The sequence below is a fragment of the Streptococcus sp. NLAE-zl-C503 genome (genome assembly GCF_900104285.1).
Classification (GTDB): domain Bacteria; phylum Bacillota; class Bacilli; order Lactobacillales; family Streptococcaceae; genus Streptococcus.
Window position 1 is genome coordinate 647,288 of the sequence record NZ_FNJT01000001.1, and the last position, 55,599, is coordinate 702,886.

Here is a 55,599-nt window from a genome sequence, read left to right on the forward strand (position 1 = left end):
TCAACTTGATAGCCCTTGATCGCTTCTAACTTATCTAAAGTTCCGCCAGTGTGTCCTAGTCCACGACCACTCATTTTTGCAACTGGCACACCAAAACTTGCTACCAAAGGAGCTAAAATCAAGGTCACCTTATCACCAACACCACCTGTAGAGTGTTTATCTACTTTGATACCCTCTATGGCTGACAAATCAAACTCTTGACCAGTCTTAACCATATTCATCGTCAGATCAGAAATCTCACGTGTAGTCATTCCTTTGAAGTAAACCGCCATAGCAAAGGCAGACATTTGGTAATCTGGAACAGTTCCAGCTACATAGCCTTCTACCAACCACTTAATCTCACTTGAAGACAGTTCTTGACCATCTCGTTTCTTTTGGATTAAATCAACTGCTCTCATGATTTCACACTTCTAAGGATATAATAACCCTTGTCCTTCTTTATGATTTCACAATTTCCAAAAACGTCTTCCATCTTGCTTTTGGCACTAGGAGCACCCTGTTTTTTCTGAATAACGATTGTTAAGTCGCCACCGTCTTCCAAAAAATCCTTGCTCTTTTCGATAATCTCATGAACAACTTGTTTGCCCGCACGAATCGGCGGATTGGAAATAACATGGTCAAATTTCCCTTCAACTTGGTCATAGATATTGGATTGAAAAATCGTTGCTTCTACTTTATTTCGTTCAGCATTTTGTCGCGCTAAGTCCAAGGCGCGATTATTGATATCGACCATGGTTGCCTGAACTCCATAAGCCTTGACCAAAGAAAGTCCTAGGGGACCATACCCACAGCCGACATCAAGGACCGTTTCTCCTTTATTAACCTCTAGACACTTCAATAAAAGCTGACTCCCAAAGTCAACCATTTTCTTGCTAAAAACACCCGCATCCGTCAAAAAGGTCATTTTTTGTCCCAACAACTCCACTCTCAACTCATGAATGTCGTGAGCAGCATCAGGATTTTCTGCATAATACATTTTACTCATAAAACTATTTTACCATAATTTGGCTTGAATTGTAAATCGTTTACAAAGTGATGATAAAATGAAAAAGACTGAAGAATCCTAGTCAAAAAACCTTTTCTTCAATCTCTTTCAATTATTAGAAATACATTACAATCGATCGGGAACTACAAATTATCATAGTCAGGAAAAAACAGATCGTCTGTAATCAGGCGCATTTTTATTACTATTTCTTAACCTTAAAACACTTTATTATCAACAGGATTCCCAATATGATGTTTAGATAAAAACCCAACTGATAAGTTTGTGTCAAGATTTCCAAACTTGTCCAAAGTCGTATCAAATCTTCTAGCGACATACGGAATAAATAACCTTCTGTAGCAATCCACAAAATCAAAAATAGATAACTACCAGCAGCAAGCCATTTCGTCCACTGCTTTTTTACTAACCAAGCAATCAAGAGTGAACAGATAAAGATAACTGTTACAAGAAGATGATCCATTAAGAAGGTAAAACCGTAATAAGTTTCTACAAAGCGTCTACCATTATCCGCATTCGCTCCCCTTATAAAAGGTAGTGCAAAACTTAAAATAAAACAGAGTTCCAATATGTAACATCTCAAGATTTTCATTGTATGCCTCCTATAAGTTGCAAACTAAAAAAGCCCACCTTTAATAACTGATAAGTCTTCAGAAACAATTCCCTATCTCATCATTAAATTATTCAACCTCCATCTACCTCTATTATACGATATTGACTTACTACCATCAAGAAACCGCTTTATTTTTTTAGCTTTTTATGGTATGATAAACAAAATATCTAGGGGAAAACAAATGACCAACGAATTTTTACATTTTGAGAAAATCAGTCGCCAGACTTGGCAATCATTGCATCGCAAAACAACTCCTCCCTTGACGGAAGAAGAACTGGACTCCATCAAGAGTTTCAATGACCAGATTAGTCTGCAGGACGTAACGGACGTCTATCTTCCCCTTGTCCATCTTATCCATATTTACAAGCGCACTAAGGATGATTTGGCATTTTCAAAAGGAATTTTCCTCCAACGTGAAAGCAAATCCCAACCTTTTATCATTGGGGTTTCTGGAAGTGTTGCTGTGGGGAAATCGACTACTAGTCGCTTACTTCAGATTCTTTTATCACGCACTCTCCCAGATGCTACTGTAGAACTAGTGACAACGGATGGCTTTCTCTATCCCAATCAAACCTTGATTGACCAAGATATCTTAAATCGCAAAGGTTTTCCTGAAAGTTATGATATGGAAGCCTTGTTGAATTTTCTTGACTGCCTAAAGAATGGGCAAGATGTCGCTATTCCTGTCTATTCTCATGAAGTGTATGACATCGTTCCTAGGGAAAAGCAACGTGTCAAAGCTGCTGACTTTGTCATTGTCGAGGGAATTAATGTCTTTCAAAACCCTCAAAATGAGCGCCTTTACATCACTGATTTCTTTGATTTCTCCATCTACGTTGATGCAGCAGTCGAAGACATTGAAAGCTGGTATCTGGATCGTTTCTTGAAACTTCTCAGCTTTGCCCAAAACGATCCAGACAGCTACTACCACCGCTTTACGCAAATGCCTATTGGAGAGGTCGAAGCCTTCGCTCATCAGATCTGGACCAGCATTAATCTAATAAATCTACAAAACTATATCGAACCAACAAGGAATCGCGCCGAGGTTATTCTTCACAAAGCTAAAAACCATGAAATCGATGAAATTTACCTAAAAAAATAATTTCCCCTTGTCAAAACCTAAGTTTTCAGATATAATAGTATAGTTAGTAAATATGGAGGTAAGAACATTGGCAAACATTAAATCAGCTATCAAACGCGCTGAATTGAACGTTAAACAAAACGAAAAAAACTCAGCTCAAAAATCAGCTATGCGTACTGCTATCAAAGCTTTCGAAGCAAACCCTTCTGAAGAACTTTTCCGTGCTGCTAGCTCAGCTATTGACAAAGCAGAAACTAAAGGTTTGATTCATAAAAACAAAGCAAGCCGCGATAAAGCTCGTCTTTCAGCTAAACTTGCTAAATAAGAAACAGTCCATAGAGGCTGTTTTTTTGTCCTTGAATACAGAAAGGTAGAAAATGAAAATAGCAATCATCGGATATTCTGGAGCTGGTAAGTCAACTCTATCTGAGAAGTTATCAAACCACTACTCCATTCCTAAACTGCATATGGACACACTCCAATTTCAACCTGGTTGGCAAGATAGTGACCGCGAATGGATGTTGACCGAGATGAAAAACTTTCTCACAAAGCATGAAACTTGGGTCATCGATGGCAACTACTCTTGGTGCTATTACGAAGAAAGAATGCAGGAAGCTGACCAAATCATCTTTCTCAACTTTTCCCCATGGACTTGTCTCTTTCGAGCATTTAAACGGTATCTCACATACCGAGGCAAGGTCAGAGAAAGTATGGCTGCAGGTTGCCCTGAACGCTTTGACTGGGAATTTATCCGATGGATTCTCTGGGATGGGCGTACAAAGAATGCTAAAGAACGTTATCAACGTGTTCAAGAAAACTACCCAGAGAAAGTAATTGTCCTCAGGTCACAAAAGGAGATGGACCACTTCTTAGAAAATCTCGCAAACAACAAGAAAAACCAACGTGTATAACGTTGGTTTTTTGCTTTTATCCAATCACACTTCCGTTTGGTACGGATGGATCAACTGTGAGAAGGGTTAATTTGTCATCATATTCAGCTGAGAGGATCATTCCTTGGCTGACATATTTTTTCATCATCTTACGTGGCTTAAGGTTGGCAACGATTTGTACCTTCTTGCCGACCAATTCTTGTTCGTTTGGATAGTACTTAGCAATTCCTGAGAGGATTTGACGGTCTTCGCCATCACCAGCATCCAGACGGAATTGAAGCAACTTGTCAGAACCTTCCACTTTAGAAACTTCTTTGACTTCAGCAACACGGATTTCAACCTTATCAAAGTCTTCAAACTTGATTTCATCCTTGTTGAGCTGGAGTTCAACTTCCTCTGGATTCCATTCTTTTTCAACGGCTGGTTTGTTGCCTTCCATTTGTTCTTTGATATAGGCAATTTCTTCTTCCATATCGAGACGTGGGAAGATAGGTGTTCCTTTGACAACTACAGTCACACCTGCCGGGAAGTCAGCCAAACTCAAGTTCTCAAGACTAGAAACTTCTGCTAGACCAAGCTGAGTCAAGACTGCACGACTTGTTTCCATCATAAATGGTTCAATCAAGTGAGCTACGACGCGGAGGCTAGCTGCCAAGTGGCTCATAACACTTGCTAATTGGTCGCGAAGAGCCTCATCCTTAGCCAAGACCCATGGAGCTGTCTCATCGATGTATTTATTGGTGCGAGAGATAAGCGTCCAGACTGCTTCAAGAGCACGTGGATAGTCAACTGCTTCCATGTGTGTATGGTAGTCTGCGATTGATTGTTCTGCAACCTCAGCAAGAGCATGGTCAAACTCTGTTACACCTTCTACATAGGCAGGGATTTGCCCATCAAAGTACTTGTTGATCATGGAAACCGTACGGTTGAGGAGGTTTCCTAGGTCATTGGCCAATTCATAGTTGATACGGCCTACATAGTCTTCAGGAGTGAAGGTTCCGTCTGAACCAACCGGAAGGCTACGCATGAGGTAGTAACGAAGTGGATCCAGTCCATAACGCTCTACCAACATTTCAGGGTAAACAACGTTTCCTTTAGACTTAGACATCTTGCCGTCTTTCATGACAAACCAACCGTGAGCAATCAAGCGGTCAGGCAACTTCATATCCAACATCATAAGAAGGATTGGCCAGTAGATGGAGTGGAAACGAAGAATATCTTTTCCAACCATGTGGAACACTGTTCCATTCCAAAACTTATCAAAGTTACCGTGCTCATCTTGACCATAACCAAGAGCTGTCGCATAGTTGAGAAGGGCATCAATCCAAACGTAGACAACGTGTTTAGGATTGGACGGCACTGGCACTCCCCATGTAAAGGTTGTACGAGAAACTGCCAAATCTTCCAAGCCTGGCTCGATGAAGTTACGAAGCATTTCGTTAAGACGGCCATCTGGAGTGATGAAGTCAGGGTGAGATTTGAAAAATTCAACCAAACGGTCTTGATATTTGCTGAGGCGAAGGAAATATGACTCTTCAGAAACCCACTCCACTTCGTGACCTGATGGAGCGATACCGCCAGTTACATTTCCAGCTTCGTCACGGAAAACTTCTGCAAGCTGGCTTTCTGTAAAGAATTCTTCATCAGATACAGAGTACCAACCAGAATATTCACCCAAGTAGATGTCGTCTTGGGCTAAAAGACGTTCAAAAACGTCGGCTACAACTTTTTCATGGTAATCATCAGTCGTACGGATGAATTTATCGTATGAGATATCTAGTAATTGCCAGAGTTCTTTGACTCCAACCGCCATGCCATCAACATAAGCTTGTGGTGTGATGCCAGCTTCTTCCGCTTTCTGTTGGATCTTTTGACCATGCTCGTCAAGACCTGTCAAATAAAAGACATCGTAGCCCATGAGGCGTTTGTAGCGAGCTAGGACATCACAGGCGATGGTTGTGTAGGCTGAACCGATATGAAGTTTACCAGATGGATAGTAAATCGGTGTTGTAATATAAAAATTCTTTTCAGACATATTTTTTCCTTTCCAGGCAAATGAAACCTGTTTTTCTAACACTTCATTATATCATATTTTCGGTGATTTTCGATAGGGAAATCTATACAAAAACAAGATAGACAAATGTCCATCTTGTCTATCTTATTCATAGCGAAGGGCTTCAATTGGATCAAGCTTAGACGCTTTATTGGCTGGTAAGACCCCAAAGATCATACCAACGCTGGCCGAAACAGCCAAGCTAAAGAGAGCAATTGGTAGCGAGACACCAATTTCTATTCCTTCCATCATATTTTTTAACAAAGCGCCTGCTAGCGTGGTCAAGCCCGCTGCACTTACTAGGCCGATGACTCCACCTAACAAGGTCAATATCATGGACTCAATCAAAAACTGTACCAAGATATTAGCCCGTGTAGCTCCCAATGCTTTACGAAGACCAATCTCTCGAGTACGCTCCGTTACAGAAACCAGCATGATATTCATAACTCCAGTCCCTCCCACAAAGAGAGAGATTCCTGCGATAGCACTGATAATAGCGGTCATAAAACCAAAGATTTGCTGAACCTCTGCAAAAGCGGCAGTTTCGTCTACAACCTGATATTCTCCCTGCTGTACTCCTGCAATTTCTGTCATCTTACGTGCGAGTTCTGGCCCCAAAGTCGGAGTTAGACTCGTATCATTCACACGAAAGACAATATTAGAAATTTCCTCTACATTAAAATTAGCTGCTACAGAAGCATTGGTTGTAATCGGTAAACCACCTACACCAAACATCTTAGCACTTTTAACAGCAGGACTAGAGTAAACACCAATCACGCGGTAGCTATATCCATTGGCTGAAATAATTTGATTGAGTGCTGCCTGAGGCGAGTCAAAAAGACTTTTAGCGAGTTCTTCATCTAGCAAAATCACACTTGCAAAATCTCGGTAATCTTGTTCTCTCAGATCCCTACCTGCAATAATTTTATTTTCTACAGCAGACATATAAGTCACATTTCCACCTGTCAGACTTGCTCTCTCTACCTTTTTATCCTTATAGGTCAAAGTAACATTTGTACTATTAGTCACATAATAGCCATCTACACCTTTTAGTTTGGCAGTTTCCTTAACCCACGATTCCTGTGTTTTAGGTGGTTCTACGTGAACATCTTCTTCTTTACCAGATAGTGTCAGTGCAGATTGCTTTTGTGTAAAGGAACCGTCCTTACTTTTAATTGGTGAGAAAAATACCTGAATATTTTTCTGAGATTTTGTCATATTTTTATTGACCTGACGAGACATAGAGTCCCCTAAAGCCATGATGACAACTACTGAAGAGACTCCGATGATAATGCCAATCATTGTCAAAAAGGAGCGCATCTTGTGTGCCATAATAGATGAAAAGGCAAATTTCAGATTTTGCATCTTAGTTCTCCTTTCCTTCCAACCGAGCGCTATCAGACGAAATAACTCCATCACGGATTACAATCTGGCGTTTTGCATAGGCTGCAATTTCGGGCTCGTGCGTTACCATAATAATAGTCTTGCCTTCTTCATTTAACTCAACCAAGAGTTCCATGATTTGACTTCCTGTTTTCGTATCCAAGGCACCTGTCGGTTCATCAGCTAGGATGATCGAGGGATCATTAACAAGAGCACGCGCAATGGCCACCCGTTGTTTTTGACCGCCAGACAACTCCGAAGGAAGGTGATGAATACGATCAGTCAACTCTACTTTACTCAGATATTCCTCTGCCATCTTGCGACGTTGGGCAGCTGGAACTCCTGCATAAATCAAGGGTAACTCAACATTTTGAACAGCATCCATCTTTGACAAAAGAAAGAACTGTTGAAAGACAAAACCAATTTGTTGGTTACGTACCTGTGCCAACTGCTTTTCACCTAGACGGGCCACTTCTTGGCCTTCTAGATAATATTCGCCGCTAGTTGGGGTGTCCAGCATTCCGATGGTATTCATCAGAGTAGATTTACCCGAACCAGATGGTCCCATAATGGCAACAAATTCCCCTTCGCCAATCTCTAAATTAATATTTTTCAAGACCTGCAGTTCCTGTTCACCATTTCGATAGCTCCGGCAGATGTTTTTTAGACTAATTAGTTGTTTCATCAGCCTTCACCTCTTTTCCTTCTTCCAAGGAAGTCGTTGGATTACTGATGACTTTGGTTCCGTCTGTCAAACCAGATGTGATCTCTTGGTTTTCTGCGTCAGCATTTCCTAAGCTAACTTCAACCTTCTTAGCCTTATTCTCTTCGTCAACAACCCAAACGTAGTTTTTCCCGTCTTCAGTAATGACACTGGTTAAGGGTACGAGGATTGATTTCTTGTCACTTTTAACCTCAACACTAACGGTAAAACCTGGTTTTAAATCACCAATCTCACTCGTCACTTCAATGGTATAGGGATATTTAGAACCAGTATTCCCCCCAGTTATAGCATTCGTTCCTTCTCCACTATTTTTAGGGTAAGCTGAAATATAGCTGATCTTCCCTGTCCAAGTTTTATCTTGGTAAACTTTAGAAGAGAAGGTCACTTCTTGGTCAACAGAAAGATTGGCAAGATTGTACTCAGAAAGTTCTCCCTTGACTTGTAGATTGTCGTTACTTACTACATGAACCATCACTTGATTTGCAGTAGTTGTAGACTTCGATACATTGTGATTAACTTCTACAACTGTACCTTCTAGCGTACTCAAAACCTTTGTTGCGTCCAATTGAGCCTGCGCCTTTTTAAGTTGTGCCTCTGCATCAGCACGACTATCACGAGCATCACTAATCTGAGAATCTATGGAAGAGACTGAAGAACCCTGCGCTCCATCATCATATCCTTCCGAATCAGCTAGAGTGTTGTTTCGCGATTCCTTCAAGTCATTGATACGACGATCAGCCTTGGCTATGGCACGGTTAGCTGTATCATAAGCAGATTGCGCTTCTGTGCTGTTGTATTTTACGAGCGCTTGTCCTTTGTCAACCTTATCTCCAACAGAAACCAAGATTTCATCTACCTCACCCTTACTTGCATCCAAATATACATATTGTTCATTTTTTGCGGTGACGGTACCAGATAAAAGAACAGAGGAGGCAACTGTTCCTTCCTTTGCGACTACGAGATGCGATGTGTCATCCTTACCGGCAGCCTGAGAGGGCTGTCTAAATAGCAAAATACCCACTGCACTGATTATAATAATACTTGCAGCACCAATAGCTGTGTATAGTTGCCATTTTTTATTTTTCTTATTCCCCTTCATCACAAAACTCCTATTTTATTTTCAATACAAAGACTATTATAGCAAATTTACCTACTCTAAACAATGATTGTTCAGAGAGAAAAGAGAACAATTCAGGAAATGAGCCTTATTTTCATTTAATTTATGCAGAATTGTACTAGTAACATCATACACCTTATTTCTATATTTAGCAAGTGATTTCTGCTATTTCTTTAGGGCGTAGCAGATTTTTGCATTCAAAAAATAAAAACGATAGAATATGACTATCAAATCTATAAGGAGTTTTCTATGAGAGAATATGATATCATCGCCATCGGTGGAGGGAGCGGCGGCATTGCTACCATGAACCGCGCTGGCGAACACGGTGCTAAAGCAGCTGTTATCGAGGAGAAAAAATTAGGTGGAACTTGTGTCAACGTTGGCTGTGTTCCTAAGAAAATTATGTGGTATGGAGCCCAAATCGCTGAAAGCTTCCACCACTACGGAGCTGATTATGGTTTTACAAGTTCAGATGTGCAATTTGATTTCGCAAAACTTCGTCAAAATCGTGAAGCCTACATCGATCGTGCCCGCTCGTCTTATGATGGAAGTTTCAAGCGCAACGGGGTTGATTTGATTGAGGGTCGTGCTCATTTTGTTGATTCCCACACCGTCAGCGTTAATGGTGAATTGATTCGTGCCAAACATATCGTGATTGCGACTGGAGCTCATCCAAGCATCCCAACTATTCCTGGAGCTGAACTCGGTGGCAGCTCAGACGATGTCTTTGCTTGGGAACAACTTCCTGAATCTGTTGCGATTCTTGGCGCTGGCTATATCGCCGTTGAGTTAGCAGGTGTTCTCCACGCACTCGGAGTAAAAACTGATTTGTTCGTCCGTCGCGATCGTCCTTTGCGTGGTTTTGACAGCTACATCGTGGAAGGTCTTGTCAATGAAATGGAAAAAACAGGTCTTCCTTTGCACACCCATAAGGTACCGGTTAGACTCGAAGAAACTGAGCAAGGTATTACCATTCATTTCGAAGACGGTTCCAGTCACACTGCAAGCCAAGTTATCTGGGCTATCGGCCGCCGTCCAAATGTAGACGGCTTAGAGTTAGAAAAGGCTGGAGTTACACTCAACGAACGTGGATTTATCCAAGTGGATGAGTATCAAAATACTGTTGTAGATGGTATCTATGCCCTTGGAGACGTTACGGGTGAGAAGGAACTAACTCCAGTAGCCATCAAGGCTGGACGTACCCTATCTGAACGTCTCTTTAATGGGAAAACACGTGCTAAGATGGACTACACAACTATCCCTACTGTTGTCTTCTCCCACCCAGCAATCGGAACCGTGGGGTTGACCGAAGAAGAAGCTATCAAAGAATACGGCCAAGAGCACATTAAAGTCTACAAGTCAAGCTTTGCATCTATGTACTCTGCCGTTACAAACCATCGTCAAGAATCTCGCTTCAAACTCATCACCGCCGGTGCTGACGAAAAAGTTGTTGGCCTTCACGGACTTGGTTACGGGGTGGATGAGATGATTCAAGGATTTGCTGTTGCCATCAAGATGGGAGCAACCAAGGCAGACTTTGATGCTACAGTAGCTATCCACCCAACCGCTTCAGAAGAATTTGTGACCATGCGCTAATTGTTGAAAGAGACTTTAAAGAGTCTCTTTTTACTTGCAAAATCGGCTGCCACAAAATTGTTACCTTGATTTAAAAAACAGGTTGACTTTTCTTCCTAAATTAGTATAATAGTTACTATAATTTTGAAAAGAGGTTAACAGTTTTGAAAAAAGCTCATATCTATGCTATCCCTGCTATCGGTGCTGCTCTCATCGCCGTATTGGCTCAAATCAGTCTCCCTATCGGTCCTGTCCCCTTCACTCTACAAAACTTTGCGATCGGTCTGATTGCAACTGTTTTTAGACCAAGGGAAGCCGTCCTATCTGTTGCTCTCTATCTCCTGCTGGGTGCCATTGGTCTACCTGTCTTTGCAGGGGGAGGAGCTGGATTTCACGTTTTAGTTGGTCCAAGCGCAGGCTATCTCTGGTTCGACCTTGTCTATGCAGGACTTACATCTTATCTCATCCATCAAAATAGTGGCCATATCCGCATTTTCCTAGCCAACCTCTTGGGCGATTCCCTCGTCTTTGTCGGAGGTATTCTCAGCCTCCACTTCCTTGCTGGTATGCCATTCGATAAGGCACTAACAGTTGGTGTCCTTCCTTTTATCCTCCCTGATCTTGGTAAGATCATTGCCATTAGTTTCATTGGTCGTCTACTATTACAACGACTTAGGGGACAAGCATACTTCTCAATTTAACCCAAAAAGGATACTGAGTCAAAAACTCAATATCCTTTTATTGATTTCCTTTAAAAGCATCCACCATTACTTGAAATTCTTCGTTTGTAAGAGTGATTCCTTTTCCCATTTTGGTATGATCAGGGCTCCAAGTTCGAATATCAAACTTTGCTGGAGCGCCATTAAAGCTGACTCGATTTAGTTCTTTTGTCCATCCTTTTTCATTTTCAGACAAGATCAGTAAGTGTTCTTCGATTTCAAATGTAAATTCTGCCATTTTTAACTCCTTTTTGTGATATGCTTTCTCTAGTCTATTCGTAAAAATCTTGTAGTTTTTAGGAAAATTTTATATAATGTGGATATATAAGAAGGGAGACACCTATGACGTACACATTCAAGCAAGTCTTAGATAAGATACAAGACTTTCTCAGTGGACATAATGAACAAGATTATTCTGAAAACGACTCCCTTATTAGCACAATTGAACAAGCCATCCAGAAAAAAACGGCTGTTCATGTCATACTTGCTGAGACAAGTTTTACAGGTGATATTGTCAAATACGATACCAGCCGTCAACAGATTGTTGTCAAAAATTTTACAAAAAATGTAACTCGTATCATCCGAATCGCTGACATCAAAAGGCTACGTTTTGTCCCATCCACTGTCCAGAGAGCTCAAAAAAATAGATTTAAGAAAGAGTGAGATGTTCATTGCATCCCACTCTTTTTCTTAACGGATTTGTTCAAAATGCAGGTGGACTGCGATATGGTCACCGTAACCACTTCTCTCCAAATCACGTTGCAAGCGATAAGAAATGTAGTGTTCGGCTATTGTGATATATCCTGCCCCCAACAAACGATTTTCAACCATTGATTGGATCATACTGATGGTCGCACGTTCCACTTTTGCTTCTTCCAAGTCCAAGACTACCTTTTTAGTAACTTGAGCTAGGTTTTGACGTAGGTCATCTGTTAAAACATAAACCGTCTGAGCTGCTTTTAGGACAGCTTGGTAGATTTTATCTGGATCAAAGTCTGCAACTTCTCCGTTACGTTTGATTACTTGCATAAGGTTCTCCTTTATTCTTTGTTTTCTTTGATTTCAGCCAGCATCTTTTCTTCTTCGGCTGTTAGTTGATAGTTTTCTAGCAGGTCAGGTCTGCGCTCATAGGTTTTCTTTAGACTTTCATAAAGCCGCCACTGGCGAATCTTTTCATGATGACCACTCATGAGCACATCTGGAACCACCATTCCTCGATAGTTATAAGGACGTGTGTATTGGGGATATTCGAGGAGTCCTGAAGAAAAACTATCGTCTTGATGACTAGACTCCTTGCCAATCACTTCTGGAATCAAGCGAACCGTAGCATCAATCATGGTCATGGCAGCCAACTCACCACCAGTCAGGACATAATCTCCTAGGGAAATCTCATCAGTTACCAAGGTCTTGATGCGCTCGTCATATCCTTCGTAGTGACCGCAGATAAAAATCAGTTCCTCTTCTTGAGCCAAATCTTCAGCGTAGGCTTGATCGAACTGTTTCCCAGCAGGATCGAGAAGAATGACGCGGGGATTTTTCTTTTTAATGGCATCAAAGGCATCGAAAATAGGTTGGGCACGGAGCAACATTCCTTGACCACCTCCGTAGGGCTCATCGTCAACATGACGGGCCTTTTCAGCATATTCTCGAAAATTATGATACTGGATATCCAAGAGCCCTTTTTCTCGAGCTTTTCCAACAATCGAGTGCTCCAGCGGAGAAAACATCTCAGGAAAGAGGGTTAAAATATCAATCTTCATCATCTAGTCCTTCTAAGATTTCCACTTGGACCCGCTTGTTTGGAATATCAACATTGAGAACTACTGGCGGAATGTAAGGCAAGAGTAGGTCGCGTTTTCCTTTTCTCTTGACCACCCAGACATCATTGGCACCTGGTTGTAGAATCTCCTTGATAGTTCCAATCAAGTTGTCTCCCTCGTAAACTTCCAAACCAATAATCTCATGATAGTAGAATTCACCATCGTCCAAGTCGTTCAAATCTTCCTCAGCGACCTTGAGACTGTAGCCCTTGTACTTTTCAATTGCATTGATATGGTACATGTCTTTGAATTTGATAATGTCAAAATTCTTATGCTTACGGTGGCTAGCGATAGTCACTGTTTGAACAAACTGATCTTTTTCATCAAATAAAGCCAGTTCTGCCCCTTTTTTAAACCGCTCTTCAGCAAAATCCGTCACAGACAAGACTCTCATCTCACCCTGTAGCCCCTGCGTATTGACGATTTTCCCAACATTAAAGTAGTTCATCTTGTCTCCTGTACTCCCATTCTATCCATTATACTCTTACAATTTTCGGATAATAGCCGCAATTTTTTCTGATTCTGACCATTGTAAATAATGGTGATTCCCTCCTAAAATGAGTTTAGTATTGGAAGTCCAATATTCTGATTCTCTGTACTCTTTTTCTCTATAAGCTTGACAAAAAATAAATACAGGGGTACAATCTGCTATTGATACATTCTCAAAATCTTCCTCAGTAATATCTCCAGATATCTGAAATCCTGTATCTTGATTTTCCAACTCTGAACCTTTTTCTTGCATTATTTCCCAGATTTCTTCATTAATTTCAGGGCTAAATGTTGCTTGAGTTAAGTTCTTAAAATAAAGTTCAGGACCATACTCGTCAATCAGCCTCATCTGCTCTTCCATTTCTGGATAAGGATTTTCTGAAAAATCAGCAAACATGACTTTTTTAGTTGTCGGTTCCATTGCTACTAAAGCCTGACACTTAATTGGTTTGTTGAGCAATTTACAAGCTAAAATTCCACTCAAACTATGTACACAAAGTATATATTCAGAAATCCCTAATTCTTCAAGTACTTCATAAACCGCATCTGCAAGATTATCTAGATTTTTTCCAGCTTGGTCATGAATCGGACTCCTACCTGTGTTCGGAAAATCAATTGTCAAATAACCAATTGTAGGAGGAAGTTTTTCAAGTATAAGTGAAAAATTTTCATAACTTGGTATCAAACCTGCTCCGTTTAGACAAACTAGCACTTTCTTTTGCTTTTGATAAGTAACAGAGAGACTACCAATTTCTGTAGATACTTCAAACCTCTTCATAAAGAAATCCACTCGTTCTATATAATGAATTATTAAAAATCCTTATCCTTTATTTTATCACGTTCCAAGGATTTTCACAAGTTGAAGAACAGTGACTGCAATTAGCTTTGAGCGTCTAAAAACTTTTCTAAATCTCGTTCATGCTGATACTTAATGGCAGCCTTCTTATCTTTCTCAAAGATGGTTTTGGTTAGGTCAATATCGTTGATAGCTGCAATTGCGACGGTGTAATGAATGATATCAGCCAGTTCTTTGGCTAGTTCCTCGTTTGAGTCCTGAACGCCCTTTTTTCGACCGGAGCGCCCATTCAATACCTCGGCTACTTCTCCGACTTCCTCCACTAGCTTGATAAAGAGGCCTTCCTCAGTTCGAGATTGCTGGTAATGTTCGAGTAAGTAAGCTTGTAATTGTCTAAACGCTAAATCCTTCATCTTCTTCTCCTCACAAAAAAGCGAGACATCTGTCTCGCTTTTTTTATTTTTCATCGATAACGATTCTTACTTTTTTGTCTTCAGTTGGGACAGAGTAGACAATCGTTCTTATCGCTGAGATAGTGCGACCCTTACGACCGATAACACGACCGACATCGCTCTGGTCAAGATCCAAGTGATACTCCAAAAATTCTGGTGTATCTTCAATCTTGATAGTTAAGGCATCTGGTTGTGAAATCAAGGGTTTCACAATCGCAATAATGAGATTTTCAATCGTATCCATCTGTCAACCTACTTTAAACTTATTTTGAGAATTTAGAATCGTGGAATTTTTTCAATACACCTTCTTTTGAAAGGATGTTGCGAACTGTATCTGAAGGTTGAGCTCCATCAGCCAACCATGCAAGAACGCGGTCTTCTTTCAAAGTTACTTGGTTTTCAGCAACAAGTGGGTTGTAAGTTCCAACTGTTTCGATGAAACGTCCGTCACGTGGTGAACGTGAATCTGCTACGTTGATACGGTAGAAAGGTTTTTTCTTAGAACCCATACGAGTCAAACGGATTTTAACTGCCATTTTTTAATGTCTCTTTTCTTATTTTTTATTTCGGTGAAATAGCTGAGCTATTTAGCACATGTTCTATTATAGCAGATTTTTGACAGGTGTCAAGAAAAAAACTTGACAGAGTTTTAATTTTTTTTTACTACTAGAAATTGGTTATAATCTGAAAGAAAAAATTAGAAAGAAATCATTTATGAATACTATTTTAGAAAAATTATATAAGGATTATCAAGTCAAACCCTTCATTTCTCCTGAACGTGATTTGGATGCTTGGCTACTAAATCCCAAGTCTGTCCCAAAATGAAATAAAAGACAATCTTCTGGCAGGTGATATTATCCTCCTCTGGAGAATCAACTTTGGTACTTTTACCACCGAAAGCTGGTTTTTAAAACTCCCATTCGAATATGATTCAAAATTCGCTTAAAATCAATGTTTTCCCACTTTTTCAGAAAAAATTTTTCATCTAATTTAAATAACTTTCAATTAAATGTTGTGAACCATGAGGTGTTGTAAATGCTGTATTGTAGATAGTTCTTAACATTTAGAGAACTGGCTAGCTTTACGAGCTTTCTTAAGACCTGGTTTGGAAAGTATGCGTTTCAGTTGGACTAAAAACAGCGAAATATCAAGGATTTTAAGAACGATATCTACTAATTAATTTATAAAATATGAATTAATAGATTCTAAATAGGGGAATAGTTTAGGTCTGTAATCATTAAAATAATACACCTAACTTTGGTCACCGTTTTTTAGTTATTCACTCTTTTTTCAGATAGTGTTTTTAAAGTTATGATGTAAAATGCCGCAATTAAAACACTATACATCATAATCGGAGGATAGAGAATTAAGGATAGAATCAATCCCACTCCTTTAATTATTAGGTCAGGTATCAATAACTTTCTATATTGTGCGGTAGCTTCAAGTAATTCTTTCTGATCTATATTGGGTTTATCAATTACTTTATGTAAAAACCAGTTTGCTACCGTTGAAACAATAACGATCAGTCCATAAAAGAGCTGTGCCGTATGGTTCATGAAATGACTACTAACGATTCCAGTAGCATAGGGCATAAATGAAACAAAAAATAAAAGAAACAAATTCCACCAAACAATTTGTGGGGAAATTTTCTCAACCTTTTCCCATAGTGTGTTTAGTGCCATCCATAACGATCCTAACCAGAAAAAGGAAAGAAAATAAGCAAAGAAATTTTGCCGTAAATCCCAAAAAGCTTGAAGACTTGGTGTCGTTGGTTTTTCTAATTCTAAGATTAGGATAGTCATTATAATTGCTAGAACCGCATCTGTCAATGCAATTAATCTATCTTTCTTCATCAGATTACATCACCTTTCATTTTGTAGCATTCTATCTCATCGTATAATATTTATTAATCTTAAATATTAGATATTCATTTCATACTTTGAGTACAAACAAGATACACTAAAAAACATGTATCTGTCATATTTTATTTAACTTTAGAAATATTCATCCATCTAATTAATAAATATATCATATTTCACAATAAATGACTACTATCAAAGATACATTTTCTTTCAAATTCCTCCCTTTTCAACTTGGCTAACTTGAGCTGCATTGCCTAGTTCGCTTTGTGTAATATTGTATTTTTTTCTTAAATTTTTGATACGAGTAGGTATTTCTTGTGAATAATTTTCTTCAAAAAATTTCATATATAATCCCCCTATAATCATGGAAAAGTAGAAAGTAGTAAAAATAGTTGTTATCCTAGTTGATTAAAAAAATCTCTGATTTCCTCATCTTTTATAAAATAATATATAATTTTCCCCTCTCTTCTAGTGTCCAAGATGTTTTGATTGGCTAGTTTACGAAGATGGTGGGAGGCAGATGCCATACTGAGATTTAATAAACAGGCTATATCGCAGACACAGAGTTCTTCGACGGCAAGGAGATAAAAGATGATATTTATCTGTTTATTATCGGTAAATTTTGATAAAATGCGAAGTGATTTTTGGACTTTTTCCTTTTCAAGGTAGTTCGTTGCGGTTGTAACATTTTGTTGATTTATAACATCCACTTGACAGATACTATCTTTTTTCATAATTTATTCTCCTAGCCTTACACAGCCCATAGCATGTCAAAGCTGTTGTTTTCAATCAGGATATACACCCCCAATCCTAAATAGACAACGGCAATAAACCATCTGCTATATTTTTCCAAAGTTTCTCCAACAGAAGGGACTTGTGCTAATTTTTGGGCAGAAAAAACCAAGAGATAAATCAGGACTAGAAAAGTAAGTAAAGTCACTATCAAATTCGCTAAATTTAAGGTGGTAAAATATGGGACAAAGACACCAATATTGTCAGCGCCACAACTTGCAAAAGTGATCATAGCGACTAGAAAAATCAGGTTTTTATTGTCTTTTCGCAAACCATCTTTTGCAATAGCTTCTCCATCAGAATCTCCTAAAAGCAAAACTTTGAGCCCTAGGAAAATTGGAATCAAACCGAGCAAACCTAAAATCTCTTTACTAGGAATATAATTTAAGACAAATGCAAAAAGTAAACTTAGCAATATTAGACTAACAGAGCCTAGAAATTGTCCTAAATAGATGTTAATGATGTCTTTTCTGCTTTTTCTTTTGGCAAAAAATAACATTAGGATAATAAGTAAGTCTACGGCTGTCCCAGAATACAGGATTATTGAAGTAACAACATTTTGAATCATAAAACACCTCATTCAAATATATTTTTGAATGAATTTTAACATTAAACTTTGTAGATGTCAACTTCAGCTCCATCAAAGTATAGATAAGAAGGTAGAGATTGGACTGAAATATAGTGAAATGTATTAAAATTGAAAAAAGAAAAAACGCTTGAAATCAGAGTTTTTCTTATGTATTGATTCGTATTGAATGCTTACTTCACTTCTGTAAAAATTAACTTCTACACCTACAAAGCCTATTCTGACAGACTTTATAAAAGCCTAAGAAAAAAAGTAGAGATTCATACAGTGTCTAGATTTTCCAAAAATTCTTTATCATCAAATATTATTAACGAAACTATCAAACCAAATACGATGCATTGCTTCAAAGAATTCTTTAGTTGTTTGACTAGCGAGGTCTTTAATTAAAAAATTTTTTCAAATAATTGCCACATTGACACATAAATTCTTGCTTTATAAATTTAAGTGTGATATATTTATAACATAATTTTAAGTGTGATATATTTATAACATAATTTTAAGTGTGATATATTTATAACACAAAAAAGGAGTCTATCATGAAAAAAAGTCAAAAAATGCGTGGCCTCATTGCAATGATTGCCGTAGCTCTCTTTATTGATTTTATTGTTTTATTTGGTTCTAATCTTAGTTGGGGACCCAAGTTAGTTATTGCTGGTATTTCAGTATCAGGTCAAATTGTAGCTATTTGGAGCTGGCTACATATGAAACCATGGCCTCATAAGAGTCAGAAAGGTAAGGGAAAGATTATTTTTGACTTGTCTGCTAAGCTTTACACGATACTTTTGTTTGCAGCAAGCATTTTTTATACAGTAGGGATTTGGGTTGCGACCCCAAGCGAAAGTTCTGGTATTAAAGAATGGATTTTGGGAATTGGCCTCGTTATTGAAGTGATTGTATTTGGTTTTTTCTCTTTAAAAAATGTCAAGGAAACTCCGGACGAACGCTTTTATGCTAATTTAGCAAAGACAGCTAGCTTAATGTTTGTTTTTATACTAGGCGCACTGATGATCCTAGCAGTTATCATTGGGTATATGGGGTCTCTCACTCTTTACATGGGACAGATATTTATTAGCATAGCTGCCTTGATTTGCATCTTTTCGGTTGTCTATCTTATCTTGGAACGTAGAGGATAAGCATGGCCAAAGAAAGCAAAATTATTACTAATCTCAAATCTGTTCGTGAGTCCACAGGCATGACCCAGCAGGAGTTAGCCGACCTCATCGGCATGCGACGCGAGACAATTCTGCACTTGGAAAATAACCGTTACAACCCTTCGCTGGAAATGGCTCTTAAAATTGCTCAAGTTTTTAATCTTAAAGTAGAAGACCTCTTTGAACTCAGACAGAAAGAGGAAGCATAATTCTTTTCGATACCTGGTTTCCTAAATACTTTGAGTACACTTATGATATTGATACCCCAAAGCATCTAAAAACTCTGTGGAAAAAGGTTATGCTGTCATTAAGACAGCTTTTGATTCACTTGACCATCTAAATGCCACCATAAAAAAGAATATTCTGAAAAGCAAGGGAATGACAGGACTGTCTAAGATGAGGGCTCCATATTTGGAGCAATCCCTTCGTGACAACTTTTCAGAAGAAGAATTAGCAAGTTACTTTTCAATTCGTGGTTACAAATTGACTCCAAAGGGGGAGCAGATACTGGAACAGTACCAGGACATTATCGACCGTCATCCAAAGAAAAATCTCTAAGCAAGCGACTTTCTGGTCGGCTTCCTCTTAAACTACCTTGTCACAAATATTTGAAATCACCTCCCTTTTAGGGTACAATGATAGAAATGAATTTTTGAGAGGAAAATAATGAAAAAACTAGCAACCCTTCTTTTACTATCATCTATTGCCCTTGCAGGATGTACTAGTATCCAACGTGGTCTCCGTGGTGATGACTATGTCGACTCTAGTCTTGCAGCAGAAGAAAGCTCAAAAGCAGCTGCTCAGGCTGCCAAAGATTTGAATGATGCTTTGACCAATGAAAATGCCAACTTCCCTCAACTTTCTAAGGAAGTTGCTGAAGATGAAGCCGAAGTCATTCTCCACACAAGTCAGGGTGATATTCGCATCAAACTCTTCCCCAAACTAGCTCCTCTAGCAGTTGAAAACTTCCTTACTCACGCTAAGGAAGGCTACTATAACGGTATCACCTTCCACCGTGTTATTGATGGCTTTATGGTACAAACTGGGGATCCTAAGGGAGATGGTACAGGTGGCCAATCTATCTGGCATGATAAGGATAAAACGAAGGACAAGGGAACTGGTTTCAAAAATGAAATCTCTCCTTACCTATACAATATCCGCGGAGCCCTTGCTATGGCTAACACTGGTCAACCAAACACCAACGGTAGCCAGTTCTTCATCAACCAAAACTCTACAGATATTTCAGCTAAACTCCCTACCAGCAAGTATCCAAAGAAAATCATCGAAGCCTATAAAGAAGGTGGAAATCCAAGTCTAGACGGCAAACACCCTGTCTTTGGTCAAGTCATCGAGGGCATGGACGTTGTTGACAAGATTGCCAAAGCTGAAAAAGATGAGAAAGACAAACCAACGTCTGCTATCACCATTGATAGTATCGAAGTGGTGAAAGACTACGATTTTAAATCCTAAATAACCTAAAAAATACAGTATCCGCATTCGATACTGTATTTCTTTTTTCCTCATTTTTAAGTTAGCTTGTTAAAGTCCCATATTTGGTCCATCCAACCTTCATAAAAGTCTGGTTCGTGGCAGACCATAAGGATAGATCCCTTGTATTCTTTAAGCGCCCGTTTGAGTTCTTCCTTGGCATCTACATCCAAGTGGTTGGTCGGCTCGTCCAGCACTAAGACGTTATTTTCACGATTCATCAAGAGACAGAAACGCACCTTGGCCTGTTCCCCACCTGACAAGACCTGAATTTGACTTTCGATATGTTTGGTTGTCAAGCCACAACGAGCAAGGGCCGCACGAACTTCTGCTTGATTAAGGGCAGGAAAGGCATTCCAGACGGCCTCTAGTGGTGTTTGACGATTGCCACCTTCTACTTCTTGTTCAAAGTAACCAAGTTCTAGGTAGTCACCGCGTTCAACTTCCCCAGCGATTGGCGGAATAATGCCCAAGAGAGACTTCAAGAGGGTTGTTTTCCCAATACCATTGGCCCCAATAATGGCAACCTTTTGATTGCGTTCAAAGGTAAGATTTAAGGGTTTGGTCAGAGGACGGTCATAACCAATCTGCAAGTCCTTGGCTTGGAAGATAAAACGCCCTGGCGTACGAGCTGTTTTGAAATCAAAGGATGGTTTTGGCTTCTCACTTTGCAGTTCGATAATATCCATCTTGTCGAGTTTCTTTTGACGGGACATGGCCATATTACGCGTTGCAACACGCGCTTTGTTTCGAGCCACGAAATCCTTGAGGTCTGCAATCTCTTTCTGTTGACGTTCATAGGCTGCTTCCAACTGAGATTTCTTCATGGCATAGACTTCTTGGAACTGGTAGTAGTCACCAGAGTAACGCGTCAACTGTTGATTTTCCACATGGTAGACGATATTGATCACATCATTGAGGAATGGAATATCATGGGAGATGAGAACAAAGGCATTCTCATAGTTTTGGAGATAACGTTTGAGCCAGTCAATATGTTCAGCATCCAAGTAGTTAGTTGGCTCGTCCAGCAACAAAATATCTGGTTTTTCAAGGAGGAGTTTGGCCAAAAGCACCTTGGTTCTTTGTCCACCTGATAAGGCTGTTACATCCGTATCCATACCATAGTCCATGACACCGAGAGCACGCGCAACTTCATCTATCTTAGCATCTAAGGTATAAAAATCACGACTCTCCAAACGGTCTTGGAGTTCGCCAACTTCTTCCATAAGCGACTCGATGTCCGCTCCGTCTTCTGCCATCTCCATATAGAGGTCATTGATACGAACTTCTGCTTTAAACAACTCATCAAAGGCTGTCCGCAAAACATCGCGAACGGTTTGACCTTCTTTTAGCACAGCGTGCTGGTCCAGATAGCCAGCAGTCACATATTTGGACCACTCCACCTTCCCTTCGTCAGGTAACATCTTACCAGTCACAATGCTCATAAAGGTTGATTTCCCTTCACCGTTAGCACCAACTAGACCGATATGTTCTCCCTTGAGGAGACGGAAGGATACATCTTCAAAAATCGCACGGTCACCAAAACCGTGACTCAAATTTTTAACTTCTAAAATACTCATTCTAATTCCTTATCTTGTTTTTATACAGTCCTTTATAGAGGAGCCAAGCCAGATAGCCTCCCAGGGTATTGGTCCACAAATCATCAATCTCAAAAACGCGATTAAAATCAAAGAAAAAGTCTAAGACCAGCTGCGTACACTCAATGCCCAGACTCAGTAGAAAGCTGAGAAGGAGGATTTTTTTCGTTTGACGCAAGTTCGGACAGAGATAGATCAGTTGAAAAACCAAGGGGAAGAGCAAGAAGACATTTAAAATATTCTGCAAAAAGATCCAAAGGACTTGTCCCAAACTAGTCACTTCACCCAGATTCCAAAGGGAGTTTAAGGGAGTTAAAAGAAAAACCAGGCGTCCAAAAGTTTGAATACCTGGAGTTTCCACTCCTGTAGGAAGTTGAGGCTGGGGAGTGAAGCAAAAACAGACAATGCATAGGCTGTAAACAGCCACTCCCAATCTTAAGATTAATTCTCTTTTTTTAGTCATTTTATGGATTTACCGCTGCGACTGCCTTCTGGCGGTCACGTTTCATTGTATTGGAGCGTAATTGTCCACAAGCTGCATCAATATCTGTACCATGCTCTTGACGAACAACACAGTTGACCCCTTTTTTCTTGAGGGTATCGTAGAAGGCCATCACGCGCTCTTTAGGACTACGGCTATATTGGTCATGTTCACTAACTGGGTTATAGGGAATCAAGTTGACATATGACAATTTCTTGATGTTTTTGAGCAATTCAGCCAATTCCAAGGCTTGTTCTACACCATCGTTGACTTCATTGAGCATGATGTATTCAAAAGTTACACGACGATTGGTTGTTTCGATATAGTACTCAATAGCTGCAAAGAGCTTTTCAATCGGAAAGGCACGGTTGATCTTCATGATGCTTGAACGCAATTCATTGTTTGGTGCGTGAAGAGAAACAGCCAGATTGACCTGTACGCCTTCATTAGCAAAGTCACGAATTTTGTGTGCCAAACCTGAGGTTGAAACCGTGATATGACGAGCACCGATAGCCATCCCCTTATCATCATTGATGGTACGGACAAAATTCAAAACATTGTTGTAGTTATCAAAGGGTTCACCAATTCCCATGACAACAATATGACTGACACGCTCATCCTGACCACGCTCATCAAAATATTTCTGAACTAGCATGATCTGTGCTACAATTTCACCGTTATTAAGGTCACGTTGCTTCTTAATCAAACCGGACGCACAGAAGGTACAACCAATATTACAGCCGACTTGAGTGGTTACACAGACTGACAACCCATAGTGTTGACGCATCAGTACTGTCTCAATCAACATACCATCTGGCAACTCAAAAAGATACTTAACAGTACCGTCAGCTGACTCTTGTACGATTCGCTGTTTCAATGGATTTACCACAAACTGGTCATTGAGCTTAGCAATCAAATCCTTGGAAAGGTTGGTCATTTCTTCAAATGATTGGACACGTTTACGGTAGAGCCATTCCCAGATTTGATCTGCTCGGAATTTCTTTTCTCCTTGTTCTAATACCCATTCTTGCATGGTTCGACGTGTTAAACTATAAATAGACGGTTTCATCTCTTCTCCTTATTCTCTATCTATTTCTGACGAATGACAAAATGGCGCTGTCCCTTGTCCTCTTTCTGAGACTTTTGGTCCTTATGACGACGTCTATTTCGCTTATCCGTATTTGGTTTTCTCTTGTTTTGCGAAGGTTTCTTACCTCTTCTAGGAAGGTTTTCCTCCTCTTTTTTACGCATTTTCTTGTCAAATGACGCACGCTTAGGTGCTTGGTTTTCTAGGACAAAATAGGCACAACCATAACTACAGTACTCCAAAAGATAGTCCTGTAAGCGACTGATCTTTTCAATTTTTTCCCCTGTTCGATCGTCTTTGTAAAAACCACGTAGGCGGAGCTGTTCATTACTCCAGTCTCCCACGACATAATCAAACTTGGTCAACACTTCTGAGAAGCGCTGATTAAAGACTGTCACATCGAAGGCATCCTTGATATTTTCAACCAAGGTAAAAGCAATTCCTTCAGTCTCAACCTTATCCCCATTTACATGAAATTCTGGGCCAGGAAACTTGTTATAGTTGTATAATTCAGGTGCAATTTCTTTACGCATAGTCTTCCTTTTCCACGATTACTTAACACTCTATTTTACCATAATTTCTAGCAGTTAGCACGTTTCTCATAAAAATGAAAAAAGTCTGACGATTTTGTCAGACTTCTGCCATATAAACCAAAAAGAGAAGAATGACTCTTCCCTTCCTATTTTTTATTTAGCTGCTGCGTATAGCTCGTCTACTTTGTTCCAGTTAATAACTGAGAAGAAAGCTTTGATGTAGTCAGGACGCACGTTGCGGTATTTCACGTAGTAAGCATGTTCCCAAACGTCCAAGCCCAAGATTGGTTTTTTACCTTCTGAGATTGGTGTGTCTTGGTTTGCTGTAGAAGTCACTTCAAGCTTCCCTTCTTTGTTAACAACCAACCATGCCCAACCTGAACCGAAGCGTGTTGTAGCTGCTGCTGTAAAGGCTGCTTGGAATTCTTCAAATGAACCAAATGTTGCATCGATTGCTGCTGCAAGTTCTGCTGAAGGAGCAGTCTTTTCAGGAGTCATCAATTCCCAGAAAAGAGCGTGGTTCAAGTGTCCCCCACCGTTGTTGATAAGCGCTTGGCGGATATCAGCTGGGATAGAGTCTACATCAGCAAGCAAAGCTTCAAGGTCTTCACCGATTTCAGGGTGTTTTTCAAGAGCTGCATTTGCATTGTTTACATAAGTTTGGTGGTGTTTGTCATGGTGCAAGTGCATTGTTTCTGCATCAATGTATGGTTCCAAAGCGTCATATGCGTATGGAAGGTCTGGTAAGATAATAGCCATCTGTAATACCTCTTTTTCTTTCTATATGAAAATGATAACGCAATCATCCTCTTTTTTCAAGTTTTTTGCTCAATTTGCCTCTGTCGCAATCTGCAAGAGTGCCTTTTCAAACAGGTAGCCTTTTTCATAGACACCTGTCTTAATCTGGTAGTCCGTTTCGATCAAATAAGAAATTGCTCGCTTGAGAAAAGCCAAGGAAATCCCTCTCGAATCTCTTAATGCGAACTTGATTTGATAAGGATTAGGATTGCGCCCCAAGTAAGTTCCCAAAGTGCTTGCAATCTGCGATTCCGTCTGACCAGCCTCTGATAAAATCTTCACTTGAGTAAAGGTTCGAAACTGTCCTAACATGACAGCTATGAGCTTGATTTCATCCTCCCCTTGCAAGGTCAAGTCTCTAACCAAGTCACGGGCCAGGTCAATCTTCTTAGCTAAAATAAACTGAGTCAAATCAAAAATATTGTCCTGCAAAGTCTTTGGAATAGCCTCGACAATATCCTTCTCCTCTATCATGCCATCTGACTTATAAGACTGTAAAAAAAGGAGATTTTTCTGGATTTCACTAAATTGAAAACCAGATTTGAGAAGTAGATTTTCAAAGGATTGCCCCACAAACTGCAGACCTTTTGTCTGACTCCATTTTTGGAAATACTGGCGGAGTTCTTGTTCCTTGGGTTCAATAGCATCAAATACAGTCGCATCTCGTTTGAGCAATTTGACCAGCCGTCTTTTACTATCTAACTTTCCTTCTGCAAAAATCAACAACTTTGTTGTTGGCGAAGGGTTATCAAGGTATGCCTCAAACGACTTGAGCTCATCATCTGTTAAAAAACGTTTCTTGGCGGTTGTGATATCGACAAAATGGTCTAATATTACGATTTTCTCATCCGCAAAGAAAGGGAGACTGACCAACTCCAACTCTAAGTCTTTATAAGCTACTTCTTTCATATCAAAGTAAGCAAAGTTGAGATCAGCTGGATCATAACCAATCTGCTTCAACACTTGACTCTTCATAACTTCAAACTGGCCCTGATCTGTCCCTGTAAATAGATTCAAGCTAGATAGATTTGATAAAGTCAACTTCTGACTGTCTTCAATGGCAAGCATCATCTCTCCTTTCTTCTGATTTTTTATTAAACTTAATCAATATAGCGCAATTTCCCACGGAAATCTTCTAGGTTTTCGTATCCTTTTTCTGCCATGATTGCTTTTAGTTCATTGGTAATGCGTTCAAAAGCACCGACGCCTTCTTTGTGAAGGGTAGTCCCTACTTGCACCATACTCGCACCGCAGAGGATGTGTTCAAAGGCATCACGACCCGTTAGAACACCACCCGTTCCGATGATTTGGATTTGCGGATTTAAGCGTTGGTAAAAGGCGTGCACATTAGCAAGAGCAGTCGGTTTGATATACTCTCCACCAATTCCACCAAAACCATTCTTAGGACGAATAACGACCGACTCGTCTTCTATATATAGGCCGTTCCCGATAGAGTTAACACAGTTAACAAACTTAAGCGGGTACTTGTTGAAAATAGCTGCCGCTTGGTCAAAGTGAACAATATCAAAATAAGGTGGCAATTTGATTCCAAGAGGTTTGGTAAAGTAGGTAAATACCTCTGACAAGATACGGTCTGTTGTCTCAAAATCATAGGCAATCTGAGGTTTTCCTGGAACATTTGGACAAGAGAGATTGAGCTCTGTCAGTCCTTTGAATTCACTCTCTTGAACTTTTTTCAAGATGGTATGTGTTTCTTCTGGAGACATGCCAACTAAAGATAGAAAGAAAGTTCGGTTTGGCTCTTTTTCCTGCAAGTCCAAAAGATAGTCCAGATAATAATCCAAGCCATTATTTGGCAAGCCCATGGAGTTGATAGAACCAAGTGGAACATCCTGATAACGTGGTTCAGGATTGCCCTGACGAAAGTCCAAAGTCGCAGTCTTCGTAACAAAAGTGCCTGCCGCTGAGTTTTTGACCCCTTCTAGTTCCTCTATCGTCATACAAGCCACACCCGCTGCATTCATCAAGCAATTGTCAAACTCAAAGCCAGCTATTTGTGTTTTCGTTGATACCATGATTCTGATCCTCCAGATTCCTTTTATTTCTAATATTATACCATACTTTAAGATTTTCTCTTTGAGAAACTAATTTCTATATAAAATGTTCGGTTTTGTGAATTGAAAGAATTTTTAGAAAATTTCCGTTTTTTCTTTACACTCAAAAAAAATTCTGCTATAATGGCTCATGTAATAAAATATAACAACAAAAAGGAGAACGATATGACATCTGCTAAAGACTATATCCAAAGCGTGTTTGCAACTGTAACAGCTCGTAATGGGCATGAGGCTGAATTTCTCCAGGCAGTTGAAGAATTCTTCAGTACCTTGGAGCCTGTCTTTGAAAAACACCCTGAGTATATCGAAGAAAACATCTTGGCACGTATCACTGAACCTGAGCGCGTGATTTCTTTCCGTGTTCCTTGGGTTGACCGTGATGGAAAAGTCCAAGTTAACCGTGGTTACCGTGTTCAATTCAACTCAGCTGTTGGACCATATAAAGGCGGACTTCGTTTCCACCCAACTGTAAACCAAGGAATCTTGAAATTCCTCGGATTTGAACAAATCTTTAAAAACGTCTTGACTGGCCTTCCAATCGGTGGAGGTAAAGGGGGATCAGACTTCGATCCTAAAGGAAAGACTGACGCTGAAGTGATGCGCTTCTGCCAAAGCTTTATGACAGAATTGCAAAAATACATCGGACCATCTCTTGACGTACCTGCTGGTGATATCGGTGTTGGAGGACGTGAAATTGGTTACCTTTACGGACAATACAAACGTCTTAACCAATTTGATGCTGGTGTCTTGACTGGTAAACCTCTTGGATTCGGTGGTAGCTTGATTCGCCCAGAAGCAACTGGTTACGGTTTGGTTTACTATACTGAAGAAATGCTCAAAGCCAACGGTAACAGCTTTGCTGGTAAAAAAGTGGTTATTTCAGGTTCTGGTAACGTAGCCCAATACGCTCTTCAAAAAGCTACTGAACTCGGCGCAACTGTGATCTCAGTATCCGACTCAAACGGCTATGTCATCGATGAAAATGGTATCGACTTCGACCTTCTAGCAGATGTGAAGAATAACCGTCGTGCACGTTTGACTGAGTACGCCGCTGAGAAACCAACTGCTACATACCATGAAGGTTCTGTATGGACTTACGCTGGTAACTACGATATTGCTCTTCCATGTGCGACTCAAAACGAAATCAATGGTGAAGCAGCTAAACGTTTGGTTGCTCAAGGTGTTATCTGCGTATCAGAAGGTGCCAATATGCCGAGCGACCTTGATGCGATTAAAGTTTACAAAGAAAACGGAATCCTTTACGGACCTGCCAAAGCTGCCAATGCTGGTGGTGTAGCTGTATCAGCGCTTGAAATGAGCCAAAACAGCCTTCGCCTTTCATGGACCCGTGAAGAAGTTGATGGACGTCTAAAAGACATCATGACAAACATCTTCAACACAGCTAAAACAACTGCTGAAACTTACGGTCTTGGTACTGACTACCTTGCAGGAGCAAATATCGCTGCCTTCGAAAACGTAGCCAATGCTATGATTGCACAAGGTATTGTTTAAGATTCATTTGCTTAATCCTCAATCGCTCTGATTGGGGATTTTTATGTCGGCTTCAAAAAAGCTCACTATTTTTAATAGTAAGCTTAAAATCAAGATTTATGTTACTTCTACTAAGGCAAAAGACAGGCATTCAACAATTTCATTTACTGCTTCATCTATGTCTAGCTCCTCATTATTATTCAACATCATTGGAAGAGCATAAGAAAGACTCAAAGCTAAAATATAACGAACGATTCTTTCATTTGACCAATCTCGGATAACACCATTTTCTTTAAACTGATTTAGAACCGGACTAATTGGCTTAATGATAGAGTGAACAATGGTATTCCCTAACTGGTCAGAAATAGTTTCATCAATAAAAGAACGGTTCAAGAGAATTTTAACTTGCATTTGATTCTCCTGAATAAAAACTAGTCTATCTCGAACTATGCTTCTTAAAAATAGCGGAAAAGACTCTTGGTTTGCTGTAAATTTCTTCTCAGAAAAATCAGCAATCACATCTGGAATAACTTGCTTAAGAAAAGTCGATAAAATTGCTTCTAAGATGCCTTCCTTAGTTTTAAAGTAACTAAAAACTGTCCCTTCTGAAACTCCAGCCTCCTTAGCAATAAAGCTGGCTGTTGTATTTTCAAAGCCAATTTCTGAAAATAACTTTAGACTTGATAATAATACTTGACGTTGTTTTAAACTCAGGTTGCTATTTTCTAATGTCTGAGCATACTTTTCTTCTAAACTTTCCATTGCTGGCACCTCTCTGCTACTTTCTTACTTTTACGACTTTCTTACCTCGAGTGTGTCCCAATTTTAGACTACGATATGCCTCTCTAACTGACTTTAGAGAAAAATCATAAACCTGATCAATATTCAGCCGAACCTTCCCTTCTGAGACCATTTCTGCTAGAGTGTTCAAATCATAATATGTGGAATGTCTCGGACCCGTGAACTGGGCACCTTTTATCATAACATATGGTGAAGGTACTAGCGTTCCAATAGCCGTGCCCTTCAATCCCAAACTGAAAGCCAATTTAACATAATCACTTCCATAGCAATCCAAGAATTTTGTAATTGGCTTTGCACTTGCTGATAGAAGAGCATTCTGGATGTTCTCTTCGTAAGCTACTGGTATAGCACCTAAGGACTTGAGATATTCTGAATTTTTCTTACTTGCAATTCCGATAACTGTTGCACCCTTAGCAACTGCATACTGTACTGCAATACTTCCAATACCACCTGTCGCCGCTGAAATAACTACAACATCTTTAGAATTTAACTCAATTTTTCTAAAAGCACCACCCACAGTTAGAGAGGCTACACCCATAGTAGCTGCGTGAATCATATCAATCATATCTGGTTTCGATACGATTTCCGATTCATTGACACAAATTTCTGTTGCCAAAGCTCCCCTCTTGGTTCCCAATCCAGGGTCACTGATCATTGTTCCAAAAACCTTGTCCCCTACTGCAAACCGACTTACTCCTTCACCGATTTCTGTGATAACTCCAGCAAAATCCCGACCAACACCTCTTGGAAAAAGAGATGATTTCGACTCAAACCAACGACTTGGCTTCCTTAGTTTCGTCATAAAAGATAGAAAACGAAGTGGCTTTGCACCCTCAAAAGTTTTATAATCAATAGGATTTAAACCAACTGCATAAACTTCTACCCTAACTTGATTCACTTTCAAAGAATCAGATTTAATGTTCACTAAATCTAACACTTCTTCATCACCGAAACGACTATATTGTATTGCTTGAGCAACCATTGTATGAACTCCTTTACACATCTAAAAAAATGAGTGAGCACTCAATCATTTTTCTTAATTATATGCTTATTCCCCATAGATGTCAACTATACTGTTTCCAAAAATTCTAACTAAGTTAGCTGTTCATGATAAAAATAGATCTATTTTTCCTTATGAAAGATTATCAAACTATAACTCAAAGAAATCCGACTGCTTATAAAAGCAGCCGGATTTTTATATATCTAATTTTTCAAAAAATTTGCCTGTTGACTGCTTTTCTTTTAGCTTCTCCAGTAGCTCATTCTCCAGAAAAAGACTTAGTTCGTCAAAGTCTTGACAAACCTTAAAAACAGTCTCTCTGTCCAACTGGTCATAAGCTAGTTCGTAATAGTCCTTATGATGTTGCCAATTCTGCTCATAATTGATATCTGTTCGTTGATAGTAAACAATATTTTGCTTCGGTGTCAGGTAAATCTTCTGTGTTAGAATGCTTTTCCGATCTTTGGATAACTTGCTACGACTGAAAATCTTAACACCTTGAAAAATCTTGCGCTCATGGATACCTTGATTTGTGACTTTTAATTCAACTCTTTTATAGTGCATATAGTCACCTCCAAAAATTACTTTCATTATATCAGACTCTGGCAGATTTGCAAGCAAAAGTATCATTTCCAAAAATCTTTAGTAGCCTCTAAAATTTCTTCTGTCGGTGTTACTGTGGCCTCAATAATGCTCTTGCCAGTCTTTTTCAGATAGGCTTGTATCAGATGATAGCCATAAGCATAGCCTGCAGCATAGGGCATCCCAACCGGTATTTGACCTTGAATCTCAGCTATTTCATCACCGTAAAGATAAGGAGCCATTCCGCCATCCCTGTTAGCTGAAGCTGACTTGAGATAATGGGCTTAATCTCTTCTAACTGCTCGGAACTAGTTGAAGTGACCCAGGATCCGATGAGCTCTTTACCATAGAGCTCAGCAGCAAAAGACTCTGCTAATCCTTCACTGACTACCCAGTCTGCTAGTGTCGTCTGCTGGTTCCATTTGATAAATTGGAAGCGAACATTGTGGTTGCACTCGTGAGCCAACGCGGCTTGCACACGTGGTAAAGTATAGTCATTCGGCAACAAACTAAGCATGAGGTATCCTGGAATTCCTCCATCTCCACTGTATCCCTTATTAAGCTGTGGCATAGGTTTTTCTGGATTGCCCAGTAAAATAGTAAAATGGTAATCCTCAACCTCTAAATCATAGCCAGCCTGCTCGAAAAGACCGATACTCCTTTTGATGGTATCCTGGCAGTCCTGCCAGAGTTGATCAGAGCTCAGAGAGTCGATAGCTGGTCTATCCTTTTCCGAGAGAGTTGCGGGCAACAGATTCATAAAGCCAAGTAGAAATAGAGCATCAAAACCTCCGAGATACTTGGCTTTCAGAGGAATATGTTGAGTTTGGTATTTCGTATCAGAAGGTGCCAACATGCCGAGCGACCTTGATGCGATTAAAGTTTACAAAGAAAACGGAATCCTTTACGGACCTGCCAAAGCTGCCAACGCTGGTGGTGTAGCTGTATCTGCCCTTGAAATGAGCCAAAACAGCCTTCGCCTCTCATGGACTCGTGAAGAAGTTGACGGCCGCCTCAAAGACATCATGACAAACATCTTCAACACAGCTAAAACAACCGCTGAAACTTACGGTCTTGGTACTGACTACCTTGCAGGAGCAAATATCGCTGCCTTTGAAAATGTAGCCAATGCTATGATTGCACAAGGTATTGTCTAAGAAATATGCTAAAAACCTCAATCAAAACGATCGAGGTTTTTTTGAAGCTTCATCTTCTATCAAAACTTCTTCTTCCATAGCATTTTTTATTTTTTTGCCCAAAGATAATAACGTTTCTACATCAGAGGGTTTGCTTGTCCCGAGAGGATTCCAAGTAGAAGATGATAAATTTTCATATTCCTTAGATCGAACTCGAAATTTAATATTATCCCCCTTGGTGTCTATGTCTACATTTAAGGCTCTCGCTCCCAGTTTAGGCTCCTTATTTTTTATCCTAAAGAAAATAACTTCTCCTGATACAATCTCCTTTCCATTACACCAAATCCTAATATTTCTTCCAGATAATTCTACGACAAAATTCTTCACTAGACTACCTTGTATTTTTTTAATTAAAAGAAAACTAATACCAAAAAACACTAATACTATCGTATAAAGAAAAAGAGGTTGTGATTTAAAAAAATCATTCAGTTTTAAATAGAATATAGCCAACTGTATTCCCAATACAGGAAGCATGAGGAACATGGGAAAAAGGATACCAATTATTACATCTGATTTTGCTGTTGTCGCTGTAAATTCATATCTTTCCATCAATATCACCTTTATAACATTTCCTTTTTATAGAACATTAATCCCATACTAAGACGGATGCATCAGGGAGTTCAATCTCCCTTTCCCCTAGTAAAGATAAATTTTGAACTATTCTAAGGATATTGTACCACTATTTCTGCAAAAAATACCTTAGCAAACATAATCTCCTTCCACAGATACATCATCGCTTTATCGAGCGCTGGAGTTTGATTGACATGGTTCTCTAATCAAACTCCAGAACTTTATGATGAAAATCTTATGGAACAACTGGAGACACTTTATAAATTTTCTCTTTTCAATTATAAAGAAAAACCGCTACTCCTAAGAATAGCGGTTTAATCATGTTTTTAAGCTACTAATGTAGTTTCTCTATTATTTAAGAGTAATGTGAGCGTAAAACTCATAAACCTTGCTATTAAGCGTTTTTCTTCTCTACATTTTCCCGTGGGGGTGTTTGTGGGGGTGTCAAATTCAACCCCTCCTTTTGCAATAAATCAGTTATCTCATTTCCTATTGTTTGCTTGTTAGCATTGTAAAAATGAGAATAAGTATTTAGAGTAGTTGCCTTATCCACTCGTCCAGAGCGCTGAGAAACGGATAGTACATCTTTTTTAAGGACATTTATCATAAAGGAATCATGGCTATGCCTTAATCCTTTACCAGTAATTTCAGGAATTCCTGCCAATTTGGCATGCCGTTTTAACATTCTAGTCAGAGTAGATTTTACCATAGGTTCTCCAAATTTTGACAGAATAAAATCATCATCAGAATTTGAAATTTGAACCTCTCGCCAGTGTTCAAGAACTTTAACAGTTTCATCATCTAAATCAACAAACCTAACCCCTGCTTCAGTCTTTGTCTGCTCCTTACGTTTATAAATCCCACCTTTTAGAGCTTCTATAGTCGCATGAACAAAGAGTTTTTTATTTTCCTTATCATAATCAGACCACAAAAGAGCAAAACCCTCACTCACTCGCACGCCAGTCATATAATATAACCAAGTCGTCGTGTAACGGTGTAAATCCTCGTAATTAGTCAAATCAAAGGTAGCTAGAACTTTTTTGAAGTCTTCAAAAGTCCAAAACTTTGTGTCCGGTCGTTTTCCTTTCGGATTATCCAAAGCCTTACATGGAAAGTTTTTAATATATTCCATACGCTCCGCATATCCGAGACACTGCTTAAACCTTATCCATACACATTTTGCATAATTTGGAGAATAATCTGCAATCAATTTCAAGCGAAACTTTTCGCAGTCACGTGGTCTAATATCACGCAGTTTTATCTTTCCAAAAACTTCTATAAAAAGCTGAAAATGAGTAATGGCTGTTCGATATGTAGAATCTTGAACAGTCTGTTTGTAATACGGAAGAAAAATATCTTCCATATATTGTGCAAAGGTCAAATTATAATCCGAATAATCGAATTTGTCATAGAACTCAACTCTTACTCTACATAGCTCGTCATAGGCTTCTTTCTCACTTCGAAAAGGCTTACCCCACATATTACGATACCGCTTGAATCGTTGCCTTTTTCCAGTCGCAGTAGCCCTAAATTCAGTTTGACAGTAAATCCGACCCTTACTATCTCTAAATACACCTTTATATTTTTTAGACATGTTTTCAATTCCTCCTTAAAGTGAAATTTGAAAACCTAGTAGTTCCTCTACAATACTGGTAGGAGCTAAGTCTAATCGCCTATTGTCAAAAGGTGATTTACTTAAGTGTACCACATTATTTGAAGAATTTCTAGCTTCTTCAAATCTTTTAACTGCAATTAACTTTCCTTCTTTGATAATCTGTTTTGAAGCTGATTTTGAAAAGCCCAGCTCAATTAATTGTTTATGATTAACTGTCCTTGTCATATTTACCTCTTTTCTATATAATAAAGGTATCAGGAGATATCCTTATTCTTCTGTATTTACCTTCACCCCGTTATCGCTCGCCAAAGTGTTTGAAAGGGTGGAGGTTTTATTTTTACTCCTATTTTGTGGTCTGTGTCGTCTTGAATCTAAGAATTTTGTAAAAAAGTAGGTTCGTTCAATTATTAATCCAAGTAGTGAAATATCTTTGTTCCTAGCGTAGTGAACTAAGTCTTCGAACTCGGTAAAATTATTATCGGTAATGACATCGATAACGGTTTCTAGAAATAAATTTGAATTTTGCTCTATCAAGAACTTATCAAGTTCGAATCCACAACCTGATTCAATATCCTCTATACTGTATAAAGTTTTTTCAGGGTTTTCTGCATGTATGAAATAATCGTACATACCTTTTGGTGACATGACAATTTCAACATGAGGAGGTGTATTGAGTTTTTCAGTAAGAAGCTCTGATACTTGAGTATAACTTTTTAGCGATTCAAAAAAAAGTACTCCGTGCTTGTGCGCTTTTTTAAATTCACCAGTTACTTTGTTAATGTCCTTATCGTGCCAAGGACTAAGAACAAATGGAATGTGTAACTCTTCTAAAATGTCTAGATAATTTTCTGGAGCACTTTCTTTATAGATGAGAAAAGCCCATTTGTTTGAACGTTTTTCTTTAGCCATATTATCTCTTTCTTGATTATTGATTATTGATTATTGATTTATTGGGGGTCGTAGTAACCCCAATAAATCTTCTCTTGGGGCTTTGCCCCAAACCCCAGCCTCTCCTGCCCGATGAATCCCCATCGAACCGAGAACGCTTGCCAATTCAACAAGGGACGGGGTAGTATTTTTTAAGCGCTTCACTCCTTGCCGTTGGCATCGTTACGCGCTTAAAAAATCTCCACCCCTCAAGCCCTTGCGAATAGGCATTTTCCTGCTAATGAGGTCGTACCGACACTATACCAATGATGCAACTTCAAAACAAGCTTACTGTCGTACCTAACAAGTGTAGCAGAAAAAACGCTAGCTATATCTTGAAAATAGCTCCTGCATCCGTTGATTTAACCGTTCCTCGTCCCTTACTTGAATCGTACGAAACATCCTGACAGATTCTCCCTCTAGCTGAAAATATCCATATCCTCTAGGTTTTACTACAACTTCATCTTTTTCCATATCAGGAAAAAGGAGTTGCCTGTTGTTTGCTGCTAGCAGAAAGCTAGTAGACAAGGATATAACACAGTTAAAGTTATATCGTCCGGGCAAATCTACTAATAAGAACCGCTGACTGGATAAGATTAACCTATGACCTAGACTTTTACCCATACTATTCATCATTAGCATTTTAGACAGTATTTCCTTGTATTTTTTTTATCGGTTTGTTCAAGATAAGCTAGGAATGACTGCCACTCGTCAAAGATAAGATAAATATTATGAGTTTTTTCTTCCGATTTATTAAGTCTGGCTTGAAAACGATTATAAACAGTCTCAAACAACTCAAGGCATTCAAAACCTCTAGCAACATGATTGCCAGTCATTGAAAACATATCTTCATCAGCTTTAAAATCCATGAAATATGCTTCAGCAGTTTCGTCATAAAAGGAAATCAATCCTATGAGCCTGCGCAAAAACGTACTCTTCCCCGAGCCTGATGGGCCTGCGATTATTAAAGCGAAATATCTGTTTATGTCAATGTTGAAAGGGGAAGGGTGTCCCCTACTGTTGACCTCGAAAACGTTTTTAATCATGCTAGAAGTCCTCTTCCATTTGGTTTTTTTGAATTAAAATCATGTCATCAGCTGACACTAAACGAACCTTGATTGCGAGAAATGGTTCACGATTAGAGCGACTAACAACACAGTCTGTCAAATCGTTGGACATGAATTTAACTGTTTGCCTTACCCTGGTTTCGAACTCCCAAAGTAGTTCATCACTGATTTCTTTTTCGAGATGAACGAAGTATAATCCTTGATTGATGTCAGGAAACTCAACTCCTTGCACGAACTGCAAAGTAGAAACAGGTAAATCTGTAATACAGCATTCAGTTAACCTATGATAAACGGTTACAAATAGGGGATTGGTAGGAGCTTGTTTTCTTTGCTTATAACTTTCCCACATTGTAGAAAAGATTTCCCCCTCAGTAAAAACAAGGAGTAGGGCTAGAATTGCTCCAATAATCGGAACGAACCAAATTAAAAATTTAATAAGTAAGGCTACTGTGACTGCACTTACTAATGCAATTGCAAGCTGATAGTACCATTTGAGAGAAATAAATTTACGAAAAACACTTTGAACTTTTTTCATAGTAGAGCCCCTCCTAATTTACTGAAATAGTTTCTAGTTCAAGTACCAGTGCAAGCCCAATGGGTTGCTTGTACTTGTCAGTGACAAATGCCAACTCAAAATCCTCAAAAGAGATATTCATATCTTGAAGTTGTGATAAGTCTTCTCCTAGATAATTTTTGAGTTTTACCTTGAAAGTTGGGCAAAACTCTTCTTGACCAATACTTTCAAACTTCTCATAAAGAAGTGTGTCAACAGCAGTTAGGTTTGCCCAAGAGCGTTGGTTCCCTTCGCCCTCATTCATAATACCTGTGTTTATATCAACAACTTTTAGAGAGGAAGGAACTATAACAATCCCAGCCAACGATTCTAGAAGTTTTTGCTGGCTCTTGTAGATACCTAGCGAAATCTTTTTGTCTTCAGTCATTTTGACCTTCTTTCTAGCTTCCCAGCTCCCCGTCTAGCTGTTTAGCTTACGTTAGTAATATGACGAGCTATAAAAAATCACTTAGTTGCAACTTGTAATTTTTATACTTTTAGTATATCTTTAAGTAAAGAATTACTCTAGACGGCACAATAAATGTCCGTTTTTTAGAAAGAATAATGAAAATGATAAATAACAAAAATAATAAACTTGAACATCTGGTATATTTTCAAAAACTATTAGAAAAACTTTCACCCAATTCAATGAATATTGATAATTTTATACAACATTCATTTTCCGAAATATTAGAAAGACAATATCAGCATGATAAGTCAAAAAAAGAAGTAAGGAATAGAAATGAATTTAGAGAAAAATATTTCCAAGTAGATGAACGAACATACAGAAGATGGCGAAATAATGAAGTGGATTCAATTAGGAATGACTCTTTGCCTGATTTTAGAAAATTATCTGTTTTAAAAGAGATGTATAACGAAAATCATATAAATGAATTTTATAAACAAACGGAAAATCAAGATTTGAATATCTATTTAAAAATTTGTTACCAATTAAGAAAACATACCTTATTATTACCAATTTTAGAAGGTGTATTACTTAATATGGAAAAGAATAAAGATTTACCTCCCATTGATTATTGGGAAAAATTAAAATATATTTCCAATATTGTTATTGATATGGAAATATGTGATTTGAAACAGGGAGACCTTTCTTTACCAGCTCATAGTTTTGATAGGAAAAATTCTTTAATAAAAATGAATAACTCTTTTATCAGAGATAAGAAGAGCAAATTATATATAATAGATTATAAAAACCTGTGGTCTCTTAAAAAAAATAATTTGAGAAATTTCGATTATTATCAAAAAGAAATTGATAATGAAAAAAACAGAGATAACTAAAAAAACACCCCCACAAAAATTTGTGGGGGTGTCTGTGGGGGTGCTTCAAACGAAATACTCCCTTTTATATCACCTTTTTCAAGAGCGAAAAGGCTATAGTACTAGGCTTTCAGCCTTAAACAATCTGATATTGATTATTTAAGAGTAACAATTTGCAAATCCTATTTTCTCCCAGTATTAGTGGGTTAATTCCTCAAGTTTCAACTTTGGCAGGAATTTGGTAGGTAAATTGATAATCCAAGATTATCTAAACTGTTTGTGATCTCTTCTGAAATTGTTGAATCACCTGAATAATACCAGTGACTATATGTATTCAACGTGGTTGACTTATCAACATGTCCTAATCGATATGAAACATATAAGGTATCCTTATGCAATACATTTATAAGGTAGGATGCGTGACTATGTCTTAACCCCTTCCCCGTAATTTCTGGTACACCAGTAACCCTAGCATGCCTTTTTATTATTCTAGAGATTGTAGACTTACACAAGGGCTCACCAAAACGTGATATTACATAATCTTTATCATCATTCTTGATTTGAACTTCTCGCCATTTTTTAAGTATTATAATCGTAAAATCATCTAAATCAATTTTACGATTCCCTGCTACTGTCTTTGTTTGTTGTTTAGCATACCATACACCGTTTTTATCTTTCTCAATTGTCGAATGAACATGAATCCATTTACGTTCAAAATCAATATCTTCCCATTTAAGAGCAATACCCTCACTTACTCTTAAACCAGTCATAAAATATAACCAGATCGTCATGTAATTATGAAGTCCCTCATACTCACTAATATCAAAAGAGTTTATTACCTTCTTAAATTCATCAAATGTCCAAAATTTTGTATCAGGGTGCATTCCTCTAGGATTATCTAATCCTTTAAAAGGAACTCTATCAATATAACCCAATCTTTCTGCATAACCCAGACATGCTTTAAATCTAGACCACATATTTTTAGCATAGTTACTAGAATACTTGTCTATAATAGCTAAGCGAAATCTTTCACAGTCAATAGTACTAATATCTGATAATTTTTTACTACCAAATTGTTTAATAAATAACTGATGATGTGGTAAAGCAGTCTGATAAGTTACAAATTGAACTTTTTGTTGATAATATTTTAAATAAATCTCTTCCATAAACTCTCTAAAAGTTAGAAAACTATTATTAATAGTAGAGTTCGCAAATTCATGTTTTAAACGAACTATTTCATCGTATGCTTCTTTAAAAGAACTAAACGGTAAGCCCTGCTGATTTTTCCTTCCTTTCCTCTGAATTCTTTTCCCAGTTATTGGATCAACTCCTAATTCAACTTGAAAATAAATTTTTCCTTTTGAATCTTTGTATACACCTTTATATTTCTTTGTCTTTGATATAACCATTTTTCTCACCTTCTATATCTGAAAAAGAAATACCAATTAAATTTTCTACAATATTTTTAGGAGCAATGCCTAACCTTTTATTATCGAAAGGTGAACATCCTAATTGTACCGCATTCTTATCATTTTTTCTAGCTTCTTCAAACTTTTTTACAGCAATCTTTTTTGCTTGTCTAATAATATTCCTCGATGTGTGCTCTGGAAAACCAATCGCTACTAAATCTTTATAGTTTACTGTTTCCATGATTTTATTACTTCCTTTCTTAGATATTTTACCTCCATGGCATGACTGATGAAGTCATCATAAGAATTTCACTTACTGCTCTTTTACGGTGGCAGCCTGAACGGTCAGAAGTATCATTGTATATCATTTGTATCATGGCATATAAAGTATCGCTCTATTTTATTGATGGTTTTAAAATCGCTCTTATCATGGCGAGCCATGCAAATCTGCTCCACAAATGAGGAAAGTACCATTTTGGACTATTCAATTGTCAAAGAACAAATAAAAAATCTCCTCATTTTCACACTCTATGAAATTGAGGAGATTATTTTCTAAAGCGAATTTTATCAGGAAAATCTGTCAATCCCAATAGGTAGTCTGTACTGACATCGTAAAAGTTTGAGAGAGTTACTAATACATCTGCTGTTAACGTATGCTCACCTCGTTCAATTTTAGCATAAGCTGAGTCTGTAAACGAAAGTGTTTTAGCTACTTGTTTTTGGGTCAAATCGTGATCTTCCCTCAAATCTCTCAAACGTCTGTACATCTAGCTTTCTCCTGAGAAAAGTATAATATATAAAACTAAGAAATCATTCAAAGTGTCCAAATTGGACATTTTGAACTAAAATTAATTTATTAAGCACTTCTCATAAGCATACAAAAATATTTAATGAAAGCCTAGAAGAATTCATGGGTATAAGTACTCGAAAAAGCTGCTTGAGTTGACTCAAACAGCTTGAAAGGATTAAATACTATGTTACACTTGATTCTACAAATAGACTTTAGAATTTCTTTAACATTAGTAGAATAAAGAAAAATAGATAAGTCATCATAGGAACAATAGCTATTTTATACGGTTTTAATAATTTTAAAAATTCCCCGAACGTGACTTCTGAATGTTTTTGACTATTCATTTTTCAACCTCTTTTTGACTTTCAAATATATTAATAGTAGTAAAATCAAATTCCACAATAATAATATGATATGACTAGCAGATATTGCTGATATTTTAAAACTTTCAGAAATAGTTTCATAATAAATGTATGGTAAAGCCCCAGGAAGTACACGTTCAATATAGGGTATAACTAATATCGGAAATAGCAGTAAAGTAGCTAACGCTGTCATCGAACTCTTATTGGGAGAGTTTATCTTCGGATTACTTACTTGAATTATTTGAACAAGAGATTAAGCTAATTACTGATAAAAAGACTAATACTCAATTTTCAAACAACCTACCAACCCCTATCTATTTAACACTTAATCTAAATTTATTCCTACGAGCTATCCTAAATATTATCAATAATGCGATGGACCATTCAAAAAGCAATTATCCAGTAATAAGAGTAGACTACAAATTAATAGATAATAAATTTTACATTTCCATATGGAATAGTGATTCTTCATTTTCGGAGAATTTACTCGAGAAATACGGGTCACTATTCTATCAAGACAAACAGGCAACAAATTCAGAGCAAGGAAGTCATTTCGGAATTGGTTTAGCATTTGTTAAGCGGATAGTGAAAATTCATGGAGGACAGGTAAATTTGAGTAATTTTGAGAACGGTGCTCTTGTCACTATTTGTATGCCAGTCTAGCCTTTAGTTTTCAAATATTTTTATGCCAATATGTTAATTATAGAGATTAGTCAATCAAAATATTCTCTTGAAATTTTGGATTAGCCTTATTAGTAGTAATATTTAACATTTTTACAAATTCTTCCAATCTTCTAGCAAGTCCCTCGTACTCATAAAGATAATGCTCTAGCTCCTCTTGCGATATGAGTATTTCGTGATTTACTTTTTCTAATGATGCTGATTCTGTTAAGTTCAATTTTGAAAATTCATATCTCGCTAATTTTCGACCACTAAGTTCTTCACTCTTCAAATTGATAAGCACTTCCGCCATCTTGTTTAAGGTGGCAATTTTTTCATTGATTTGATTTAGTTTTATATCAATCTCTGCTATTTCTTTGACTAACTCGTCTTTAATGTCTTGGTATTTCTTATCTGCTTCAGTTAATTCAATGAAGAGGTTAATCTCAGTTATCTTTTCCTGTAGACTCTTAACTGTAGGTCTTCTATATGGTATTACTCGACTATCGTTGGTTAGCTGTCTAATCAAGGTTCGTCCTTTTATATACTGATTCTTATCCGAATGCTCTTTGTTATAGACAAAGTATGAGGTTGTCTCACGGATATAGACTTTATATTTTGTCTGATTCTCTTCTTCAAGAATATCTAATTGATAGTTGGGAATGAAAATAAGACCGCTCTGTTTGACACCGAAAGACACCTTGATATAGACGCCCTTATCAACTAGCTTCTCTATTTGGTGCTCTGCAAGTTCCACTTCAAATTCATGAACGGCATCTCGTTTTTCCTTAAATGTCTCAAAGGCTTCTTCAATCTCTTCAGTGGATACCTTATCCTTATCTCGTTCTTCTTGAAAAGCATGGTATTGTTCCGGTAGATTCTCTAATCCTTCTGAAATGCTGACTTCTTTATTTTTAAAATAATCTTGAAAAAAATTGACATCATATAATTTCTTATCACTTATTTTTTTATGACCTAAACTTATCTTTTGACTATCTTCTTCCAAGATAAAGGTTACATTTTTTTGTTTTAAATAAATGGTTAGATTTAATTCTTTTGCTTTTGTCAGTAACTCTTCTAAAGAATTAACGAGGGGCAACAGAAATTCTAATCGACTTTCAATCTCTTGCTTGGCAAAATGTGTACGAAAAAAGTCTTCATCATATAAATCTCGTTTGCTGAGTTGACGGCCTCGAATTGGTTTTGTCATTGCTCTATCCATTATTATGAAGCGACTATGCTTCTGACTAAGATCAATTTGAACATGTAATTGCTCTGCTTTTCCTAAAAAATCGTTAAAGGACTTCGACTGCTGCATCAAAAAATAAAGGCGTTGCTTCAATTCAAATTTATGACTAGACTGCCTATATTTTTGGTAATCACAGTACGAGTAACGTTTCTCAATAATTTTCGCTCCTGCCATTTTAGAAATACGGTCTGAAATCATACGGAGATTTCGTTCCAAGGCATAATTCCATATTAACTTTTTATCTGAATTACTGTCTATGGCATTGATTAGGATATGGTTGTGGATATGATCTTTGTCTGTATGAGTTGCTACGATAAACTTAAAGCGACCTCCTGTCAATTCCATCATAGTCTCGTAACCAATTCGATTGATTTCTTTCGGTGTTAAATTATCCTCAGGAGAAAATGATTGAATGAGGTGATGAGCATGAATAGTTTGCTGGTGTTTTTCTTGTCGATCATTTCTGGATTCGTACAACTTGTCGTTATTAGTAAAGTTAACATTGTACATTTCTACCATTTCTGCATGGCTAGGAAAGTCTAAGTAATTACTCATGCCAAAATCAGATACTAATTTTAGATTATCTGTTTTATCTGGATCGAGGATATACTTAATCAAACGTCTGCGATATTTTTTACCGTGAGTCGCAAAATGCTTAGTGACTACCATGAAACTCCTTCAGTCTTTTCACTTCCACTTGAAATTCTTTGTCCACTTCCTTAATTAACTCTCCAACTCCTTTACTCAAGTCTTGTAATTGTTCCTGGGAAATCAGATGGCTTTGATTAACAGCACGCGCAATTTGATTGATATTATTTCCAATCCTTCTCAATTCAAAAACCAACCGATCATATGTGTCGGTGTTAATTATGACAAAGGACATGTTCGGATTCAATAACACTCTTCTAGCATAGACTGAAAAATTTTGACAATTGCTCTTCGCAATTCGCTCATTCAATTGATGTAATTCAGAATCAGTTAGAAAAACTTTTTTGAGATTGGTACGATAGCGATAAACCATAGCAGTCTCCTAGCCCGTATACTTTTCACAGAATTCACGACTGAGTGGCTGAGCTTGATTGACTTCTACAATTAATTCTTGAACACAAGTCAATAAGATTGAGACGTGTTCTTGAGTCACTTGATGATTCTCTCTTGCAATAATCAAAACCTCATGTACATCTCGACTAATCTGTTCTAACTTCTGAGAGTTCCAAAGAGATAACCAACTTTCAAAAATTCTATCCTGATAATTCTTTTTCAATAAATTCTGACGAAGAAATTCTGAGAAACTATCCATTTTTTGTTCCCTCATCATTTCTTTTATCTGTTTTTCTTCTTGTCTCGTGATTCTAAATTGCTTTCGGATTGACTTAATTTCTTGTCCCATTCTGATATCCCTTCAACATTCTACTTGTCTGACAGTGTAAGTCTACCTCACATTGTCAGTACGCTTCCTAAAGTCCTCACTCGCTTCTTGTTCGGTCTTTGCGAGCTCAGATATTGTGTCCACAATATCCCAAAAATCATATCGTCAGCCTATCAAAACCTTCTAGTTTTGACAGCCAACGATAAAATAGCTTGGTGACTTCGCCCCCAAACCCCCATAGAGAATCAAAAATTGATTTTCTATGAATGATATTAGGATAACAGGGAAGATTTGAAAAAGGTATCACAGCTAATATAGTTATGATTGACTTTCTCTGATTCTATGATAAAATTTCTGTAAACTAATATTTGGAGAAATAAAAATGCTGAGTCTAGATCAAATACATTTACTATTGAATACTCCCGAAGATGAGTTTCATGATTTTAAACAAAAATGGCATCATTCAAAAACTGAATTGGTGCGTGATATCTTAAATTTTGTCAATACATCACATCACGAAGATTGTTATATCATCTTTGGAATTGATAATATCACTTTAGATATAATCGGTGTACACAATGATGATGATAATAGAAGAAATGAAGAAGATCTAACAGATTTACTACATAAACTCTTTATATCAACAAATAATCAAATTAAAATTAGCATACAAACTGAAACTATAGACAACAAAGAAATTGACATCTTAATTATTCATGATACAGATAAGGTTCCTGTATTTTTAACAAAAGATTATAAGCCTAAGAAAGATACTGCATTACCAAAAGGATTAATATATGCTAGAAATGGCTCTATAAATACTCCTAAAGACTCCTCTGCTCCTTTTGAGTTAATAAATAAGTTGTTTCAAAAGTTTAATCATACCGACTTAAATATCAAAGAGCAGTATTTTCATGTTTTAAAAGACTATAAAAATTGGTTCTTCATTGAAAATGAAGACGGAAGATTTTTTATTTATAATCCTAATCCCGATTTTTATATTAAACTTACCGACGATGATGCAAATCGTTTCAAAACTATGTCTTATAGTTTAAATCAATACCAGACTAATATTGATTGGCAATTAGTACAACTTCGATATCGTCATCTTACAATTGACGAATGTATGGCTATATATTTGGATCAAGGTAATTGTCTAGTCCCCTCTCCTGATTTAGAAAGTTTTAAAATAGATTCTCACGAGAATATTTATTATCATTGTCTATACAAAAATACTTTAAAGTACCAATTGCTGAAAGTATTTTCTTCAATACCTGGTCTCGAAAAATATCCTTTAACTAGATTTAAAGACAGTATCGTAATTTATGATACAAAAATAGAACTGAAAAAGACTCACAGCTTAATAAAAAGTAAATTCACACCAGAAAAGATAATAGAACAACTTGAAGTCTCAGAAAAAGATTTCGATTATTACTATAAAAAAGCGAGACAAAAAAATCCTGATTATAATATCCAAGAAAATAAGATAAATTTAACTGAATTGAACTTAGTTAAGTTATTGAAAAGTTTTCAAAAAAATATATCTTGATAACCTACTGTAACAGTTTTAACTACTTAAAAAGACAAAACAAGGTATAGCAATTAGTTTATCTAAAAAGCTAATTGCTATACCTTAATCATTATTAATAACATCGACTAAACTAGATTGAGTTAGTAATGAATATATCTCATTAATATTTCTAGTATTTTGTGGCCAATTATTTCTCAATTTACAGTATGTGAATATTAGGTAACTTTTTGCTCTTGAAAGTGCGACGAAGAATGTACTTTTATCTTCTTCTGGTTGATTATTAAAATTCCAGAATGCAGAGTCCTCTAACCCTAGAAAATAGACTGCCTCGTATTCTAACCCTTTACTTTTATGGATAGTCATAATTGAAATTGAGTTTTCACCCTTGAAGTTAGATACTATATTTATCCAGTCATCTTGTGTTTGAGAATATTCTTTGTATAATAACTTTGAAAATTTCTTGACAATAATATCTAGATCACTTTTTCCATTGTATATTGAAAAAGTGGAAATAATTCTTATATCACCTATTTTTTCAATAATACACTCAATTAAATTTAGCATGCTATCTTCATTAGGAATAAAATTTGAAATTAGGGAAGTAATATCACTAATTATATTATCAATCTCCTTGTAGGATTTTGCCAAAATTAATTCACCAGTAAATTCATCTATTCCATTGATATTTCCATAAAAATTACTAATATTTTCCCAAATTAAAGGATCTCGTTTTCCTTGACTGCATGATATTAAATCTAATAATAGGTTACAAGTAGGGTCTTTTAAAAGCTCTTGATATTCATTTTCAATTCTTGCTTTAATCCCTTTACTGTTTAATGTAGTTATCAATTTTGAACTATAATCATCAACCTTCTGTTTTGCTAGAATACAAATTTTTGATGGTCGTATACCTCCTTGAATTTTTGATTCTATATCATTTGCAATTAACTCAGCTTCTAAACTTTCATTTTCAAATTCAAATAATGTTATTTCACCCTCTTGAAATTCTGGATAATTATTTGTCTGAATAGAACTGTGATTACTATTTAATATCTGATGAACCTCTTTTTGAAATTCTACAAGTTTAGGTACAGAGCGGTGATTCATCAACAATTGATATTCATTTGACTTAAAGTCTCGAATATAGTCTGGAAAAATATCAGGCTTTGCACCTGCCCATCTCATAATGGCTTGCTTATTATCTCCAACTGCTGTTAATTTACAAGACGAACCTAAAAAACAAGTTTTTAATAAATTATACTGGGCATGTGTAGTATCCTGAAATTCATCTAGAAATACAAAATCGTATGTCATTTGAAGTGCTTTACGGATGTATTCGTTATTAGCTATTATTTGAGTACTCAACTTTGTTATTTGCCTATACAAGAGTACCGGCTTATTATCTTGTGTTCCTTTTAGTAAATCCTTTTTTAATTTGTGAGTATTCCCGTCATTAAGTATAATATTTTCGACAAAATTTCTTATATCCGACATTCTCCATCCATTAATTCCATTTATAGAGAGTATTTCTTTTATAGTATCCCAATCTTCAATCAAATAATCTTTTGATGGTCGTATAGCCTCAGGTAGAACATCTCTAAATTGGTCTAAAATTCTCTTTTCAAAAGCCGAATAGGTTAAAGAGGTAAAACGAGAAGCATATTCATCACCATAATGTTTCTTAACTCTTTCTTTCAAATTTGATGCAGCATCCGTTTTGAAACTTAATGCTAGAATTTTTTTCGGAGAAACGCATTTATTTGTAGAGAATAGATAGTCTAACTTTTGAGCTAGTAATTCAGTTTTCCCCGCGCCTGGTCCAGCAATGACTAAACAGTTAGTCACATCTTTGACGGCTCCTAATGCAGCCTCTTCTAAAATGATATCTCCTTTAGGAAACCACTCCTCACTCTTTACCATGTTCAATATCTCCAAGTAATTCTTCAGCACGTTTAACCATTTTTTCAAATACAGAGGGTAGATTTCTTGTTAATTCATCATCACTAATAGATGATAAAAATTGCATATGAGTTGTTGGCTTTCCTCTACCTAAAAAGAAATATTGATACCAAATCATTAATTCTTTCTCTTCTCTAGTAAAACTATCCCCTGGTCCACTCTTATCCTTTAAAGTAGCTATCTTTGCTTCTTCTATACGTTTTTCGAGACCTTCTAACTGCAATTTATCAATACAATCCAAATCAGTTAATTTTACTTTTTTACTATTTCCATCTGAATCAGCATATGAAACGACTGGTCCTTCTTTCAAAGATAATGTACCCAGATAATGTTCCTTATAATGTTGTAACATCAAGAAATCAATATCAAGAGGTGCAGAAAAGAATATATTGAATTTTTCTAAATGATTTATCCAAGATAACAATGGTTGTGAGAAGATATCACATATCTGCCAAGAACTAATTCTAGCAATGTCTTCATCTTTCAATATTCTACCATCTTTCAATTTCACTAAATCACTACGCTCAATACCTATTTCTAGTAACTGTTGGATAACATATTTTACTCTTCCCCAACCACCTCCGTATCTTTCATTATCAAAGTCTAGTAAAGTAATATGAGGTATTTTTAGAGAATTTAATAATTTCCAAAAATAGTTAACATGTCTTCCTCCTAAAGGCACAATTGAAATCTGAGAGCTATCTATCTCATTCCCAAGTAAATCAAAAAACTTTGGTAATAGCAGTTCCTCACTATCACCTTCACCTAGAACTACTAACTTGGCAAAATATAGTTCAGGATATGCTTGAATTGCTCCTTTAATATATTTATAAGATTCATCAGTATCTTGAGGTAGTTTTATATCAGAAACAATGGTTTGAAGAACTCTGTCATTACTTTCAATTCTTAAATACCTCAATTCTTCTGGTTCAATTCTTTTTACAATAGCTGGGGAATGTGACGTTAAAATTACTTGAGAGTTGTCATTATTACTCAACTGTTTAAACCTTTTCACCAGTTTACCAATGTGATGTGGAGCAATATGATTTTCTGGCTCCTCTATTGCTAAGATAGTTAGTATTGGAGGTATCAGCTTAAATCTTGGATTATCAGGATTTTCTTCACGATCTTTTGTAATCTCTAACTCAATATCAAGTATTGAATCAACAAGTGAAAAATAAAAAATAGATCTCAGTCCATCTCCTAAATCTGAAACTGTAAATGCTTCTTCAGTAGTCGTTGGTGAAAATTTTAAGGCAATCTGTCTGAGGGCTGCCGCCATCTCAGAAGAATTAATAGTTAACTCTGCCTGAGAAAAACGGTTATCTTCATGATATAGTTCCCATGATTTCTGAATCTCTTGGTTGATTTGAGTTAATGCTCCATTTTCAGATAAAAAAGTATTATTCAACTCATCAATTTTATCTGTAATTTCATTTGTCTCATCCTCGGTCCAATTTATACTATTTACAAGTCTACTTAACATACTACCAGAAGCATTCCCCAGCTCCTTCTCAGGTGTCCTTGAAGCTGGCACATACAGAACTCTGATTTTATCTAAATCTTTTCTTGGTGCACGATGCTTATCTTCTTCTTTAAACTCCTCTTCACCAGATGAAATATAATAGATTTGAGTATCAATACTTCCTTCAATTGTTCCATCATCTTCCCAAGAAGATTCTAACCTGATTCGTAGAAATGGTTTGGCACCATCTTGAGAAACTGTAAAGTGTTCGAAAAACGATGGAATTGATGGACTATAGAGAGTTCTATAAAGTTCATCAAACTCAAAAATAGTTTCTATAAAGAGGTTTCTAATATTTTCTCCGGGCCTTGAACCTTTTGGAAGGTGAAAATCACTTTTTCTAATTATTCTATCATTTTGTTTGTCCGAAAACAGCTTACTCAATGCTTGTAATACAGTTGTTTTTCCCGAACTATTATTCCCAATCAGTACCGTTTGATTGTTTAATTCAATAATTTGACTTTCACCGAATGATCTAAAATTATTAATAATTACTTTTGTTAACTTCATTTCTTATCTCCATTACCTGAAACTAATTCACACAACCGTTCCTGTCCCACCTTCAACATCTCTTCCTCGACCTTACTCTATTACCCCAAAAGGCATCATTGAAGAGTGACAGAAGCTTAACCTTGATCTATTTTTGAAGCATAGACTCATCTTCTATGAATCCTTGGCAAATAGTGTCTATAAATTCTGTTGAAATGGTACTTGTTCCGTTTTTATAACAGCTAAGGGCTATTGCGTAAAATTTATACAATTCGAGCAAATCTGTTTTTATCAGGCCATGTGTCTTTCGTAGAATTTTATATTGTTATCAATTATAGTATGCTCCTTTTACTTGATAACACCATTATAACATTTAAAAATAAAAAAATAGGTTCTAAATTAATAGAAAGTATAATTCTAAAATTAGAATTTTCGTGATAATCCTATGAAATGTTACTTTTCTAATAAACCTGTACTTATTTCCTTCAAACTACACAACTCTCTAGTTGTTGTAAGTTTGTAATTGACTCAAAAGTATTCGATATAATTTCAAAACAGTATTTTACTTTATAGTTGACCAATAACATTTAATTCTAACTAAAAGAATCATTATACAAATCAAGCTACTAAAGAGGACTTTATGGTATACTAGTGATAATAAATTGTTATCGGTAGGAGATGTTTTATGTATTACGGTCGCGATACTGAAATAGAAGAATTAAAACAGCATTTTAAATTTTCCAGTAATGATAAAAATAGTTTATATATTATTAATGGTTTAAGTGGTAGTGGTAAAACCGAGTTAATCAAAGAGGTTTGTCAACAAGTTTACAGTCATGATAAAGAAGTCTTTATTCTCTACATTGATGTTATAAATGATGGGTTTGAAAGTAATAAATTTTTTGAAAATCTACTAAAAGGAGCCTATGTCCCAACACAATTCAGAAGAAATCTATGCTTATCAATACCTCAAAAATATTCGTTTTCAAATTATTTAAGAAAACAAAAACTAACAAATCTAACTCTGAAACATAGTTTTAGGTTAATCAGATCGTTTATTGCGTTCGATACAACTTACAAAAAAGTAATTGATTATCCTTGGGAAGAAGTTATTGCTGAAATAAAGGAGGGAATATTTGAAAATGATTTATATTTAAGATATTTCAGTCATACTTCAAAAAAAATCCGTCTTAATATTATTATTGATAATTATCAATTTTTATCTGAAGATATAAAAATAAAATTTGAAGATGACTTTAATACACTTCAAAGCGGAATCTCTTTAACTATTATAAACCGAACAAATGATAAGTTAAAATCGATTGATAAACTAGATACATTGGACAATTATACTCCTACTGTATTAAATTTATCGTATCTTACTGAGGATGAGTGTAAATTACTAATAAGAAATAAAATTGCTTTACTTGATAATATCAAATTGAATCAAATCTGGCAGATAACACAAGGTAATTATAAAGATATTGAATTAATTATTAACAGACTTATTGATAATCCAAATTCAGAATTATTTAATATTTCTGATATATATGACAAACTTCCAGATATTCAAAAAAATATACTTATCATATCATCGATTTTTCCTGCTGGTATGAGAAAAGATATAGTTTTTAACTACATTAAATCTATATTAGACGAAAATACTGAAGTAGCTGATTCTCTAAAATCCCTTATTGATGCAGGTTTTGTATATATTAATGGAGATACAAATGATAAAATCAAAATTTCACACGAATCAATTGTAAATGGTATTTTAAATCACACAAATGCTTCTGATCTTCAATTAGTAACCAACAATCTAAAAATATATTTAGAGCAAACTATCCTATCTATAGGAGTTGGTGGAGAGTTAGCCTATTTAATTCACTGCTTAATAAATATATGTAATATTGAAGAGTTGCGGCAAAATGTAGAATATATCAAACAGTTACTTGAAATCGAATACAGGAAAAATTCATATTTTTACATTGTATCTTTGAGTAAGAAGATACTTCATTTAATAGAATTGTTACCCGAAAAATACTTACATTATATATTGAACTCGTACCAGTGGATTTCTGATTTTAATGGAGGTTTAGCTATTTTAAACAGTCTTCAAAAAGATAATTATTCAAAAGATTTACAGCTATACTATCCTAGATTTCAAATTCAAAAATATGAATTTGAGGAGGCGCTAAAATCACTGGAAAAGTTAGAAAATTGCTCTGGAACATTACTCTACAAGCTAAATGCTTATGGTCATTTAGGTAAAGATCGAGAGGCAATTAAACTCCTTAATGAAAGCATGAATTCTGTAGAAAAAGACGACTTCTATTATATTATTTTACGAAATTCTGCTCATTATTTCCCAACTAAAGAAGCTACCGAAAATCTCAAACTAGCATTGGACTATTTTCAACGTAATGAATATCAAATACCTGTTGCAACAGTATATAATAATTTAGGTGTTGTTAATATATGGGACGGAGAATATGATGTAGCTTTAGAGAATCTAAATAAGGCCACAAAAATACTAAAAAAATATGATTCAAATGAAATTTTTGAACCATATTGTAATAAATCAATTATTTTTTTGATGAATAAAAATTATCAACAATCTCTGAAATTTATAAATAAATCACTTCAAGAATGTCCTAAAGCTTTGACCTTAGATATTAGGATGCTCAAGTTAAACAAATTAATTATTGAATTGATTTCTGAAAGAATCTCTTTTACAGAATTTCAAAATTCACTAAGAAACTTTGAGGAAGAAATTCCACTCATTGACGATCCTTGGTATAAATTTCAAATAGTATACAATTTACAACAGTTTGATGATATTCCTTTTGTTTGTGAAAAAACTTATATTGATGATTATCAAGACGGACTCACTAAATACTATCTGTTGATTCCTTACAAAAAATATAATTTCTGTATAGGTCTTTCTCCTAATTGGAGATATTAATTTGTTCATGGTACTTACGAATGAGATCTAAATATATGGAATAATCATATTGTTTATATTTTAATAAATTAGCTACTAGTTTAGCTAATTTTTTAATATCATCATCAGTATAGGATAAATTTGTAATTCCGATTGTTCCTAATCTTATTCCTGAAGTCGTCATTGGTCCGTGTGTATCATTTGGAATTTGATTTCGGTTAACTAATATTTTATGTTGAAAAAGTAGATTCTCTGCATCCTTACCACTCAAGTTTAGATTCAGTAGATTAACTAAAATTATATGAGTCTTTGAGTTTTTATAAACAACATCAACCCCCTCTTTACTTAATTGTTTTATAAACAATAAAGTATTTTTTATAACCTGTTGTGCATAATCTTGAATATCTATTGATAATAATTTGATTAAACAGATACATTTCGCAAATAATGCATTTTGTGTAGGACCTCCCTGTGTTCTAGGAAAAATTGAATTAGTTATTTTTTCTTCAAATATAGAACGATACAGTAGTACCCCTCCTTGAGGCCCACGTAAACATTTATCCATTGTAAAAGTAACGAAATCTACATATGGAAAAATCGACTTATGTAGCTTTGCCATAATATATAAAACACTATGGCAAATATCCGCTAAAATGAGGGTATTGGGGCTAACCTCTTTTATAATTTCATAAATTTGTTGATAATTAAATTCATTTCCATACGATGAAGCACCAATAATAATCAATTTAGGTTTATATTTATCTAATAATTCCTTTAATTCGATATAATCAATATTTAAGTTATGATCTAAGTGATAATATTTTACAGTACCTTTGCCTGTATAAGTGTGTGAAATATGTCCTCCGTCTTTTGGAGATAACGATAAAATATAATCGTCACTTTCTAAAACACAATTATAGACTATTTGGTTAGCCTGAGTTCCTGAATGTGGTTGCATATTAACTCTATAATCACCAGGATTTAAATCAAAAAGTTGAAGACACAATTCCTCTGAATATATTTCAATATTATCCAATGAAGTACAATGAGGAAAAAAGCGTTTTTCAACAGCTCCCTCTGTGGGCAGAGTAGCGAGAGGGAAACTTTGAATTTCTAATACTTCGGTGAATGGATAGCTAATACATGCAGCAAGATTTATTAGGCTATTCTGTTCTTGGTTATATGAATCAAGAATTTTATTTAACTTCTGATAGATTTCACCTTCAAATTTATTAATTTTATACACTGACTTCTCCTACCGATAACAATTTATTATCACTATACAAAGCACTCAAATAGGTTTATAATAGCATGATTATTGATAAAGGAGATTTTTATGGATTATAAACTTATTTCTACTTACTTAGATTATTGCAAAACTCATAAGCGTTTGAGTTCACACACGATTCGCGCTTATAAGAATGATCTTATGCAATTTTATAACTCAGACTATGATAATGTCGAATCCTATATAGAACAGTTGACACAATCTAACATAAAAACGAATACATTAAGAAGAAAAATTGCTTGTATGAAGGTGTTTTATAACTATCTAAAATACCAGAACATAATTGAAGAGAATCCCTTCAATCAATTGCGCTTTCAATTTAGAACTGAAAAAGTATTGCCTAAAACGATTCCGTATGGCATTCTGAAAAGCATTTTCATATATTTAGAACAGAAAGTAATTCTATCTAAAACTGATTATCAAAAACAACACGCTGAAAGAAATCTACTGATTATTTCACTTTTACTTTCAACAGGCATCAGAATTTCTGAACTTTGCCACATTCATCTCAAAGACATTAATCTTTCCAATAAGACACTCCATATTATAGGAAAGGGTAATAAAGAACGTATCTTATTTTTAGGAGATCAAAAAACATTAAATTTATTAGAAACATATATAAATAAAACAAAAAATGAATCAAATGATTTCTTGTTTCCAGGGAAACATTCACTTAAACCATTGTCAGAGCAAAGTGTACGTTTAGTTATAAAGAGAATCGTTGAACAAAATAACTTTTCTAGAACTATTACACCGCATATGTTTAGACATAGCTTTGCGACAATGCTTCTAGATAGTGATGTAGATATTCGATATATTCAACAAATTCTTGGACACAGTTCTATATCAATCACACAAATCTATACTCACGTATCTCATTCAAAACAAAAAGAAATACTTAGTTCTTTTAATCCCATATCAGTAATTCATTCTGAAATCGAGTAAGAGACATTTCCAAAGTCTACAGTTCAGTTCACTTCATCTTAAATTAATTTTTGTAGTTCTACTTTAGTTAAGACTTTATTCAAATAAAAGAAAATTTTATAAAACTATTCACTTCCTTCCGTCTTTCCTAAATCTCTCTAAATTCTTCTCCAATTGTTCCTTATGAAGTTGATTCTTAGCTTCCTTTAATGTGTCATCCAAAGTTTCTTCTCTATAAATTGCTTCTGTTTTTAGCTGTTCTGATTCTTGATCTAGAGTGAAAATGATATCTAACAGTCGATCTATTTTTTCAAGATCTTGGACAGACATATCAGATAGTCTATGAATTAGCTTTTTAAATACATCACTATTGTCTTGATTTTTCTTAAAAAAAGTTGTAAACATCTATAGCCTCTCAAAAAAAGCAGCCTCTTAAGACTGCTTAGTGTAATTCGGAAATCGCATCATAAATTGACTGCAATTTCTTATTGTCTTTATTCTTTGTATCAATCAACGTATATAGCTCTTCAATTTTCTTTTGACTACTTTCAATATCGCTATTGTTATCCGCAATCAGTCTTTTTAGATGTTGCTGATAACTTGTAGTAATATCTGTCTCTTTTCCTGTTCTAACCTCTGTAACTTTAGGTTTAGAACTAGGATTTGATTCCGTCACAGGTGCTTGTTTTCGCTTTTGAAAAGCTGCTTCATAATTTACATCATTACCTCCTTTATGATTTCCAAATAAGGCCGCAATTTTATCTGGATCTTCTTGATTTTCTGATTTACTTTCTAATGGTTGATTAAAATCCCAATTTTTTGTCATTCACTCATTTCATCCTTTCTAAATTCAGAAT

At 36.3% G+C, this 55,599-nt stretch carries 63 protein-coding genes and 4 pseudogenes (2 of these 67 only partly in view); 18 read left to right on the forward strand and 49 right to left on the reverse strand.

Annotated elements, in window-relative coordinates; all coding sequences use genetic code 11:
• The 3 genes from BLS46_RS03150 to BLS46_RS03160 form a co-directional block, all read right to left on the reverse strand.
• Nucleotides 1–398, reverse strand: the start of a protein-coding gene (locus BLS46_RS03150) for a pyrimidine-nucleoside phosphorylase (RefSeq protein WP_093585620.1). It extends 880 nt beyond the left edge of the window; the window shows 398 of its 1,278 coding nt (coding positions 1–398); its start codon is at nucleotides 396–398; its stop codon lies off the left edge, out of view.
• Entirely contained in the window at nucleotides 395–985 is a 591-nt protein-coding gene (locus BLS46_RS03155) for a class I SAM-dependent methyltransferase (RefSeq protein ID WP_093585622.1), read from the reverse strand. The genes BLS46_RS03150 and BLS46_RS03155 overlap by 4 nt, the downstream gene beginning before the upstream one ends.
• Nucleotides 986–1,187: 202 nt before the next feature.
• Complete coding sequence (locus BLS46_RS03160) at nucleotides 1,188–1,592, reverse strand: hypothetical protein (RefSeq protein WP_093585624.1); 405 nt, start codon at nucleotides 1,590–1,592, stop codon at nucleotides 1,188–1,190.
• 202 nt (nucleotides 1,593–1,794) lie between these two features.
• On the opposite strand from BLS46_RS03160, the gene coaA reads away from it, so the two are divergent.
• From coaA to BLS46_RS03175, 3 genes are all read left to right on the forward strand, one after another.
• Nucleotides 1,795–2,715: a type I pantothenate kinase gene (gene coaA / locus BLS46_RS03165; RefSeq protein ID WP_093585626.1), complete on the forward strand. Its 921-nt coding sequence runs from the start codon at nucleotides 1,795–1,797 to the stop codon at nucleotides 2,713–2,715.
• Nucleotides 2,716–2,782: 67 nt separating this feature from the next.
• A complete protein-coding gene (rpsT, locus tag BLS46_RS03170) occupies nucleotides 2,783–3,019 on the forward strand; it encodes a 30S ribosomal protein S20 (protein WP_001274000.1) in 237 nt (78 codons plus the stop codon).
• A 52-nt stretch (nucleotides 3,020–3,071) separates the two neighbouring features.
• Nucleotides 3,072–3,605 (forward strand): DNA topology modulation protein, encoded by a 534-nt coding sequence (locus BLS46_RS03175; RefSeq protein WP_093585628.1) that lies wholly within the window; start codon nucleotides 3,072–3,074, stop codon nucleotides 3,603–3,605.
• Nucleotides 3,606–3,621: 16 nt separating this feature from the next.
• Here the strand turns inward: BLS46_RS03175 and metG are convergent, their stop codons facing one another.
• From metG to BLS46_RS03195, 4 genes are all read right to left on the reverse strand, one after another.
• On the reverse strand, nucleotides 3,622–5,619 hold the full coding sequence (metG, locus tag BLS46_RS03180) for a methionine--tRNA ligase (protein WP_093585630.1): 1,998 nt from the start codon (nucleotides 5,617–5,619) through the stop codon (nucleotides 3,622–3,624).
• 123 nt (nucleotides 5,620–5,742) lie between these two features.
• Nucleotides 5,743–7,002 carry an ABC transporter permease gene (locus BLS46_RS03185; protein WP_093585632.1) on the reverse strand — a complete coding sequence of 420 codons (1,260 nt, stop codon included), beginning with the start codon at nucleotides 7,000–7,002 and terminating at the stop codon, nucleotides 5,743–5,745.
• 1 nt (nucleotide 7,003) lies between these two features.
• Nucleotides 7,004–7,705: an ABC transporter ATP-binding protein gene (locus BLS46_RS03190; RefSeq protein WP_093585634.1), complete on the reverse strand. Its 702-nt coding sequence runs from the start codon at nucleotides 7,703–7,705 to the stop codon at nucleotides 7,004–7,006.
• Entirely contained in the window at nucleotides 7,689–8,843 is a 1,155-nt protein-coding gene (locus BLS46_RS03195) for an efflux RND transporter periplasmic adaptor subunit (protein WP_093585636.1), read from the reverse strand. Before BLS46_RS03195 ends, BLS46_RS03190 begins: the two co-directional genes overlap by 17 nt.
• Nucleotides 8,844–9,110: 267 nt before the next feature.
• Between BLS46_RS03195 and gor the strand changes: the two genes are divergently transcribed.
• On the forward strand, nucleotides 9,111–10,457 hold the full coding sequence (gene gor, locus BLS46_RS03200; RefSeq protein ID WP_093585638.1) for a glutathione-disulfide reductase: 1,347 nt from the start codon (nucleotides 9,111–9,113) through the stop codon (nucleotides 10,455–10,457).
• 143 nt (nucleotides 10,458–10,600) lie between these two features.
• The gene (locus BLS46_RS03205) at nucleotides 10,601–11,137 is read left to right on the forward strand and encodes a biotin transporter BioY (protein ID WP_093585640.1); all 537 of its coding nucleotides are present in this window, start codon (nucleotides 10,601–10,603) and stop codon (nucleotides 11,135–11,137) included.
• Between the two features lie 37 nt (nucleotides 11,138–11,174).
• Here the strand turns inward: BLS46_RS03205 and BLS46_RS03210 are convergent, their stop codons facing one another.
• The gene (locus BLS46_RS03210) at nucleotides 11,175–11,393 is read right to left on the reverse strand and encodes a YdbC family protein (RefSeq protein ID WP_093585642.1); all 219 of its coding nucleotides are present in this window, start codon (nucleotides 11,391–11,393) and stop codon (nucleotides 11,175–11,177) included.
• A gap of 104 nt (nucleotides 11,394–11,497) precedes the next feature.
• Between BLS46_RS03210 and BLS46_RS03215 the strand changes: the two genes are divergently transcribed.
• Nucleotides 11,498–11,818, forward strand: a complete 321-nt coding sequence (locus BLS46_RS03215) for a hypothetical protein (RefSeq protein ID WP_093585644.1) — start codon at nucleotides 11,498–11,500, stop codon at nucleotides 11,816–11,818.
• A 27-nt stretch (nucleotides 11,819–11,845) separates the two neighbouring features.
• Here the strand turns inward: BLS46_RS03215 and BLS46_RS03220 are convergent, their stop codons facing one another.
• From BLS46_RS03220 to rpsP, 7 genes are all read right to left on the reverse strand, one after another.
• Nucleotides 11,846–12,184 carry an ATP cone domain-containing protein gene (locus tag BLS46_RS03220; RefSeq protein WP_001196053.1) on the reverse strand — a complete coding sequence of 113 codons (339 nt, stop codon included), beginning with the start codon at nucleotides 12,182–12,184 and terminating at the stop codon, nucleotides 11,846–11,848.
• Nucleotides 12,185–12,195: 11 nt separating this feature from the next.
• On the reverse strand, nucleotides 12,196–12,915 hold the full coding sequence (gene trmD, locus BLS46_RS03225) for a tRNA (guanosine(37)-N1)-methyltransferase TrmD (protein ID WP_093585826.1): 720 nt from the start codon (nucleotides 12,913–12,915) through the stop codon (nucleotides 12,196–12,198).
• Nucleotides 12,905–13,423: a ribosome maturation factor RimM gene (gene rimM, locus BLS46_RS03230; RefSeq protein WP_001105883.1), complete on the reverse strand. Its 519-nt coding sequence runs from the start codon at nucleotides 13,421–13,423 to the stop codon at nucleotides 12,905–12,907. The genes trmD and rimM overlap by 11 nt, the downstream gene beginning before the upstream one ends.
• Nucleotides 13,424–13,459: 36 nt before the next feature.
• A complete protein-coding gene (locus BLS46_RS03235; protein ID WP_093585646.1) occupies nucleotides 13,460–14,242 on the reverse strand; it encodes an alpha/beta fold hydrolase in 783 nt (260 codons plus the stop codon).
• 101 nt (nucleotides 14,243–14,343) lie between these two features.
• Nucleotides 14,344–14,673, reverse strand: coding sequence for a MazG nucleotide pyrophosphohydrolase domain-containing protein (locus BLS46_RS03240; RefSeq protein WP_093585648.1), 330 nt, complete (start codon nucleotides 14,671–14,673; stop codon nucleotides 14,344–14,346).
• A 43-nt stretch (nucleotides 14,674–14,716) separates the two neighbouring features.
• A complete protein-coding gene (kphA, locus tag BLS46_RS03245) occupies nucleotides 14,717–14,956 on the reverse strand; it encodes an RNA-binding protein KphA (RefSeq protein WP_000379617.1) in 240 nt (79 codons plus the stop codon).
• A 19-nt stretch (nucleotides 14,957–14,975) separates the two neighbouring features.
• Nucleotides 14,976–15,248 carry a 30S ribosomal protein S16 gene (rpsP, locus tag BLS46_RS03250; protein ID WP_000268760.1) on the reverse strand — a complete coding sequence of 91 codons (273 nt, stop codon included), beginning with the start codon at nucleotides 15,246–15,248 and terminating at the stop codon, nucleotides 14,976–14,978.
• Nucleotides 15,249–15,426: 178 nt separating this feature from the next.
• Between rpsP and BLS46_RS09995 the strand changes: the two are divergent.
• Nucleotides 15,427–15,658, forward strand: a pseudogene (locus BLS46_RS09995) (hypothetical protein).
• A gap of 325 nt (nucleotides 15,659–15,983) precedes the next feature.
• Here the strand turns inward: BLS46_RS09995 and BLS46_RS03260 are convergent.
• The 4 genes and pseudogenes from BLS46_RS03260 to BLS46_RS03275 all read right to left on the reverse strand — a co-directional run bounded on the left by BLS46_RS03260 (nucleotide 15,984) and on the right by BLS46_RS03275 (nucleotide 17,934).
• Nucleotides 15,984–16,565: a TMEM175 family protein gene (locus BLS46_RS03260; protein ID WP_000711074.1), complete on the reverse strand. Its 582-nt coding sequence runs from the start codon at nucleotides 16,563–16,565 to the stop codon at nucleotides 15,984–15,986.
• A gap of 228 nt (nucleotides 16,566–16,793) precedes the next feature.
• Nucleotides 16,794–16,919 (reverse strand): annotated as a pseudogene (locus tag BLS46_RS10000) (XRE family transcriptional regulator); the annotation flags it as partial.
• Between the two features lie 50 nt (nucleotides 16,920–16,969).
• Nucleotides 16,970–17,308 (reverse strand): Cd(II)/Zn(II)-sensing metalloregulatory transcriptional regulator CadX, encoded by a 339-nt coding sequence (gene cadX / locus BLS46_RS03270; RefSeq protein ID WP_000711078.1) that lies wholly within the window; start codon nucleotides 17,306–17,308, stop codon nucleotides 16,970–16,972.
• Between the two features lie 17 nt (nucleotides 17,309–17,325).
• Nucleotides 17,326–17,934 (reverse strand): CadD family cadmium resistance transporter, encoded by a 609-nt coding sequence (locus BLS46_RS03275; protein ID WP_306806746.1) that lies wholly within the window; start codon nucleotides 17,932–17,934, stop codon nucleotides 17,326–17,328.
• Between the two features lie 554 nt (nucleotides 17,935–18,488).
• Here BLS46_RS03275 and BLS46_RS03280 point away from each other — a divergent pair.
• The 4 genes from BLS46_RS03280 (at nucleotide 18,489) to BLS46_RS03295 (ending at nucleotide 20,573) form a co-directional block, all read left to right on the forward strand.
• Entirely contained in the window at nucleotides 18,489–19,085 is a 597-nt protein-coding gene (locus BLS46_RS03280; RefSeq protein ID WP_093585654.1) for a hypothetical protein, read from the forward strand.
• Between the two features lie 2 nt (nucleotides 19,086–19,087).
• Entirely contained in the window at nucleotides 19,088–19,312 is a 225-nt protein-coding gene (locus BLS46_RS03285) for a helix-turn-helix transcriptional regulator (RefSeq protein ID WP_001041097.1), read from the forward strand.
• A gap of 76 nt (nucleotides 19,313–19,388) precedes the next feature.
• Nucleotides 19,389–19,661 (forward strand): hypothetical protein, encoded by a 273-nt coding sequence (locus BLS46_RS09880; RefSeq protein ID WP_257366903.1) that lies wholly within the window; start codon nucleotides 19,389–19,391, stop codon nucleotides 19,659–19,661.
• 108 nt (nucleotides 19,662–19,769) lie between these two features.
• Nucleotides 19,770–20,573: a peptidylprolyl isomerase gene (locus BLS46_RS03295; RefSeq protein ID WP_093585656.1), complete on the forward strand. Its 804-nt coding sequence runs from the start codon at nucleotides 19,770–19,772 to the stop codon at nucleotides 20,571–20,573.
• A 56-nt stretch (nucleotides 20,574–20,629) separates the two neighbouring features.
• Here the strand turns inward: BLS46_RS03295 and BLS46_RS03300 are convergent, their stop codons facing one another.
• The 7 genes from BLS46_RS03300 to BLS46_RS03330 all read right to left on the reverse strand — a co-directional run bounded on the left by BLS46_RS03300 (nucleotide 20,630) and on the right by BLS46_RS03330 (nucleotide 27,124).
• Nucleotides 20,630–22,171 (reverse strand): ABC-F family ATP-binding cassette domain-containing protein, encoded by a 1,542-nt coding sequence (locus BLS46_RS03300; protein ID WP_093585658.1) that lies wholly within the window; start codon nucleotides 22,169–22,171, stop codon nucleotides 20,630–20,632.
• Between the two features lies 1 nt (nucleotide 22,172).
• The gene (locus BLS46_RS03305; protein ID WP_093585660.1) at nucleotides 22,173–22,652 is read right to left on the reverse strand and encodes a VanZ family protein; all 480 of its coding nucleotides are present in this window, start codon (nucleotides 22,650–22,652) and stop codon (nucleotides 22,173–22,175) included.
• A gap of 1 nt (nucleotide 22,653) precedes the next feature.
• Nucleotides 22,654–23,739, reverse strand: coding sequence for a dual-specificity RNA methyltransferase RlmN (gene rlmN, locus BLS46_RS03310; RefSeq protein ID WP_093585662.1), 1,086 nt, complete (start codon nucleotides 23,737–23,739; stop codon nucleotides 22,654–22,656).
• Between the two features lie 20 nt (nucleotides 23,740–23,759).
• The gene (locus BLS46_RS03315) at nucleotides 23,760–24,290 is read right to left on the reverse strand and encodes a YutD family protein (protein ID WP_093585664.1); all 531 of its coding nucleotides are present in this window, start codon (nucleotides 24,288–24,290) and stop codon (nucleotides 23,760–23,762) included.
• Nucleotides 24,291–24,443: 153 nt separating this feature from the next.
• On the reverse strand, nucleotides 24,444–25,049 hold the full coding sequence (gene sodA, locus BLS46_RS03320; protein WP_000974728.1) for a superoxide dismutase SodA: 606 nt from the start codon (nucleotides 25,047–25,049) through the stop codon (nucleotides 24,444–24,446).
• A 69-nt stretch (nucleotides 25,050–25,118) separates the two neighbouring features.
• Nucleotides 25,119–26,156: a DNA polymerase III subunit delta gene (holA, locus tag BLS46_RS03325; RefSeq protein WP_093585666.1), complete on the reverse strand. Its 1,038-nt coding sequence runs from the start codon at nucleotides 26,154–26,156 to the stop codon at nucleotides 25,119–25,121.
• 32 nt (nucleotides 26,157–26,188) lie between these two features.
• Entirely contained in the window at nucleotides 26,189–27,124 is a 936-nt protein-coding gene (locus BLS46_RS03330) for a dihydroorotate oxidase (RefSeq protein WP_093585668.1), read from the reverse strand.
• 204 nt (nucleotides 27,125–27,328) lie between these two features.
• On the opposite strand from BLS46_RS03330, the gene gdhA reads away from it, so the two are divergent.
• Nucleotides 27,329–28,675, forward strand: coding sequence for an NADP-specific glutamate dehydrogenase (gene gdhA, locus BLS46_RS03335; RefSeq protein ID WP_093585670.1), 1,347 nt, complete (start codon nucleotides 27,329–27,331; stop codon nucleotides 28,673–28,675).
• Between the two features lie 96 nt (nucleotides 28,676–28,771).
• Here gdhA and BLS46_RS03340 read toward each other — a convergent pair whose 3' ends face one another.
• The 4 genes and pseudogenes from BLS46_RS03340 to BLS46_RS03355 form a co-directional block, all read right to left on the reverse strand.
• A complete protein-coding gene (locus BLS46_RS03340; protein WP_093585672.1) occupies nucleotides 28,772–29,416 on the reverse strand; it encodes a TetR/AcrR family transcriptional regulator in 645 nt (214 codons plus the stop codon).
• A 16-nt stretch (nucleotides 29,417–29,432) separates the two neighbouring features.
• Nucleotides 29,433–30,437 carry an NADP-dependent oxidoreductase gene (locus tag BLS46_RS03345; protein ID WP_093585674.1) on the reverse strand — a complete coding sequence of 335 codons (1,005 nt, stop codon included), beginning with the start codon at nucleotides 30,435–30,437 and terminating at the stop codon, nucleotides 29,433–29,435.
• 213 nt (nucleotides 30,438–30,650) lie between these two features.
• Nucleotides 30,651–31,019, reverse strand: a complete 369-nt coding sequence (locus BLS46_RS03350) for an EXLDI protein (protein ID WP_004244102.1) — start codon at nucleotides 31,017–31,019, stop codon at nucleotides 30,651–30,653.
• 62 nt (nucleotides 31,020–31,081) lie between these two features.
• Nucleotides 31,082–31,893 (reverse strand): annotated as a pseudogene (locus tag BLS46_RS03355) (DUF2268 domain-containing protein); the annotation flags it as partial.
• Between BLS46_RS03355 and BLS46_RS03360 the strand changes: the two are divergent.
• Nucleotides 31,874–32,194: pseudogene (locus tag BLS46_RS03360) on the forward strand (NADP-specific glutamate dehydrogenase); the annotation flags it as partial. The pseudogenes BLS46_RS03355 and BLS46_RS03360 overlap by 20 nt on opposite strands.
• A 21-nt stretch (nucleotides 32,195–32,215) precedes the next feature.
• Here BLS46_RS03360 and BLS46_RS03365 read toward each other — a convergent pair.
• The 7 genes from BLS46_RS03365 to BLS46_RS03395 form a co-directional block, all read right to left on the reverse strand.
• Nucleotides 32,216–32,782, reverse strand: coding sequence for a hypothetical protein (locus BLS46_RS03365; protein ID WP_093585676.1), 567 nt, complete (start codon nucleotides 32,780–32,782; stop codon nucleotides 32,216–32,218).
• A gap of 415 nt (nucleotides 32,783–33,197) precedes the next feature.
• Nucleotides 33,198–34,397 carry a tyrosine-type recombinase/integrase gene (locus BLS46_RS03370; protein ID WP_093585678.1) on the reverse strand — a complete coding sequence of 400 codons (1,200 nt, stop codon included), beginning with the start codon at nucleotides 34,395–34,397 and terminating at the stop codon, nucleotides 33,198–33,200.
• A gap of 15 nt (nucleotides 34,398–34,412) precedes the next feature.
• Nucleotides 34,413–34,643 carry a DUF3173 family protein gene (locus BLS46_RS03375; protein ID WP_070567609.1) on the reverse strand — a complete coding sequence of 77 codons (231 nt, stop codon included), beginning with the start codon at nucleotides 34,641–34,643 and terminating at the stop codon, nucleotides 34,413–34,415.
• A gap of 42 nt (nucleotides 34,644–34,685) precedes the next feature.
• Nucleotides 34,686–35,327 carry a replication protein gene (locus BLS46_RS03380; protein WP_093585680.1) on the reverse strand — a complete coding sequence of 214 codons (642 nt, stop codon included), beginning with the start codon at nucleotides 35,325–35,327 and terminating at the stop codon, nucleotides 34,686–34,688.
• Between the two features lie 653 nt (nucleotides 35,328–35,980).
• Entirely contained in the window at nucleotides 35,981–36,391 is a 411-nt protein-coding gene (locus BLS46_RS10005) for a hypothetical protein (RefSeq protein WP_257366943.1), read from the reverse strand.
• A 1-nt stretch (nucleotide 36,392) separates the two neighbouring features.
• Nucleotides 36,393–36,947 carry a hypothetical protein gene (locus tag BLS46_RS03390; protein WP_093585682.1) on the reverse strand — a complete coding sequence of 185 codons (555 nt, stop codon included), beginning with the start codon at nucleotides 36,945–36,947 and terminating at the stop codon, nucleotides 36,393–36,395.
• A 13-nt stretch (nucleotides 36,948–36,960) separates the two neighbouring features.
• A complete protein-coding gene (locus tag BLS46_RS03395) occupies nucleotides 36,961–37,353 on the reverse strand; it encodes a hypothetical protein (RefSeq protein WP_093585684.1) in 393 nt (130 codons plus the stop codon).
• A gap of 182 nt (nucleotides 37,354–37,535) precedes the next feature.
• On the opposite strand from BLS46_RS03395, the gene BLS46_RS03400 reads away from it, so the two are divergent.
• On the forward strand, nucleotides 37,536–38,264 hold the full coding sequence (locus BLS46_RS03400; protein ID WP_180364037.1) for a hypothetical protein: 729 nt from the start codon (nucleotides 37,536–37,538) through the stop codon (nucleotides 38,262–38,264).
• A 200-nt stretch (nucleotides 38,265–38,464) separates the two neighbouring features.
• Here BLS46_RS03400 and BLS46_RS03405 read toward each other — a convergent pair whose 3' ends face one another.
• From BLS46_RS03405 to BLS46_RS03420, 3 genes are all read right to left on the reverse strand, one after another.
• Nucleotides 38,465–39,652, reverse strand: a complete 1,188-nt coding sequence (locus BLS46_RS03405) for a tyrosine-type recombinase/integrase (protein ID WP_084972545.1) — start codon at nucleotides 39,650–39,652, stop codon at nucleotides 38,465–38,467.
• On the reverse strand, nucleotides 39,624–39,893 hold the full coding sequence (locus BLS46_RS03410) for a DUF3173 family protein (RefSeq protein WP_000450956.1): 270 nt from the start codon (nucleotides 39,891–39,893) through the stop codon (nucleotides 39,624–39,626). Before BLS46_RS03410 ends, BLS46_RS03405 begins: the two co-directional genes overlap by 29 nt.
• A gap of 304 nt (nucleotides 39,894–40,197) precedes the next feature.
• Nucleotides 40,198–40,419: a helix-turn-helix domain-containing protein gene (locus tag BLS46_RS03420; RefSeq protein WP_084972546.1), complete on the reverse strand. Its 222-nt coding sequence runs from the start codon at nucleotides 40,417–40,419 to the stop codon at nucleotides 40,198–40,200.
• A 736-nt stretch (nucleotides 40,420–41,155) separates the two neighbouring features.
• Here BLS46_RS03420 and BLS46_RS03430 point away from each other — a divergent pair.
• Nucleotides 41,156–41,467 (forward strand): ATP-binding protein, encoded by a 312-nt coding sequence (locus BLS46_RS03430; protein ID WP_257367071.1) that lies wholly within the window; start codon nucleotides 41,156–41,158, stop codon nucleotides 41,465–41,467.
• A 46-nt stretch (nucleotides 41,468–41,513) separates the two neighbouring features.
• Here BLS46_RS03430 and BLS46_RS03435 read toward each other — a convergent pair whose 3' ends face one another.
• Genes BLS46_RS03435 through BLS46_RS03445 form a run of 3 tightly spaced genes read right to left on the reverse strand, consistent with a single transcriptional unit; the run spans nucleotide 41,514 to nucleotide 44,103 of the window.
• Nucleotides 41,514–43,382 carry an SAG1250 family conjugative relaxase gene (locus BLS46_RS03435; protein ID WP_084972547.1) on the reverse strand — a complete coding sequence of 623 codons (1,869 nt, stop codon included), beginning with the start codon at nucleotides 43,380–43,382 and terminating at the stop codon, nucleotides 41,514–41,516.
• A complete protein-coding gene (locus tag BLS46_RS03440) occupies nucleotides 43,369–43,734 on the reverse strand; it encodes a MobC family plasmid mobilization relaxosome protein (RefSeq protein WP_084972548.1) in 366 nt (121 codons plus the stop codon). The genes BLS46_RS03435 and BLS46_RS03440 overlap by 14 nt, the downstream gene beginning before the upstream one ends.
• Nucleotides 43,735–43,743: 9 nt before the next feature.
• Nucleotides 43,744–44,103, reverse strand: a complete 360-nt coding sequence (locus tag BLS46_RS03445) for an SAG1252 family conjugative relaxosome accessory protein (RefSeq protein WP_084972549.1) — start codon at nucleotides 44,101–44,103, stop codon at nucleotides 43,744–43,746.
• Between the two features lie 361 nt (nucleotides 44,104–44,464).
• Between BLS46_RS03445 and BLS46_RS03455 the strand changes: the two genes are divergently transcribed.
• On the forward strand, nucleotides 44,465–45,631 hold the full coding sequence (locus BLS46_RS03455; protein WP_084972550.1) for an ATP-binding protein: 1,167 nt from the start codon (nucleotides 44,465–44,467) through the stop codon (nucleotides 45,629–45,631).
• Between the two features lie 84 nt (nucleotides 45,632–45,715).
• On the opposite strand, the gene BLS46_RS03460 is transcribed toward BLS46_RS03455, so the two are convergent.
• Nucleotides 45,716–47,533, reverse strand: coding sequence for a UvrD-helicase domain-containing protein (locus tag BLS46_RS03460; protein WP_084972551.1), 1,818 nt, complete (start codon nucleotides 47,531–47,533; stop codon nucleotides 45,716–45,718).
• On the reverse strand, nucleotides 47,520–49,607 hold the full coding sequence (locus BLS46_RS03465) for an ATP-dependent nuclease (protein WP_084972552.1): 2,088 nt from the start codon (nucleotides 49,605–49,607) through the stop codon (nucleotides 47,520–47,522). The genes BLS46_RS03460 and BLS46_RS03465 overlap by 14 nt, the downstream gene beginning before the upstream one ends.
• Before the next feature lie 664 nt (nucleotides 49,608–50,271).
• On the opposite strand from BLS46_RS03465, the gene BLS46_RS03470 reads away from it, so the two are divergent.
• Nucleotides 50,272–52,551, forward strand: coding sequence for a tetratricopeptide repeat protein (locus BLS46_RS03470; RefSeq protein WP_084972553.1), 2,280 nt, complete (start codon nucleotides 50,272–50,274; stop codon nucleotides 52,549–52,551).
• Here BLS46_RS03470 and BLS46_RS03475 read toward each other — a convergent pair.
• Nucleotides 52,535–53,776, reverse strand: a complete 1,242-nt coding sequence (locus BLS46_RS03475; protein WP_084972554.1) for an aminotransferase class I/II-fold pyridoxal phosphate-dependent enzyme — start codon at nucleotides 53,774–53,776, stop codon at nucleotides 52,535–52,537. The two genes, BLS46_RS03470 and BLS46_RS03475, sit on opposite strands and share 17 nt — an antisense overlap.
• A 90-nt stretch (nucleotides 53,777–53,866) precedes the next feature.
• Here BLS46_RS03475 and BLS46_RS03480 point away from each other — a divergent pair, with 90 nt between their 5' ends.
• Entirely contained in the window at nucleotides 53,867–54,763 is an 897-nt protein-coding gene (locus BLS46_RS03480) for a tyrosine-type recombinase/integrase (protein WP_084972555.1), read from the forward strand.
• A 108-nt stretch (nucleotides 54,764–54,871) separates the two neighbouring features.
• Here the strand turns inward: BLS46_RS03480 and BLS46_RS03485 are convergent, their stop codons facing one another.
• The 3 genes in view from BLS46_RS03485 to BLS46_RS03495 are tightly spaced (at most 37 nt apart) and all read right to left on the reverse strand, a layout consistent with a single transcriptional unit that may run on beyond the window.
• Nucleotides 54,872–55,147 (reverse strand): hypothetical protein, encoded by a 276-nt coding sequence (locus BLS46_RS03485; RefSeq protein ID WP_048791717.1) that lies wholly within the window; start codon nucleotides 55,145–55,147, stop codon nucleotides 54,872–54,874.
• Nucleotides 55,148–55,184: 37 nt separating this feature from the next.
• Nucleotides 55,185–55,568 (reverse strand): DUF5945 family protein, encoded by a 384-nt coding sequence (locus tag BLS46_RS03490; protein ID WP_048791718.1) that lies wholly within the window; start codon nucleotides 55,566–55,568, stop codon nucleotides 55,185–55,187.
• Nucleotides 55,565–55,599, reverse strand: the 3' portion of a protein-coding gene (locus tag BLS46_RS03495) for a DUF5965 family protein (RefSeq protein ID WP_084972556.1). 199 nt of this gene lie beyond the right edge of the window; only the last 35 of its 234 coding nucleotides appear in the window; the start codon falls outside the window, past its right edge; it ends in the stop codon at nucleotides 55,565–55,567. Before BLS46_RS03495 ends, BLS46_RS03490 begins: the two co-directional genes overlap by 4 nt.

Bases quoted from the DNA above. Each gene is read 5' to 3' on its own strand.
- BLS46_RS03155 (WP_093585622.1), bottom strand. From the start codon at position 985: ATGAGTAAAATGTATTATGCAGAAAATCCTGATGCTGCTCACGACATT.
- BLS46_RS03160 (WP_093585624.1), bottom strand. From the start codon at position 1,592: ATGAAAATCTTGAGATGTTACATATTGGAACTCTGTTTTATTTTAAGT.
- coaA (WP_093585626.1), top strand. From the start codon at position 1,795: ATGACCAACGAATTTTTACATTTTGAGAAAATCAGTCGCCAGACTTGG.
- BLS46_RS03175 (WP_093585628.1), top strand. From the start codon at position 3,072: ATGAAAATAGCAATCATCGGATATTCTGGAGCTGGTAAGTCAACTCTA.
- metG (WP_093585630.1), bottom strand. From the start codon at position 5,619: ATGTCTGAAAAGAATTTTTATATTACAACACCGATTTACTATCCATCT.
- BLS46_RS03185 (WP_093585632.1), bottom strand. From the start codon at position 7,002: ATGCAAAATCTGAAATTTGCCTTTTCATCTATTATGGCACACAAGATG.
- BLS46_RS03190 (WP_093585634.1), bottom strand. From the start codon at position 7,705: ATGAAACAACTAATTAGTCTAAAAAACATCTGCCGGAGCTATCGAAAT.
- BLS46_RS03195 (WP_093585636.1), bottom strand. From the start codon at position 8,843: ATGAAGGGGAATAAGAAAAATAAAAAATGGCAACTATACACAGCTATT.
- gor (WP_093585638.1), top strand. From the start codon at position 9,111: ATGAGAGAATATGATATCATCGCCATCGGTGGAGGGAGCGGCGGCATT.
- BLS46_RS03210 (WP_093585642.1), bottom strand. From the start codon at position 11,393: ATGGCAGAATTTACATTTGAAATCGAAGAACACTTACTGATCTTGTCT.
- BLS46_RS03215 (WP_093585644.1), top strand. From the start codon at position 11,498: ATGACGTACACATTCAAGCAAGTCTTAGATAAGATACAAGACTTTCTC.
- BLS46_RS03220 (WP_001196053.1), bottom strand. From the start codon at position 12,184: ATGCAAGTAATCAAACGTAACGGAGAAGTTGCAGACTTTGATCCAGAT.
- trmD (WP_093585826.1), bottom strand. From the start codon at position 12,915: ATGAAGATTGATATTTTAACCCTCTTTCCTGAGATGTTTTCTCCGCTG.
- rimM (WP_001105883.1), bottom strand. From the start codon at position 13,423: ATGAACTACTTTAATGTTGGGAAAATCGTCAATACGCAGGGGCTACAG.
- BLS46_RS03235 (WP_093585646.1), bottom strand. From the start codon at position 14,242: ATGAAGAGGTTTGAAGTATCTACAGAAATTGGTAGTCTCTCTGTTACT.
- BLS46_RS03240 (WP_093585648.1), bottom strand. From the start codon at position 14,673: ATGAAGGATTTAGCGTTTAGACAATTACAAGCTTACTTACTCGAACAT.
- kphA (WP_000379617.1), bottom strand. From the start codon at position 14,956: ATGGATACGATTGAAAATCTCATTATTGCGATTGTGAAACCCTTGATT.
- rpsP (WP_000268760.1), bottom strand. From the start codon at position 15,248: ATGGCAGTTAAAATCCGTTTGACTCGTATGGGTTCTAAGAAAAAACCT.
- BLS46_RS03260 (WP_000711074.1), bottom strand. From the start codon at position 16,565: ATGAAGAAAGATAGATTAATTGCATTGACAGATGCGGTTCTAGCAATT.
- cadX (WP_000711078.1), bottom strand. From the start codon at position 17,308: ATGAAAAAAGATAGTATCTGTCAAGTGGATGTTATAAATCAACAAAAT.
- BLS46_RS03275 (WP_306806746.1), bottom strand. From the start codon at position 17,934: ATGATTCAAAATGTTGTTACTTCAATAATCCTGTATTCTGGGACAGCC.
- BLS46_RS03280 (WP_093585654.1), top strand. From the start codon at position 18,489: ATGAAAAAAAGTCAAAAAATGCGTGGCCTCATTGCAATGATTGCCGTA.
- BLS46_RS03285 (WP_001041097.1), top strand. From the start codon at position 19,088: ATGGCCAAAGAAAGCAAAATTATTACTAATCTCAAATCTGTTCGTGAG.
- BLS46_RS03295 (WP_093585656.1), top strand. From the start codon at position 19,770: ATGAAAAAACTAGCAACCCTTCTTTTACTATCATCTATTGCCCTTGCA.
- BLS46_RS03300 (WP_093585658.1), bottom strand. From the start codon at position 22,171: ATGAGTATTTTAGAAGTTAAAAATTTGAGTCACGGTTTTGGTGACCGT.
- BLS46_RS03305 (WP_093585660.1), bottom strand. From the start codon at position 22,652: ATGACTAAAAAAAGAGAATTAATCTTAAGATTGGGAGTGGCTGTTTAC.
- rlmN (WP_093585662.1), bottom strand. From the start codon at position 23,739: ATGAAACCGTCTATTTATAGTTTAACACGTCGAACCATGCAAGAATGG.
- BLS46_RS03315 (WP_093585664.1), bottom strand. From the start codon at position 24,290: ATGCGTAAAGAAATTGCACCTGAATTATACAACTATAACAAGTTTCCT.
- sodA (WP_000974728.1), bottom strand. From the start codon at position 25,049: ATGGCTATTATCTTACCAGACCTTCCATACGCATATGACGCTTTGGAA.
- holA (WP_093585666.1), bottom strand. From the start codon at position 26,156: ATGCTTGCCATTGAAGACAGTCAGAAGTTGACTTTATCAAATCTATCT.
- BLS46_RS03330 (WP_093585668.1), bottom strand. From the start codon at position 27,124: ATGGTATCAACGAAAACACAAATAGCTGGCTTTGAGTTTGACAATTGC.
- gdhA (WP_093585670.1), top strand. From the start codon at position 27,329: ATGACATCTGCTAAAGACTATATCCAAAGCGTGTTTGCAACTGTAACA.
- BLS46_RS03340 (WP_093585672.1), bottom strand. From the start codon at position 29,416: ATGGAAAGTTTAGAAGAAAAGTATGCTCAGACATTAGAAAATAGCAAC.
- BLS46_RS03345 (WP_093585674.1), bottom strand. From the start codon at position 30,437: ATGGTTGCTCAAGCAATACAATATAGTCGTTTCGGTGATGAAGAAGTG.
- BLS46_RS03350 (WP_004244102.1), bottom strand. From the start codon at position 31,019: ATGCACTATAAAAGAGTTGAATTAAAAGTCACAAATCAAGGTATCCAT.
- BLS46_RS03365 (WP_093585676.1), bottom strand. From the start codon at position 32,782: ATGGAAAGATATGAATTTACAGCGACAACAGCAAAATCAGATGTAATA.
- BLS46_RS03370 (WP_093585678.1), bottom strand. From the start codon at position 34,397: ATGTCTAAAAAATATAAAGGTGTATTTAGAGATAGTAAGGGTCGGATT.
- BLS46_RS03375 (WP_070567609.1), bottom strand. From the start codon at position 34,643: ATGACAAGGACAGTTAATCATAAACAATTAATTGAGCTGGGCTTTTCA.
- BLS46_RS03380 (WP_093585680.1), bottom strand. From the start codon at position 35,327: ATGGCTAAAGAAAAACGTTCAAACAAATGGGCTTTTCTCATCTATAAA.
- BLS46_RS10005 (WP_257366943.1), bottom strand. From the start codon at position 36,391: ATGATTAAAAACGTTTTCGAGGTCAACAGTAGGGGACACCCTTCCCCT.
- BLS46_RS03390 (WP_093585682.1), bottom strand. From the start codon at position 36,947: ATGAAAAAAGTTCAAAGTGTTTTTCGTAAATTTATTTCTCTCAAATGG.
- BLS46_RS03395 (WP_093585684.1), bottom strand. From the start codon at position 37,353: ATGACTGAAGACAAAAAGATTTCGCTAGGTATCTACAAGAGCCAGCAA.
- BLS46_RS03400 (WP_180364037.1), top strand. From the start codon at position 37,536: ATGATAAATAACAAAAATAATAAACTTGAACATCTGGTATATTTTCAA.
- BLS46_RS03405 (WP_084972545.1), bottom strand. From the start codon at position 39,652: ATGGTTATATCAAAGACAAAGAAATATAAAGGTGTATACAAAGATTCA.
- BLS46_RS03410 (WP_000450956.1), bottom strand. From the start codon at position 39,893: ATGGAAACAGTAAACTATAAAGATTTAGTAGCGATTGGTTTTCCAGAG.
- BLS46_RS03420 (WP_084972546.1), bottom strand. From the start codon at position 40,419: ATGTACAGACGTTTGAGAGATTTGAGGGAAGATCACGATTTGACCCAA.
- BLS46_RS03435 (WP_084972547.1), bottom strand. From the start codon at position 43,382: ATGGTAGTCACTAAGCATTTTGCGACTCACGGTAAAAAATATCGCAGA.
- BLS46_RS03440 (WP_084972548.1), bottom strand. From the start codon at position 43,734: ATGGTTTATCGCTATCGTACCAATCTCAAAAAAGTTTTTCTAACTGAT.
- BLS46_RS03445 (WP_084972549.1), bottom strand. From the start codon at position 44,103: ATGGGACAAGAAATTAAGTCAATCCGAAAGCAATTTAGAATCACGAGA.
- BLS46_RS03455 (WP_084972550.1), top strand. From the start codon at position 44,465: ATGCTGAGTCTAGATCAAATACATTTACTATTGAATACTCCCGAAGAT.
- BLS46_RS03460 (WP_084972551.1), bottom strand. From the start codon at position 47,533: ATGGTAAAGAGTGAGGAGTGGTTTCCTAAAGGAGATATCATTTTAGAA.
- BLS46_RS03465 (WP_084972552.1), bottom strand. From the start codon at position 49,607: ATGAAGTTAACAAAAGTAATTATTAATAATTTTAGATCATTCGGTGAA.
- BLS46_RS03470 (WP_084972553.1), top strand. From the start codon at position 50,272: ATGTATTACGGTCGCGATACTGAAATAGAAGAATTAAAACAGCATTTT.
- BLS46_RS03480 (WP_084972555.1), top strand. From the start codon at position 53,867: ATGGATTATAAACTTATTTCTACTTACTTAGATTATTGCAAAACTCAT.
- BLS46_RS03485 (WP_048791717.1), bottom strand. From the start codon at position 55,147: ATGTTTACAACTTTTTTTAAGAAAAATCAAGACAATAGTGATGTATTT.
- BLS46_RS03490 (WP_048791718.1), bottom strand. From the start codon at position 55,568: ATGACAAAAAATTGGGATTTTAATCAACCATTAGAAAGTAAATCAGAA.